This is a genomic window from Streptomyces sp. NPDC058663 (assembly GCF_042716745.1).
GTDB lineage: Bacteria > Actinomycetota > Actinomycetes > Streptomycetales > Streptomycetaceae > Streptomyces.
In genome coordinates this window covers 114,534-169,394 of the sequence record NZ_JBHXRV010000005.1, presented here as the reverse complement: position 1 = coordinate 169,394, position 54,861 = coordinate 114,534, and the positions used below count along the sequence as shown (strand labels likewise).

General features: G+C 71.2%; 57 protein-coding genes, 3 tRNA genes and 1 pseudogene. 38 read left to right on the top strand and 23 right to left on the bottom strand.

What is annotated here, in order from left to right:
* Positions 1–500: 500 nt before the first annotated feature.
* Together ACFWVV_RS05650 and ACFWVV_RS05645 are read left to right on the top strand one after the other, a co-directional pair.
* Positions 501–594, top strand: a tRNA-Ser gene (locus tag ACFWVV_RS05650).
* A gap of 256 nt (positions 595–850) precedes the next feature.
* Positions 851–923, top strand: a tRNA-Arg gene (locus tag ACFWVV_RS05645).
* Between the two features lie 151 nt (positions 924–1,074).
* Here ACFWVV_RS05645 and ACFWVV_RS05640 read toward each other — a convergent pair.
* The 3 genes from ACFWVV_RS05640 to ACFWVV_RS05630 form a co-directional block, all read right to left on the bottom strand.
* Entirely contained in the window at positions 1,075–1,485 is a 411-nt protein-coding gene (locus ACFWVV_RS05640; RefSeq protein WP_384343594.1) for a hypothetical protein, read from the bottom strand.
* A 77-nt stretch (positions 1,486–1,562) separates the two neighbouring features.
* Positions 1,563–2,273 (bottom strand): response regulator, encoded by a 711-nt coding sequence (locus ACFWVV_RS05635; RefSeq protein ID WP_384343220.1) that lies wholly within the window; start codon positions 2,271–2,273, stop codon positions 1,563–1,565.
* On the bottom strand, positions 2,270–3,676 hold the full coding sequence (locus ACFWVV_RS05630) for a sensor histidine kinase (protein ID WP_384422617.1): 1,407 nt from the start codon (positions 3,674–3,676) through the stop codon (positions 2,270–2,272). Before ACFWVV_RS05630 ends, ACFWVV_RS05635 begins: the two co-directional genes overlap by 4 nt.
* Before the next feature lie 709 nt (positions 3,677–4,385).
* Here ACFWVV_RS05630 and ACFWVV_RS05625 point away from each other — a divergent pair.
* The 4 genes and pseudogenes from ACFWVV_RS05625 (at position 4,386) to ACFWVV_RS05610 (ending at position 7,486) form a co-directional block, all read left to right on the top strand.
* Positions 4,386–4,862 carry a hypothetical protein gene (locus tag ACFWVV_RS05625; RefSeq protein WP_384343225.1) on the top strand — a complete coding sequence of 159 codons (477 nt, stop codon included), beginning with the start codon at positions 4,386–4,388 and terminating at the stop codon, positions 4,860–4,862.
* A gap of 46 nt (positions 4,863–4,908) precedes the next feature.
* Positions 4,909–6,114, top strand: a complete 1,206-nt coding sequence (locus ACFWVV_RS05620; protein ID WP_384343227.1) for a DUF2797 domain-containing protein — start codon at positions 4,909–4,911, stop codon at positions 6,112–6,114.
* 142 nt (positions 6,115–6,256) lie between these two features.
* Positions 6,257–6,430 (top strand): annotated as a pseudogene (locus ACFWVV_RS05615) (DNA-binding protein); the annotation flags it as partial.
* A 168-nt stretch (positions 6,431–6,598) separates the two neighbouring features.
* A complete protein-coding gene (locus tag ACFWVV_RS05610) occupies positions 6,599–7,486 on the top strand; it encodes an amidohydrolase family protein (protein WP_384343597.1) in 888 nt (295 codons plus the stop codon).
* Between the two features lie 142 nt (positions 7,487–7,628).
* Here the strand turns inward: ACFWVV_RS05610 and ACFWVV_RS05605 are convergent, their stop codons facing one another.
* On the bottom strand, positions 7,629–8,576 hold the full coding sequence (locus ACFWVV_RS05605) for an LLM class F420-dependent oxidoreductase (RefSeq protein WP_384343230.1): 948 nt from the start codon (positions 8,574–8,576) through the stop codon (positions 7,629–7,631).
* A 273-nt stretch (positions 8,577–8,849) separates the two neighbouring features.
* On the opposite strand from ACFWVV_RS05605, the gene ACFWVV_RS05600 reads away from it, so the two are divergent.
* From ACFWVV_RS05600 to ACFWVV_RS05575, 6 genes are all read left to right on the top strand, one after another.
* Positions 8,850–9,659, top strand: coding sequence for a response regulator transcription factor (locus ACFWVV_RS05600; protein ID WP_384343233.1), 810 nt, complete (start codon positions 8,850–8,852; stop codon positions 9,657–9,659).
* 148 nt (positions 9,660–9,807) lie between these two features.
* Entirely contained in the window at positions 9,808–11,661 is a 1,854-nt protein-coding gene (locus ACFWVV_RS05595; RefSeq protein WP_384343236.1) for a sensor histidine kinase, read from the top strand.
* 141 nt (positions 11,662–11,802) lie between these two features.
* Positions 11,803–13,218, top strand: a complete 1,416-nt coding sequence (locus ACFWVV_RS05590; RefSeq protein ID WP_384343239.1) for a glycosyltransferase — start codon at positions 11,803–11,805, stop codon at positions 13,216–13,218.
* Positions 13,219–13,225: 7 nt separating this feature from the next.
* On the top strand, positions 13,226–15,409 hold the full coding sequence (locus tag ACFWVV_RS05585; protein ID WP_384343242.1) for an ArnT family glycosyltransferase: 2,184 nt from the start codon (positions 13,226–13,228) through the stop codon (positions 15,407–15,409).
* A 74-nt stretch (positions 15,410–15,483) separates the two neighbouring features.
* Positions 15,484–17,013, top strand: coding sequence for an MFS transporter (locus ACFWVV_RS05580; RefSeq protein WP_384343244.1), 1,530 nt, complete (start codon positions 15,484–15,486; stop codon positions 17,011–17,013).
* A 336-nt stretch (positions 17,014–17,349) separates the two neighbouring features.
* Positions 17,350–18,261: a TetR/AcrR family transcriptional regulator gene (locus tag ACFWVV_RS05575; RefSeq protein WP_384343247.1), complete on the top strand. Its 912-nt coding sequence runs from the start codon at positions 17,350–17,352 to the stop codon at positions 18,259–18,261.
* Between the two features lie 8 nt (positions 18,262–18,269).
* Here the strand turns inward: ACFWVV_RS05575 and ACFWVV_RS05570 are convergent, their stop codons facing one another.
* Positions 18,270–18,677 carry an STAS domain-containing protein gene (locus ACFWVV_RS05570; RefSeq protein ID WP_384343249.1) on the bottom strand — a complete coding sequence of 136 codons (408 nt, stop codon included), beginning with the start codon at positions 18,675–18,677 and terminating at the stop codon, positions 18,270–18,272.
* A gap of 191 nt (positions 18,678–18,868) precedes the next feature.
* Between ACFWVV_RS05570 and ACFWVV_RS05565 the strand changes: the two genes are divergently transcribed.
* A complete protein-coding gene (locus ACFWVV_RS05565) occupies positions 18,869–19,660 on the top strand; it encodes a GAF and ANTAR domain-containing protein (protein WP_384343252.1) in 792 nt (263 codons plus the stop codon).
* 84 nt (positions 19,661–19,744) lie between these two features.
* On the opposite strand, the gene ACFWVV_RS05560 is transcribed toward ACFWVV_RS05565, so the two are convergent.
* The 3 genes from ACFWVV_RS05560 to ACFWVV_RS05550 form a co-directional block, all read right to left on the bottom strand.
* Entirely contained in the window at positions 19,745–20,563 is an 819-nt protein-coding gene (locus tag ACFWVV_RS05560) for a YceI family protein (RefSeq protein WP_384343254.1), read from the bottom strand.
* 226 nt (positions 20,564–20,789) lie between these two features.
* On the bottom strand, positions 20,790–23,306 hold the full coding sequence (locus tag ACFWVV_RS05555; RefSeq protein ID WP_384343258.1) for an MFS transporter: 2,517 nt from the start codon (positions 23,304–23,306) through the stop codon (positions 20,790–20,792).
* 15 nt (positions 23,307–23,321) lie between these two features.
* A complete protein-coding gene (locus ACFWVV_RS05550; protein ID WP_384343261.1) occupies positions 23,322–23,894 on the bottom strand; it encodes a MarR family transcriptional regulator in 573 nt (190 codons plus the stop codon).
* A gap of 232 nt (positions 23,895–24,126) precedes the next feature.
* On the opposite strand from ACFWVV_RS05550, the gene ACFWVV_RS05545 reads away from it, so the two are divergent.
* Positions 24,127–24,351, top strand: coding sequence for a hypothetical protein (locus ACFWVV_RS05545; protein WP_384343264.1), 225 nt, complete (start codon positions 24,127–24,129; stop codon positions 24,349–24,351).
* A gap of 32 nt (positions 24,352–24,383) precedes the next feature.
* Here ACFWVV_RS05545 and ACFWVV_RS05540 read toward each other — a convergent pair whose 3' ends face one another.
* The 8 genes from ACFWVV_RS05540 to ACFWVV_RS05505 form a co-directional block, all read right to left on the bottom strand.
* Complete coding sequence (locus tag ACFWVV_RS05540; RefSeq protein ID WP_384343266.1) at positions 24,384–25,070, bottom strand: hypothetical protein; 687 nt, start codon at positions 25,068–25,070, stop codon at positions 24,384–24,386.
* 82 nt (positions 25,071–25,152) lie between these two features.
* Positions 25,153–26,061, bottom strand: a complete 909-nt coding sequence (locus tag ACFWVV_RS05535; protein WP_384343269.1) for an RNA polymerase sigma factor SigF — start codon at positions 26,059–26,061, stop codon at positions 25,153–25,155.
* 213 nt (positions 26,062–26,274) lie between these two features.
* Positions 26,275–27,132, bottom strand: a complete 858-nt coding sequence (locus tag ACFWVV_RS05530; protein WP_384343600.1) for an RNA polymerase sigma factor SigF — start codon at positions 27,130–27,132, stop codon at positions 26,275–26,277.
* A 405-nt stretch (positions 27,133–27,537) separates the two neighbouring features.
* A complete protein-coding gene (locus tag ACFWVV_RS05525; protein ID WP_384343271.1) occupies positions 27,538–27,831 on the bottom strand; it encodes a Dabb family protein in 294 nt (97 codons plus the stop codon).
* A gap of 64 nt (positions 27,832–27,895) precedes the next feature.
* On the bottom strand, positions 27,896–28,027 hold the full coding sequence (locus ACFWVV_RS05520) for a hypothetical protein (RefSeq protein WP_384343274.1): 132 nt from the start codon (positions 28,025–28,027) through the stop codon (positions 27,896–27,898).
* 763 nt (positions 28,028–28,790) lie between these two features.
* Complete coding sequence (locus ACFWVV_RS05515; RefSeq protein ID WP_384343276.1) at positions 28,791–29,270, bottom strand: NUDIX domain-containing protein; 480 nt, start codon at positions 29,268–29,270, stop codon at positions 28,791–28,793.
* Positions 29,271–29,289: 19 nt separating this feature from the next.
* Complete coding sequence (locus tag ACFWVV_RS05510) at positions 29,290–30,504, bottom strand: helix-turn-helix domain-containing protein (RefSeq protein WP_384343279.1); 1,215 nt, start codon at positions 30,502–30,504, stop codon at positions 29,290–29,292.
* A 243-nt stretch (positions 30,505–30,747) separates the two neighbouring features.
* Positions 30,748–31,113: a GntR family transcriptional regulator gene (locus ACFWVV_RS05505; protein ID WP_384343281.1), complete on the bottom strand. Its 366-nt coding sequence runs from the start codon at positions 31,111–31,113 to the stop codon at positions 30,748–30,750.
* A 769-nt stretch (positions 31,114–31,882) separates the two neighbouring features.
* Here ACFWVV_RS05505 and ACFWVV_RS05500 point away from each other — a divergent pair.
* The 20 genes from ACFWVV_RS05500 to ACFWVV_RS05405 all read left to right on the top strand — a co-directional run bounded on the left by ACFWVV_RS05500 (position 31,883) and on the right by ACFWVV_RS05405 (position 47,706).
* Positions 31,883–32,179, top strand: a complete 297-nt coding sequence (locus ACFWVV_RS05500; protein WP_384343284.1) for a hypothetical protein — start codon at positions 31,883–31,885, stop codon at positions 32,177–32,179.
* Positions 32,176–32,511: a hypothetical protein gene (locus ACFWVV_RS05495; protein ID WP_384343285.1), complete on the top strand. Its 336-nt coding sequence runs from the start codon at positions 32,176–32,178 to the stop codon at positions 32,509–32,511. The genes ACFWVV_RS05500 and ACFWVV_RS05495 overlap by 4 nt, the downstream gene beginning before the upstream one ends.
* A complete protein-coding gene (locus ACFWVV_RS05490; protein WP_384343288.1) occupies positions 32,508–33,062 on the top strand; it encodes a hypothetical protein in 555 nt (184 codons plus the stop codon). The genes ACFWVV_RS05495 and ACFWVV_RS05490 overlap by 4 nt, the downstream gene beginning before the upstream one ends.
* Before the next feature lie 8 nt (positions 33,063–33,070).
* Positions 33,071–34,081 (top strand): DUF2637 domain-containing protein, encoded by a 1,011-nt coding sequence (locus ACFWVV_RS05485; protein WP_384343291.1) that lies wholly within the window; start codon positions 33,071–33,073, stop codon positions 34,079–34,081.
* Positions 34,081–34,464 carry an RRQRL motif-containing zinc-binding protein gene (locus tag ACFWVV_RS05480; RefSeq protein WP_384343293.1) on the top strand — a complete coding sequence of 128 codons (384 nt, stop codon included), beginning with the start codon at positions 34,081–34,083 and terminating at the stop codon, positions 34,462–34,464. Before ACFWVV_RS05485 ends, ACFWVV_RS05480 begins: the two co-directional genes overlap by 1 nt.
* 37 nt (positions 34,465–34,501) lie before the next feature.
* Positions 34,502–34,825: a hypothetical protein gene (locus ACFWVV_RS05475; RefSeq protein WP_384343295.1), complete on the top strand. Its 324-nt coding sequence runs from the start codon at positions 34,502–34,504 to the stop codon at positions 34,823–34,825.
* 29 nt (positions 34,826–34,854) lie between these two features.
* Positions 34,855–35,082, top strand: a complete 228-nt coding sequence (locus ACFWVV_RS05470; protein ID WP_384343297.1) for a hypothetical protein — start codon at positions 34,855–34,857, stop codon at positions 35,080–35,082.
* Between the two features lie 92 nt (positions 35,083–35,174).
* Positions 35,175–36,848: a hypothetical protein gene (locus tag ACFWVV_RS05465; RefSeq protein WP_384343300.1), complete on the top strand. Its 1,674-nt coding sequence runs from the start codon at positions 35,175–35,177 to the stop codon at positions 36,846–36,848.
* Positions 36,849–36,850: 2 nt separating this feature from the next.
* Positions 36,851–38,980, top strand: a complete 2,130-nt coding sequence (locus ACFWVV_RS05460; protein WP_384343303.1) for a hypothetical protein — start codon at positions 36,851–36,853, stop codon at positions 38,978–38,980.
* Between the two features lie 221 nt (positions 38,981–39,201).
* Entirely contained in the window at positions 39,202–39,687 is a 486-nt protein-coding gene (locus tag ACFWVV_RS05455) for a hypothetical protein (protein ID WP_384343305.1), read from the top strand.
* A gap of 35 nt (positions 39,688–39,722) precedes the next feature.
* Complete coding sequence (locus ACFWVV_RS05450) at positions 39,723–39,908, top strand: hypothetical protein (RefSeq protein WP_384343307.1); 186 nt, start codon at positions 39,723–39,725, stop codon at positions 39,906–39,908.
* A gap of 10 nt (positions 39,909–39,918) precedes the next feature.
* On the top strand, positions 39,919–40,107 hold the full coding sequence (locus ACFWVV_RS05445; protein WP_384343310.1) for a hypothetical protein: 189 nt from the start codon (positions 39,919–39,921) through the stop codon (positions 40,105–40,107).
* A gap of 3 nt (positions 40,108–40,110) precedes the next feature.
* Positions 40,111–40,242 carry a hypothetical protein gene (locus ACFWVV_RS05440; protein ID WP_384343313.1) on the top strand — a complete coding sequence of 44 codons (132 nt, stop codon included), beginning with the start codon at positions 40,111–40,113 and terminating at the stop codon, positions 40,240–40,242.
* A gap of 22 nt (positions 40,243–40,264) precedes the next feature.
* On the top strand, positions 40,265–40,723 hold the full coding sequence (gene ssb, locus ACFWVV_RS05435) for a single-stranded DNA-binding protein (protein WP_384343315.1): 459 nt from the start codon (positions 40,265–40,267) through the stop codon (positions 40,721–40,723).
* Between the two features lie 620 nt (positions 40,724–41,343).
* Positions 41,344–42,792, top strand: coding sequence for a DNA cytosine methyltransferase (locus ACFWVV_RS05430; protein ID WP_384422614.1), 1,449 nt, complete (start codon positions 41,344–41,346; stop codon positions 42,790–42,792).
* A gap of 706 nt (positions 42,793–43,498) precedes the next feature.
* A complete protein-coding gene (locus ACFWVV_RS05425) occupies positions 43,499–44,401 on the top strand; it encodes a bifunctional DNA primase/polymerase (protein ID WP_384343321.1) in 903 nt (300 codons plus the stop codon).
* A complete protein-coding gene (locus ACFWVV_RS05420; protein ID WP_384343324.1) occupies positions 44,398–44,757 on the top strand; it encodes a hypothetical protein in 360 nt (119 codons plus the stop codon). The genes ACFWVV_RS05425 and ACFWVV_RS05420 overlap by 4 nt, the downstream gene beginning before the upstream one ends.
* A complete protein-coding gene (locus tag ACFWVV_RS05415) occupies positions 44,754–46,019 on the top strand; it encodes a DUF3631 domain-containing protein (RefSeq protein WP_384343327.1) in 1,266 nt (421 codons plus the stop codon). The genes ACFWVV_RS05420 and ACFWVV_RS05415 overlap by 4 nt, the downstream gene beginning before the upstream one ends.
* Before the next feature lie 146 nt (positions 46,020–46,165).
* Positions 46,166–46,369: an excisionase family DNA-binding protein gene (locus ACFWVV_RS05410; RefSeq protein ID WP_384343603.1), complete on the top strand. Its 204-nt coding sequence runs from the start codon at positions 46,166–46,168 to the stop codon at positions 46,367–46,369.
* An 8-nt stretch (positions 46,370–46,377) separates the two neighbouring features.
* Positions 46,378–47,706, top strand: a complete 1,329-nt coding sequence (locus ACFWVV_RS05405; protein ID WP_384343330.1) for a tyrosine-type recombinase/integrase — start codon at positions 46,378–46,380, stop codon at positions 47,704–47,706.
* A 76-nt stretch (positions 47,707–47,782) separates the two neighbouring features.
* Here ACFWVV_RS05405 and ACFWVV_RS05400 read toward each other — a convergent pair.
* The 4 genes from ACFWVV_RS05400 to ACFWVV_RS05385 form a co-directional block, all read right to left on the bottom strand.
* Positions 47,783–47,869 (bottom strand) — tRNA-Ser (locus ACFWVV_RS05400).
* Positions 47,870–47,937: 68 nt separating this feature from the next.
* Entirely contained in the window at positions 47,938–48,366 is a 429-nt protein-coding gene (tadA, locus tag ACFWVV_RS05395) for a tRNA adenosine(34) deaminase TadA (RefSeq protein ID WP_384343606.1), read from the bottom strand.
* Between the two features lie 83 nt (positions 48,367–48,449).
* A complete protein-coding gene (locus tag ACFWVV_RS05390; RefSeq protein ID WP_384343333.1) occupies positions 48,450–49,010 on the bottom strand; it encodes a hypothetical protein in 561 nt (186 codons plus the stop codon).
* Positions 49,011–49,179: 169 nt separating this feature from the next.
* Complete coding sequence (locus ACFWVV_RS05385; protein WP_384343336.1) at positions 49,180–49,371, bottom strand: hypothetical protein; 192 nt, start codon at positions 49,369–49,371, stop codon at positions 49,180–49,182.
* Positions 49,372–49,489: 118 nt separating this feature from the next.
* On the opposite strand from ACFWVV_RS05385, the gene upp reads away from it, so the two are divergent.
* Positions 49,490–50,125: a uracil phosphoribosyltransferase gene (gene upp / locus ACFWVV_RS05380; protein ID WP_384343339.1), complete on the top strand. Its 636-nt coding sequence runs from the start codon at positions 49,490–49,492 to the stop codon at positions 50,123–50,125.
* 76 nt (positions 50,126–50,201) lie between these two features.
* Here the strand turns inward: upp and ACFWVV_RS05375 are convergent, their stop codons facing one another.
* Positions 50,202–50,831, bottom strand: coding sequence for a LytR C-terminal domain-containing protein (locus ACFWVV_RS05375; protein ID WP_384343342.1), 630 nt, complete (start codon positions 50,829–50,831; stop codon positions 50,202–50,204).
* Between the two features lie 125 nt (positions 50,832–50,956).
* Complete coding sequence (locus ACFWVV_RS05370) at positions 50,957–51,253, bottom strand: type II toxin-antitoxin system VapB family antitoxin (protein ID WP_096626547.1); 297 nt, start codon at positions 51,251–51,253, stop codon at positions 50,957–50,959.
* Between the two features lie 88 nt (positions 51,254–51,341).
* On the opposite strand from ACFWVV_RS05370, the gene ACFWVV_RS05365 reads away from it, so the two are divergent.
* Positions 51,342–52,883, top strand: coding sequence for a helicase HerA-like domain-containing protein (locus ACFWVV_RS05365; RefSeq protein WP_384343345.1), 1,542 nt, complete (start codon positions 51,342–51,344; stop codon positions 52,881–52,883).
* Here ACFWVV_RS05365 and ACFWVV_RS05360 read toward each other — a convergent pair.
* Entirely contained in the window at positions 52,866–53,414 is a 549-nt protein-coding gene (locus ACFWVV_RS05360) for a hypothetical protein (RefSeq protein WP_384343348.1), read from the bottom strand. The genes ACFWVV_RS05365 and ACFWVV_RS05360 overlap by 18 nt on opposite strands.
* 117 nt (positions 53,415–53,531) lie before the next feature.
* On the opposite strand from ACFWVV_RS05360, the gene ACFWVV_RS05355 reads away from it, so the two are divergent.
* Both ACFWVV_RS05355 and ACFWVV_RS05350 read left to right on the top strand, forming a co-directional pair.
* A complete protein-coding gene (locus ACFWVV_RS05355; RefSeq protein ID WP_384343351.1) occupies positions 53,532–54,302 on the top strand; it encodes a PIG-L family deacetylase in 771 nt (256 codons plus the stop codon).
* 120 nt (positions 54,303–54,422) lie between these two features.
* Positions 54,423–54,833 (top strand): DUF6083 domain-containing protein, encoded by a 411-nt coding sequence (locus tag ACFWVV_RS05350; RefSeq protein ID WP_384343354.1) that lies wholly within the window; start codon positions 54,423–54,425, stop codon positions 54,831–54,833.
* Positions 54,834–54,861 lie beyond the last annotated feature (28 nt).

The following is a 54,861-nucleotide window of genomic DNA, read 5'->3' as shown; positions in this document are numbered from 1 at the left end:
CCTCCGGCGACCCCAATTTTTCCCCTCGGGCCGCGTGTTGTCACTGGAAGGAGTCTAAAGGCTGGGGATACGGGCGTGACGGCGGATGAGGGAGAGCTCACGGTCCGTCCGAAGTGGATCTTGCGGGCGGGCCCTGTGCTTACGGCGGCCTGGTGCGTCGGGCACTGACCCCCGGCGCATACCCGGGGCACGCCCGCCCACTCCACCCGCTTCCCGCACACCCGTCCCTGTCGTGCCCGACGCGCCCCCTGCGTCCGTGCCCCGCGGCGCGCCCCTCCGCCCTCGGCCCGGCTCCCCGTCCCGGCCAGGCCCTCCCCGGGGGCTCCGGGCCCTCCCCGGGGGCTCCAAGCCCCCGGCGGTGACCGGTGCGGAAGTGCTTTGCCCTGCGGCCCGGTCGCCTAGTACCGTGGGGTGCGATTGGTGACACCGCGCAATGCTGTGCCATCATCTGCAACGCACCTACTCGCGATCGCGCAAGCGATGGCGTTCTGGGTCGTGCTGGAGGCGTCGCCTAGTCCGGTCTATGGCGCCGCACTGCTAATGCGGTTTGGGTCTTAAAGCCCATCGAGGGTTCAAATCCCTCCGCCTCCGCCAGCACCATGAAGCCCCGGTCCACCAGGACCGGGGCTTCTGTCGTTCCTGCCGCGCGCCTCCCTCGGATCCGCGCGGCGAGCGGGCGGGGGAGCGGGCCGGCGGGTAGTCGCAGAGGAGTCGCGAGATGTCACTCGTCCGAGTGTTTTCCCAGCTCAGGCCGGGTGTGCTCAATGGATTTCGCATGACGGCGCAGGTCATGTAATGTTCTTCTTGCAACGCCGACGGGGCGGAAAACGGCCCGGAAGCACAGCGACAAGCACTCGTAGCTTAACGGATAGAGCATCTGACTACGGATCAGAAGGTTGCAGGTTCGAATCCTGCCGAGTGCACATTGGTGAGAGGCCCCGGACATTGCGTCCGGGGCCTTTTGCGTTGCCCGTACAGCAGCGGAGTACAGCAACCGGTCAGCCCGGGCCGGACACCGGACCGGAGGTGGGCGCCGGGCCCCCGGCATCGGATCCCCGGCGCCGGGTGTGGGGCTCAGGTGGCGGGTCGGGCGTGGGGGCCGGGCCGGGTGGCCGTGGTGATGACGGCGGTGGCGATTCCGGTGGTGGCCAGGCTGCCCAGCAGGGTCATCAGCACACCGATCACGAAGAGGCCGCTGGCGTCGTCCGACCAGTCGACGTACGTGGCCAGGGTGAGGCCGAGCGGGATACTCAGCACGGCGGCGACCAGGTGCCGCCGGGCGGCGGCCCAGTAGAGCGGGATCAGCAGGGTCAGGACCAGGCCGATCACCTGCCACGCCTCGTACGGGCCGGTCGACGAGCCGTCGGGGTGCACGTCGCGGGTCTGGTCCCAGCCCAGCCAGGCGGCCCATGCCCCCAGCGCGAGAAGGGCCATGGCGGTGGCCGAGAGGAGTTCGGGGAGAGGCTTGCGCTGTTCTGGGCTCATGACGACAGCCTGTCCCGTCGTGGGCGGGGCGGTGAGGGCGCTCGTACTCACTTCTGCCTGAGTTCCTTCGGCAAGGGTCACTCAGGGGCGGTGGGGAGGCCGGACTGCCAGGTCCAGGCAGCGATGCCGACCCTGTTGCGGACCTTGAGCTTGGACTGGATGTGGGCGATGTGGGTCTTGGCGGTGCCGGCGGAGATGAAGAGGCGGGCGCCGATCTCGGCATTGGTGAGGCCCTCGGCGACCAGGCGGGCTATCTCCTCCTCGCGGGGGGTCAGGGGGGAGGGCTGCCGGGGGCGGGCCGGTGCCGGGGGCGGCGGGGTGAGGGACTGGAGGAGTCGGACGGTGATCTGCGGGCTGATCAGCACGTCGCCGGACATGGCGGCGCGGACGCCTTCGATCAGGAGGGCCGGCCCAGAGCGTTTCAGCAGGAATCCGCAGGCGCCGTCGCGCAGCGCCGTACGGACGTAGTCGTCGTGGTCGAACGTGGTGACGACGAGGACCGGTATGGGGTCGGGGACGTCCGGGCCCGTCAGGCGGCGGGTGACTTCCAGTCCGTCCAGGCCCGGCATACGGATGTCCGCCAGCACCAGGTCGGGGCGGAGCGAGCGGGCCAGGTCGACGGCGGTGGTGCCGTCGGCGGCCTCCGCGATCACCGTCATGTCCGGCTGCGAATCGAGGATCAGGCGGAAGCCGCTGCGTATGTCGGCCTGGTCGTCGGCGAGCAGGATGCGGGTCGGGGCATGCGGTGCGCCGGGCGTGGCGGGCGTGATGGGCGTGGTGGGGGTCATGGGGTGGGGTCCTTCGGTAGTACGGCGGTCAGTTGCCAGCCGCCGTCGGGGCGCGGGCCTGCGGTGAGGGTGCCGCCCAGTGCTTCGGCGTGTTCGGTGAGCGCGGGGATTCCCAGCCCTCCGGTTCTTTTCGTACGGGCGGCCTGGGCGGGGGCGGTGCCGGGGGCGTTGGTGATGCGAAGTTCCACGGTGGTGGGTGTCTCGGTCAGGACGACGGTGGCGTGCGGGGCGGCGGGGGCGTGGCGGCGGATGTTGGTGAGTGCTTCGGCGGTGATCCGGTAGGCGGCGGCACCGGACTCGCGGGACAGCGGTGGGTGCGGGGAGGGGAGTGGGGTCAGGCGGGCCTCGGTGGTGCCGGCCGAGGTGAAGTCGGATATCAGCGCGGGGAGCCGGTCGAGTCCCGGAAGTGCGGTGGTGGCGGCCTGTTCCGGGCCGTGCAGCATCTGGACGGTGCGGTCCATGGCGGCGAGTGCGCTCAGTCCGGCCTTCTCGATGCGTTCCAGGGCGAGGACTGCCTGGGCGGGGTCCGTTGCCGCGACGAAGCGGGCCGCCTGGGCCTGGACCACTATGCCGCTGACGTCGTGGGCCACGAAGTCGTGCAGGTCCCGCGAGAGTTGGAGCCGCTGGGCGCGGCGGGCCTCCGTGACGGCCTGGTGCCGGCGGTGTTCGACCCGGCGCAGGTAGGCGCCGGTGGCAGCCGCGGCGAGGGCGGGGGTCAGCCAGAAGGTGGCGATGCCCGCGTCTTCGAGGAAGGAACTGCCGGTGACGAAACGGACCGGCCAGAGGGATACGGCGGCAGCGGCGAGGGGCAACGCGAAGCACAGTTCGCGTACCGGCGACCAGCGCGCCCCCACGGCGATGAGCAGGGAGAGGAGGGCCGCCTCGGCGACCTTCCAGAGCGAGCCGTTGGTGGAGGGCGGGGTCGCAAATGTAGTGAGCAGCGAGAGCGCCGCACAGGCTGCGGTGGGAAGGGCGAGGCGGGAGAGGTGGCGGTGGCGAAGGGTGCGAGTGGGATGGGAGGTGTGGGAGGTGGGGGTGGGGGTGGGAGTCGTAGTGGGTGCGGGGTGGGGAGGGGAAGCGGGGCGGTGGGGGATCAGGGACCAGGCGATGAGGGCGACGCAGGCCAGGCTGGGGAGCGCCTGGAGGGCTGCCCAGCTGGGAGCGAGGGGTGCGGAGAGGGATGCCGCGAAGGGGGCTGCGAGGTGCTGTGGGGGAGGAGTGTGGGGGCGGGCGGGGCCGGGATGGCGTAGGCCGGACGCAGGGGGATGCCGCCCTGCGGGTGGCCGGGGCCGGTCGCCTCGGTCGGGGCGGCGATCAGTGCGCGACGGGAAGCGGCGAGCCAGGCGGTGCGGGGGAAGGGGCGGAGTAAGTAGGGGCGTGGGAAAGGTGGTTGGTGCGGGCATATGGGCAGCGTACGGGCGGGTGTGCGGGGCGCGGCTCTGCCGATCGGGAGAGGTTGGGGCATAGCGGGGACCGAGGTTTCTGCCGATCGGCGGATGGGCTCGGGCGGGGGTGGCGGGCGAGGCTGGAGCCGTTCCTGAAGGGGCGGCGAGGGTGGCTTCGAGAAGCGCCGGTCGCTCCCGTTGAGGCCCTGAGTGGCCCGTCCGGCAGAGGAGTTAGATGTGCGTGGTCTTGTGAGTGAGGCTGCTGGGGCAGCCGCCGTGGTGCATGCAGCGTTGTGGGGAACGGGAACGGAGCGTGGTGCGGCCGGGCCGGGGGAGGCCCGCGGTGTCGAGCCTGAGAGCCGCGTGATGGGGGGTGGTGCGGCCGTACGGGAGAGCGGGTTCAAGGTCGTCCCTGCGGAGCTGCGGAAGGTTTCGGGTGCGCCGGGTGTGCCGGGTGTGCCGGGTGCGCCGGGTGCGCCGGATGTGATGAGTGCGCCGGATGTGCCGGGTGCGGGCGCGGGTGTAGGTGTGGCCGTGGCGGCGTGGCCGGCCGGGGTCTCCGAGGGTGCTGGGGCGGTGGGGCGTCGTGGCTGACGTGGTGGGTGGGGTGCGGCAGGGAGTGGAGCACCCCGGTGGGGAGGGGCGTGGTGGGGGTGGCCATGGGGAGCCGGGGGCTTCCGGAGGGGCTGGGGTTGCCGGGGCTCCTGGGGTGTCGCGGTGGGTTCGCTTGGCGGCACACGGGGCGGTGCTTGCGGCGTTGCCGTCCGGGGTGTGGCGGGTCGCCATCGCCTTCGGGTGGGACTCGGGGTTCGAGGGGCTTCTCGCGCCGGAGAACTTCCCCGCGAAGGAGTCCTTCTATCTGCTCGGGCTGAGCCTCGCGGCGGAGTTGCTCGCGTTGCTCACGCTCGGGCTGGTCCATCGGTGGGGTGAGGTGCTTCCCGAGTGGGTGCCCGGGCTGGGCGGGCGGCGGGTGCCCGCGTTGCCCGCGACGGCCGTGGCGCTGGCCGGGGCCGCCGCCCTGACGTTCTTCACCTTCACCGGAGCGATGGCCTGGGCAGACGCGGACAATATGGGGGCGCCCGACGCTCCCGACGGGGGACTCTGGTGGGTCATGACCGCCGCGTACGCACCGTTGGTCCTCTGGGGCCCGTTGCTCGCGGTGGTGGCCGTCGCGTACTACCGGCGCAGGCGGCGTACCGGTTGAGGGCCGAGGGGCGGGCGGTACCCGCTGAACAGGAGAGGTGAGCGGGATGGTGTGGCGCAGCGCGGGCATCGGATGGTCGTGGATCGAGGGGCCCGTGCTGCGGTGGGTGGGGGCGGAGCAGGTCAGTCCGCTTTCGTACGGGACGAAGGTGGGCGCGGCTGAGGCGTACCGGACGGGGGCGTACGGGGCGCAGGCCGCCGCGGCTGAGGCGAACCGGGCGAAGGCCGACGCGGACGAGGTGAACGCGGCTGAGGCGTACCAGGCGAAGGCCGAAGGGGCCGGAGGTGCGGAGTCTTCGGGTGAGGTGCTCCTCGGGACGCCACCGGGGGTGCCTCCCGTGGCGGCGGGCGGAGCGAACCGGGTGGCGGCGTACGGCCGGAACGTTGCCTTCCGGGTGGTGGGGGAGCGGCAGTGCCTGGGGGTGCGGGGGAACCCGTGCCCCCGCTCCGCAGTGGTGGCGGGGCGGGCCACTCAGGCGCAGTGCGCGGAGTGTGCGCGGCTGGACCGGTCGCGGTCGGTGGCGGCCGACACGATGGCCGACGATCCACGTCCGTACGCCGTGTACCTGGCGTGGTTCGGGCCGGGGATGGTCAAGGTGGGGATCACCCGGGAGGACCGGGGGCCGGCGCGGCTGCTGGAGCAGGGGGCGGTGGCGTTCAGCTGGCTCGGGCGGGGGCCGCTGATGGCCGCGCGCAGGTGCGAGGAGTTGCTGCGGGCGGGGCTCGGGGTGCCGGACCGGATCTCGTACGCGAAGAAGCGGGCGGTGCGGGATGCGTTGCCGGGGCTGGAAGAACGTGCTGCGGAGGTGCGGGAGTTGCATGCGCGGGCGGTGGGGTTGGAGGGGTGGCCGGAGGCGCTGGGGGTGGCGGAGTGCGAGGTGGTCGACCATGCCGGGGTGTTCGGGCTGGAGGGGTTGGTGGACGCCGGGGGCGTGGCGGGTGTGGTGCGGGAACTGGTGAATGGGGGGAGCGTGGCGGGGCGGGTGGTGGCTGTGGCGGGGCCGGATCTGCATCTGGAGGTGGAGGGTGTGGGGGCGGCGCGGGTGCTTGGGGCTGTGAGGGGTCCCGGGGCTTCGGGGGCGGCGCGGGCTCCCGGGGGTCCGGGGGCTCCGGGGGTTGTGGTGGTGGACAGTCGGTTGTTGGCGGGGTGGGGGCTGGAGCGCGGGGAGGGGGATGCAGCTGGTGGGGTGACCGTGCCGGTGACGTGGGTGGAGAAGGGGGCGGAGGCGGGGGTGCAGGAGGGGTTGTTCTGAGGGTGCGGAGTGGCGTGCGGGTGCGGTGAGCTTGTTGCTGGGGCGGAACGAGAGATTCCTGTCGCCCTTCGGGTGAACTTGGGCCTATTTCGCGCCAGTTGGCTTGACTTGTGTGTCAGCTTCCGGGTGGAGGTGCTGCTCGATGGACGAGCAGGAGAATGGCCCGCCGGAAGAGGCGACGGAGCAGCGACGGGATGCCATCGACATTGGCGACTTCGTGTACGCGGCGACCGGTGCGCGGGTGCGGAGGGTGACGTTGCCGGATGGGACGCACTGGTTCCCGGCGACGGACTTCGCGAGTGGGCTTGGCTACACGAACGTCAGGCAAGCTCTCATCCGCCACGTGTCGGAGCGCAACCAAGTGGCCTTCGACGATCTTGAACGAGGTGTCTATAGAGCAGACACGTTGAGCAAGAACGCAGGTCATCCCCTGTGGATAACGTGCAACTTCATGCACGGACGTTGCACACGTACCGTTCCCGCCATGACGACGAGTGCGGATGAGGCAGCGCAGATACGGGACTTCTGGGGGCGGCTCGGGGTTCCAGGGCTGGTGGATGTGCATACGCACTTCATGCCCGCGCGGGTGCTGGAGAAGGTGTGGGCGTACTTCGATGCCGTCGGGCCGATGACCGGGGTCGAGTGGCCGATCACGTACCGGTACGAGGAAGAGGAACGGGTCGCGCTGTTGCGGGAGTTCGGGGTGGTCGGGTTCACCTCGATGATCTACCCGCACAAGGCCGGCATGGCGGAGTGGCTGAACGGGTGGGGAGCGGAGTTCGCGGCGCGTACGGAGGGGTGTCTGCGGCCGGCGACCCTTTTTCCGGAGGCAGGGGTCGAGGCGTACGTGCGGCAGGCCGTGGAGGGCGGGGCCCGGGTCTTCAAGTCGCACTTGCAGGTGGGGGCGTACGACCCCCATAACCCGCTGTTGGAGCCGGTGTGGGGGCTGCTCGCGGAGGCCGGGATTCCGGTGGTGATGCACTGCGGCTCGAGGCCGGCCCCCGGGAAGTTCACCGGGCCGGGGCCGGTCGGGGAGCTGCTCGCGCGGCATCCGCAGCTCCCGCTGATCGTTGCCCACATGGGGATGCCGGAGTACGCCGACTTCCTGGATCTGGCGGAGCGGTACTCAGAGGTCCGGCTCGACACCACGATGGCGTTCACGGACTTCAGCGAGCGGATGGCGCCGTTCCCCAAGGAAGAGCTGGGACGGCTGGGAGACCTGGGGGACCGGGTGCTGCTGGGGAGCGACTTCCCGAACATCCCGTACGGGTACCTGCACCAGCTGGAGTCGTTGGAGCGGCTCCAGCTGGGCGAGGAATGGCTACGGGCGGTCTGTTACGGGAACGGGGCCAGGCTCTTCGGGCTGGGCTGACCCCTGCCCCCGGGACCCGCCGATCCCTGCCCCCCCGGGACCCGCCGATCCCTGCCCCCCGGGACCCGCCGATCCCTCTCCCCGGCCCCGGGGACCACGAGCCGGTCCCTGGCTCCCCGGGACCCGCCGATCCCTGCATCCCTCAGAGAAGCGCCTTCGCCAGCTCCCGCCACTCCGCCCGGGGGAGAGGCGACTGGCCCTCGTCCGTCGGCAGGGCCTGGAGGGCCAGGTGGTCGGCGCCCGCCGCGAAGTACTCCTCCGCCTTTGCCCGTACGCGGTCCGCGTTGCCCAGTGCGAAGAGGGCGTCGAGCAGGCGGTCGCTGCCGTTGCCCTCGAAGTCGGCCTCCGTGAAACCGAGGCGGAGGAGGTTGTTGGTGTAGTTGGGGAGCGTGAGATAGAAGCCGAGCATCGTACGGGCGACCGTGCGGGCCCGGTCCAGGTCGGGGTGGAGTACGACCGTGAGCTCGGGGGCCAGGAAGGCGTCCGGGCCGAGCGTCTCGCGGGCCTGGGCCGTGTGCTCAGGGGTCACCAGGTACGGATGGGCACCCGACGCACGGTCCGCCGCCAGCTTCAGCATCTTCGGGCCGAGGGCGGCCAGCACCCGGCGGCCGGCGGGCAGCGGGACCGGGGCGGCGTCCAGCGCGTCCAGGTAGTCGACCATCGACGAATACGGCCGTGCGTACTGCGGGGCGAGCGCGCCGTGGCTCACCCCCAGGCCCAGTACGAAACGGCCCGGGTACTGCTCCTCGAAGCGGGCGGCCTGCGCGGCGACCTCCTGCGCGGTGTGCTCCCAGAGGCTGAGGATGCCGGTGGCCACCGTGATGCGGCGCGTCGCCTGAAGGAGCGGAGCAACGTCGTCCAGCGAGGGACTGCCGCCGGACCACACCGTTCCGTAGCCCAGGTCCTCCAGTTCCGTTACCGCGTCCGTGAGTTCGAGCCGCTGCTCGGGTGTCTCGGCGCGCAGGGCGCTGCTCCAGACGCCGAGCCGGCCGTACGTGACGGCAGGGGCGGACGGGGCGGAAGGGGCGGAGCCATCGGAGGTGCCCGAGGCGGGGGAAGGGGTGGGGGCAGGGGTGGCGTCGGAGGTCATGTGGGGGGCAACGGCCAGGTGGCTGCGGCTATTCCGGCCGGCACGATGTGGAGCCGATCGGGGGAAGTTGCTCCCGGTCGGGTACGGAATCCCGTGCAGCCGGACTGGAACGGCCGCGGGGGTTGAGGTCCCGGGAGCGTGAGCCGCTGCCCCCCAGCACCGTCTCGCTCCCCTCCCCTCCCCTCCCCTCCCCTCCCCTCCCTCTCGGCTCTTCTCAGCTGATTCACAGGAACGCGCAAGCAAGCTCTCACGGGTCCCCGCCAGTCTGACCGCATGCGGACGACAGAGCAGGTGCGGACGGCGGAGCGCGCGCTCCGGGCGGGCGGCGGCGTGGGTACGGGAGCGGGGGCGGCGGGTGATGGCGGCGCCGTACGCGTCCTGGTGGTGGACGACGAGGCACCGCTCGCCGAACTGCTCTGCATGGCGCTGCGGTACGAGGGCTGGCAGACGCGCAGCGCGAGCAACGGGGCGACGGCGGTCCGCACGGCACGGGACTTCCGCCCGGACGCCGTCGTACTGGACGTCATGCTTCCGGACATGGACGGGCTGGCGGTACTGCGGCGGGTGCGCGAGGACCTGCCCGAGGTGCCGGTGCTGTTCCTGACGGCCAAGGACGCGGTGGAGGACCGGATCGCCGGACTCACGGCGGGCGGCGACGACTACGTGACCAAGCCGTTCAGCCTGGAGGAGGTCGTGGCGCGGCTGCGGGGGCTGATCCGGCGGAGCGGTGGGAGCGGTGGGAGCGGTGTGGGTGGTGGTGCCGGTGTGATCGCCCGGTCCGCCTCGGAGCTGGTCGTGGGGGACCTCCGGCTCGACGAGGACAGCCACGAGGTGTGGCGGGGCGGGACCGAGGTGCGGCTGACGGCGACCGAGTTCGAGCTGTTGCGGTTCCTCATGCGCAACCCGAAGCGGGTGCTCAGCAAGGCGCAGATCCTCGACCGGGTGTGGAACTACGACTTCGGCGGCCAGGCCAATGTCGTCGAGCTCTACATCTCGTACCTGCGCAAGAAGATCGACGCGGGGCGTACGCCGATGATCCACACGCGGCGCGGGGCCGGGTATCTGATCAAGCCGGGTGGGTGAGGTGCGGAAGCCGCTGTTCCGGGGTGTGTCTCCCCGGAGTGGGTCCCTCCGGGGTGCTTCTCTCCGGAGGGCTCCCCTGCGGGGGCCGCTGCTGAGTGGTGCGTCGCGGCCGGGGCTTTCGTTGCGGGCGCGGCTGGTGGTGTGCTGTGTGGCGCTCGTTGCCGTGGTGACGGTGGTGGTGGGGGCGGTGACCTCCGTCGCCCTCCAGTCGTACCTGGAACGCCAGGTGGACGAACGGCTGAGCCAGGGCGTGCAGCGGGACCACGGGCGGGGGCTGGACTTCGTGGCCGCCCCAGGTAATCCGCTCGGGGCGGTGGGCCTGCGCAACGGTGGCGGTGTCGTGAGTGCGGACCCTCCGGATGCGGATGCTCCGGATGCGGACGCAGCGGCGGAAAAGCGGGTCAGGGCTCACCTGGACAAGCTGACTCCGGCCCAGGTGAAGGCCCTGGACTCGGTGCCCAGGGACGGCGAACCCCACAGGGTGACGGTGCCCGGGCTGGGGGAGTACCGGGTGCTGGCGGGGAGCGGTGACGGGAACGTGCTTCCGGGGCAACTGCCGCCCGGCATCTACCCGGGGCCGGGCCCCGGTGCAGGTCCTGATGCCGGTCGTGATGCAGGTGATGCCGGTCTTGATGCCGGTCCCGGAGTGGCCCCGGGCACCGGCACGCCTTCCTCCGGTCAGCCTCTCGTCCTCGGGTTTCCGCTCAACGGTGTGCAGGAGACCATCCACACCCTCGTCGTGGTCGTCGTCTGTGTGACCCTCGCCGCGCTGGTGGCCGCAGGTCTCGCGGGGCACGCCCTGGTGGGGGCGGCGCTGCGGCCGTTGCGCCGGATCGCCGCGACCGCCACCCGGGTGTCCGAACTGCCGCTGGACCGGGGCGAGGTGGCGCTCCACGAGCGCGTACCGCAGGCGCAGGCGGATGCGCGTACCGAGGTGGGGCAGGTGGGCGCGGCGCTCAACCGGATGCTCGGGCACGTGGGCTCCGCGCTGGCCGCCCGGCAGGACAGCGAGATGCGGGTACGGCGGTTCGTCGCGGACGCCAGTCATGAGCTGCGCACGCCCCTGGCATCGATACGGGGGTACGCCGAACTCACCCGCCGGAGCGACGAGGCAGCCGCCACCGGGCCGGACACCCGGCACGCGCTGGGGCGGATCGAGTCGGAGGCGACGCGGATGACGGGCCTGGTGGAGGACCTGCTGCTGCTGGCCAGACTGGACGCGGACGCGGACGCAGAAGAGGCAGCGAACGGACCGGGCCGCCCTGTCGGACGGGGCCGACCGAACGTACCGGGCGGACCGAACGGAACGGGCCGACCTGACGGACCGGCCCAGCCTCCCCGTGCCCTGCTTGCCCAGGAGAACACCGATCTCCTCCCGCTCGTCGTGGACGCGGTGAGTGACGCACGGGTGGCCGGGCAGGACCACGTCTGGCAGCTGGAGCTGCCCGGCGAACCCGTTCTCGTACGGGGAGACCCGGCGCGTCTCCAGCAGGTACTGGTGAACCTCCTCGGCAACGCCCGTACGCACACGCCCCCCGGCACCACCGTGACGACGTGCGTGCGTGCTGAACCGGCGGACGGGGCCGGCCGGGGCGTGGTCGTCGAGGTCAGGGACGACGGGCCGGGCATCGCACCGGAGCTGGTGGGCCGGGTCTTCGAACGGTTCGCCCGGGGAGACGTGGCGCGGACGAGGACCGGGCCGGCGGGGCAGAGCAGGAGGCCGGGCAGGAGCAGACCCGATGGCACGACCGCCTCCACCGCCCGGCCCGCCCCTGCCACCGCTCCGCCCGCCTCCACCGCCCGGCCCGCCCCTGCCACCGCTCCGCCCGCCTCCACCGCCCGGCCCGCTCCTGTCACCGCCCCGCCCGCCTCCACAGGCCTCGGGCTGGCCATTGTGCGGGCGGTGGTCCTGGCGCACGGGGGCACCGTGGGGGTCGAGAGCGTGCCGGGGCGCACGGTGTTCACGGTGCGGCTGCCGGAGGGCGGCGAACCCCACTCGTAGTCACCCGTAGCCCGCCTGCACCCACGCCCCCACCTACCCGCCCCCCGCCCCCCGCCCGCACCCCCGCCCCGGATTCATCTCACAGCCCACCCACAGCCCCACCACACCCCCTCAACAGCCTCCACGGGCACCGTCGTTCCCATGAGGCCCCCCTTCGAGAGTTCCCTCCGCGCACCGGAGCCCGACGTGCTGCCCGCCCGTCGGCCCACCCCCTTCTCACCCCACGGCCTGCCCGTCCTCGACCTCGTCGTTCCCGTCCACAACGAGGAGGACGACCTGGAGCCGTGCGTGCGCCGGGTGCACGAGCATCTGACGCGGACCTTCCCCTACCCCTTCCGCATCACCGTCGCCGACAACGCCAGCACCGACCGCACTCCCGCCGTCGCCGCCGGGCTCGCGGCCGAACTGCCCGCCGTGCGGTCGGTGCGGATGGGGGAGAAGGGGCGCGGCCGGGCGCTGCGGGCCATCTGGGAGGCCTCGGACGCGCCCGTGCTCGCCTACCTGGACGTCGATCTCTCGACGGACCTGAACGCGTTGCTCCCGCTGGCCGCCCCGCTCATCTCCGGCCACTCCGACCTCGCCATCGGCACCCGGCTCGCGGGCGGGTCCCGGGTGGTGCGCGGCCCGCGCCGGGAGTTCGTGTCGCGGACGTACAACCTCATCCTGCGCTCCTCGCTCGCCGCCCGCTTCAGCGACGCCCAGTGCGGCTTCAAGGCGATCAGGGCCGATGTGGCCCGCAGGCTGCTGCCGATGGTCGAGGACACCGGGTGGTTCTTCGACACCGAGCTGCTGGTGCTCGCGGAGCGGGCCGGGCTGCGCATTCACGAGGTGCCGGTCGACTGGGTCGACGACCCCCGCTCCAGCGTGCGGATCCTCCGTACCGCCGTCGACGACCTCAAGGGGGTGTGGCGGGTGGGGCGGGCGCTCGCGGTGGGCGCGCTCCCGCTGGACCGGCTGGCCCGCCCCTTCGGCGACGACCCGAGGGACCGCGCGTTCGACGAGGGCGGCGCCGTGCCCCGCGGGCTCGTCCGCCAGCTGATCGGCTTCTGCTGCGTCGGTGTGCTCAGTACGCTGCTGTACCTCGCGCTCTACTCCCTCGCGCGCACGCTCGCTGAGCCCCAACTGGCCAATGCCGCAGCCCTGTTGCTGTCCACGGTGGCCAACACCGCCGCCAACCGCCGCTTCACCTTCCGGGTGCGCGGGCGCCGCAGGGCCGTCCGCCAGCAGGCGCAGGGACTCGTCGTCCTCGGCATCGGGCTCGCGCTGACCAGCGGTTCCCTCGCCGCGCTCGGTGCCGCGAGCGGGTCGCCCTCGCCGCACAGCGAGCTCGCCGTCCTCGTGGCGGCCAACCTCGCCGCGACCGTCCTGCGCTTCCTGCTGCTGCGCGCCTGGGTCTTCCCCGAGGCGCCGACGACAACACCCGCGCCAGCGCAAGCACCCGCACCAGCACCAGCACCCGCACCCGCACCAGCACCAGCACCCGCACCAGCGCAAGCACCCGCGTCCACCTCCGCCCCCGCGCCCACCCCCGCCTCCGCTCCCGCCGAGAAGAGCTGAACCCCCCATGCAACCGACCAAGTCGACCCCCCGGCGCCTCCCCGCCATCCGCCCCGGTCTCGCCGTCCTCCTCCTGGCCACCGCCGCGCTCTACCTCTGGAATCTCTCCTCCTCCGGCTACGCCAACTCCTTCTACTCGGCCGCCGTCCAGGCCGGCAGCGAGAGCTGGAAGGCGTTCTTCTTCGGCTCGTCCGACGCCGCGAACTCCATCACCGTCGACAAGCCCCCGGCCGCCCTCTGGCCGATGGCACTCTCCGTCCGGCTCTTCGGGCTCGGCTCCTGGCAGATCCTGGTGCCCGAGGTGCTGATGGGAGTGGGTACGGTCGCCGTGCTGTACGCGGCCGTCCGGCGCCGCTTCTCGTACGCCGCCGGAATCATCGCCGGTACGGTGCTGGCGCTCACGCCCGTCGCCGCGCTGATGTTCCGCTTCAACAACCCCGACGCGCTGCTCACCCTCCTGATGACCGGCACCGTGTACCTCGTGCTGCGCGCGCTGGAGGACGGGCGGACCAGGTGGCTGGTGTGGGCGGGGGCCGTGGTCGGCTTCGCGTTCCTGACCAAGACGCTCCAGGCGTTCCTGATCCTGCCGCCGCTGGCCGTGCTGTACGCGGTCTGCGCGCCGACCGGCGTCGCCCGCCGGTTCGGCCAACTCGCGCTCTCGGGGCTCGCACTGGTGCTGTCCGCCGGATGGTGGGTGGCACTCGTCGAACTGTGGCCGGCCGACTCGCGCCCGTACATCGGCGGCTCCCAGACCAACTCCTTCCTGGAGCTGACCTTCGGCTACAACGGTCTCGGCCGTCTCAACGGCAACGAGACCGGCAGCGTCGGCGGCGGGGGACCCGGTGGTGCGGGCGGTCCCGGCGGGGGTGGGGGCGGCGGCGGTATGTGGGGCGAGTCAGGGCTGCTGCGGATGTTCGGCACGAGTGTGGGCGGCCAGATCTCCTGGCTGCTGCCCGCCGCGCTGATCCTGCTGGCCGCCGGGCTCGCGGTGACGTGGCGGGCGCGCCGCACCGACACCGCCCGGGCCGCGTTCCTGGCCTGGGGCGGGGCGCTGCTGGCGACCGCCGTCGTCTTCAGCTTCATGGCCGGCATCTTCCACGAGTACTACACGGTGGCTCTCGCCCCGTACGTCGCCGCCCTGATCGGCATGGGAACGACCGTCCTGTGGGAGGAGCGCCGCGCCCCGGCCGCCGCGCTGACCCTGGCGGTCACCGTCGGTGTCACCACTGCCTGGGCGTACGTCCTGCTCGGCCGTACCCCCGACCATCTGCCGTGGTTGCGGGCGGTGTTGCCGGTGACCGGTGCCCTCGCCGCGCTCGGGCTGCTCGCGACCGGCCTGCTGCCCGGCAGGCTGACCGAGGGACGGCTCGTACGGTACGTCGCCGTGGGCGCGGCCTCTCTCGGCCTGGCCACCGGCCTCGCGGGCCCGGCGGCGTACGCGGCCCAGACCGTGGGCACCGCCCACACCGGCTCCATCGTGACGGCGGGGCCCTCCACCCGGGGCGGCTTCGGCGGCGCCGGCGGCGGCCCCGGGCCGGCACGCGGCCAGGCACCTGGCGGGCAGTTCGCAGTCCCGGACGGCCAGGCCGACGGCACCGGGACGGGCGGCGGCACGCCTCCCGGCGCCGCCACCCGGCCGGGCGGCGGCACGCCCCCCGGTGGCACCACCCAGCCGGACGCCCCCGGCGGCCGGACAGCAGCCCCGGGGACCCCGATCCCCTCCGGCACCACCAACAGGACCACCGGGACTCCCATGAACGGTCTCCTCGACGGTCGGCGCGTGGACGCCACCGCCAAGGCCCGCATCGAGGCACACGCCGAGGACTACACCTGGGCCGCCGCGGCCATCGGCTCGCAGAACGCCGCGAGCTACCAACTCGCCACCCAGCAGCCCGTGATGGCCATCGGCGGCTTCAACGGCAGCGACCCGTCCCCGACCCTGGCGCAGTTCCAGACGTACGTACGCGAAGGGAAGATCCACTTCTTCATCGAGAGCGAAGGCGGCGGCGGGGGCGAAGGCGGCCCCGGCGGCGGGAGCATCCCGGCCGGCACCGGCGAGCGGGTGCGGATGACGGGCGGCCCCGGGGGTGGCACCAGCAACGCCCTCACCACCTGGGTGAAGGTCAACTTCACCAAGGTTTCCGCAGGTGAAGCCACCCTCTACGACTTGACGAAGCCACTCGCCCGCTAATCGGCTTTACGCCGTACAGGAGACACCTCTACGGTGTACAGCAAGCCAGCTGTACGCCGTAGAGGAGCTTCGCCGTGTCCGCGCCCGCCACCGACCGCAACCAGTCCGTCTCCCGCCCCCGAGGCCACCCCCAGCGCTGGCTGATCCTCGGTGTCATCTGTCTCGCCCAGCTCACGGTGCTGCTCGACAACACCGTCCTGAACGTCGCCATCCCCTCCCTCACCACCGGACTCCACGCCTCCGGTGCCGACATCCAGTGGATGATCAACGCGTACTCGCTCGTCCAGTCCGGGCTGCTGCTCACCGCGGGCAGTGCGGCCGACCGCTACGGGCGCAAACGGATGCTGGCCGCCGGGCTCGTGCTGTTCGGGGTGGGTTCGCTGGTCGCCGGGCTCGCCGAGACCTCCGGCCAGCTGATCGCCGCCCGTGCCGGAATGGGGGTCGGCGGAGCGCTGCTGATGACCACCACGCTGGCCGTGATCATGCAGATCTTCGACGACACCGAGCGCGTCAAGGCGATCGCCCTGTGGTCGACGGTCAGCTCCCTCGGCTTCGCCGCAGGCCCGCTGCTCGGCGGATTCATGCTCGACCACTTCTGGTGGGGCGCGATCTTCCTGATCAACATCCCGGTGGCAGTGCTCGCACTGGTCGCGGTCCTCGCCCTGGTCCCGGAGTCCAGGAACCCGGCGGGGGACCGGCCCGACCTGCCCGGTGCGCTGCTCTCCACGATCGGCATGGCCTCGGTCGTGTACGCGATCATCTCCGGTCCGGAACACGGCTGGACGTCCGGGCAGGTGCTGCTTGCGGCGGGGGCCGGGGCGATGGCGCTGGCCGCGTTCACCTGGTGGGAACTGCGCGCTCCGCATCCGATGCTCGACATGCACTTCTTCCGCGACCAGCGCTTCATCGGTGCCGTCACGGGGTCGATCCTGGTCGCCTTCGGCATGGGCGGCTCGCTGTACCTGCTCACCCAGCACCTCCAGTTCGTGCTCGGGTACTCGCCGCTGGACGCGGGGCTGCGGACGGCGCCGCTCGCCGCTGCCGTCGTCGTCCTCAACCTGGCGGGTGTGGGGGCCCGGCTGCTGAGGAAGCTCGGTACGCCGAAGACGATCGCTCTGGGCATGCTGCTGACCGCCGCCGGACTCGCGAGCATCGCCACCCTGGGGGGCCACAGTTACGGAGGAATGCTGCTGGGGCTCGTGGTGATGGGGGCGGGCATCGCGTTCTCCATGCCCGCCATGGCCAACGCGCTCATGAGTGCCATCCCGCCGGAGAAGGCCGGGGTGGGGGCGGGCATCAACGGCACCATGGCGGAGTTCGGCAACGGGCTGGGCGTCGCCGTCCTCGGCGCGGTCCTCAACTCCCGCTTCGCGGCGCTCTTCCCGGCCGCCGCCGGCGCGGTGTCGCTCCCGGCGGCGATGGCCTCTGCGGGCAGCGAGGGGGAACGGGACCGGATCAGGGACGCGTTCTCGGCGGGTCTGGAGACCAGCCAGCTCGTCGGCGCGGCAGCGGTGCTGGTGGGCGGACTGCTCGCGGCGCTCCTGCTGCGGCGGGCGGAGCGGTCCGACGCGGGGGTGGATGCTTCCGGCCACGGGCAGAAGTAGGACCGGGGCCGGAGCAGAAAGAACGCCAGGTCCGGCCCCGCGCACCCGTACCGCCGGAGGAGCAGGCGGCATACCATCGGCGGGACGAACCGGAACAACACGGTCCGTCCCGCTCGGCACAGCTGGGCCGACTGCCGACTGCCGACTGCCGACTGCCGACTGCCGACTGCCGAGGGGTCGACTCGACCGACGGACCGACGGACCGACGGACCGACGGACCGACGGACCGACGGGCCGCGGCGTCGACGGACCGAGGGGTCGCCGGGCCGACAGACCGACGGGCCGGGTAGAACCGTCTGGACCGAGCAGAACCGAGCAGAACCGAGGAGAGTCCCCATGGTGCCGCCGGCCGACCGCGTCAAGAAGCCCGGGAAGCCCGGGAAGCCCGGACAGAGCAGCGTGTGGCTGGACGCGAAGAAGCCGCGCAGCGGCGGGAGCGCGGACGGCGGGAGCGGCGCCGGGAGCGGCACCGGGGGCGGGAGCGGGGGCGGGAGTGGGAGCCGGGCCGGTGGGGGCGGGCGCAGGTCCGAGACCGCCGCGGCCAAGGGTTCCGGCCGCCCCGCCGCCCCGGGGCTCGACCGCGAGCGGATCACCGCCGCGACCGTCGAGCTCCTCGACGCCGAGGGCCTCGCCAAGTTCTCCATGCGCCGGCTGGCCGCCGAACTGAACGTCACCGCGATGTCCGTCTACTGGTACGTCGCCACCAAGGACGACCTCCTCGAACTGGCCCTGGACCGGGTGGCGGGCGAGCTCACCGTGCCGGACCCCGACGACGACACCGACTGGCGGGTGCAGCTGCGCCAACTCGCCTACAGCTACCGCGAACTGATGGTGGGTCACCCGTGGGCCACCTCCCTCATGGGGAGGTACCTCAACATCGGGCCGCGCTTCATGGCCTTCCACGAGGCCACCCTGGGCGTGATGCGCAAGACCGGGCTGCCGCTGGCGCGGCAAGCCGGCACGATGGCCGCCGTCTTCCAGTTCGTGTTCGGGTACGCCACCAGCGAGGTGCAGTTCCACCAGCGGGCCGCCGAGGCCGGGCTGAGTGCCGACGAGTTCTTCCAGGAGTCGATGGGGCTGATCGCCGGCGAGCTGGAGAACACGCAGCTGTTCCGCGACTCGACGGCGCTGATGGAGGCCCGCGGCGGCGACACGGTCGCGGAGATGTACGGACGCGACTTCGACTACGCGCTCGACATCCTGATCGCGGGCATCGAAGCCACCGGCGCGGCCCACGGCACGCCGTAGCCCCCGCCTCACACGATCCTGGCCAGCACCTCGTCCACCCCCGCGACCGCCTCCCGCACCGTCCCGTACACCGGCACGTCCCGCCTGAGCCCGGTCAGCGTCACCACCCGGCGCACCACCCCGCCCTCCCGGCGGTGCTCGCCCGCGGCCAGCCGTACCGTGACGCCCGCGCGCGCCGCGTACTCCCGTGTCGCCGAGACCAGCCGGGCGCCGCGGCTGTCCGTGAAGGCCGTCCCGGTGAAGTCCAGTACGAGCACGTCGATCCGGCCGTGCCGCAGCTCCAGCGCACGGCACACCGCCGCGTACATCGCCTCGTAGTTGGCCAGGTCGACCTCGTACGGCATGACGAGCACCAGGCAGCGGTGCGGGAGCTGGGAGATACCGCAAAGGGTCGAGCGGAAGGGCACAGCGGTCACCTGTCCGATGCCGACGGCGGGGGATGCGCGTCGTGTCCGGGGGGGGCCTCTTCCTGACCTGGACCTCCATTGGAGCACGCCTCCGGCCCCCGGTCGAGGGAGCGAAACACATCCGCGCACGCGGGAGGCGCACGCACCCGCGCACCGAACGGAGCGGCGTTTTTGGCCCCAACGGGGGCACCAGCGGAGGTATGACCGAGACGACAGAGTCAGGAGCCGGTCGGAGCCACTTCGGGTTCGACTTCGGCTCGGTGCACGACGCGCTGACGGACTGGAGGGGGCTCGACTCCTTCCTCCAGGAGCTGACCATGCACGCGGTGTCCTCGCTGGAGAGCGCGGACTCGTGCAGCGTCACGATGCGCAGGAACGGGCAGCTCGTGACGACCGCGAGCAGCGACAGCGAGGCGCTGCTGCTCGACGCCATGCAGTACGAGGTCGAGGCCGGACCGTGCGTCTGCAGCCTGGAGAACGGTGTCGAGGAGTACGTCGCCGACACCATCGGCGAGGAGCGCTGGGGCCCCTACCCCGGTCTCGCCGCCGCCCAGGGCATCCGCTCGGTCTTCGCCGCCCCGCTGTCGGTCACGGTCCGCACGCCCTCCGAACCGCGGACCATGGAGGTCCGCCGCAACACCGTCGGAGCCCTCAACTTCTACTCCCAGAAGCCGAAGGCGTTCCAGGAGGAAAGGGAGCTGGCCCGCCGCCTCTCCGAGCAGGCGGCCGGCGCGGTCGCGGTCGCCGAGCGCATCGAGAGGGAGTCGGCGGCAGCCGACGACCTGCGGGCGGCGATGGAGTCCCGCTATGTGATCGACCAGGCGATCGGCATCGTGATGGCCCGCCGCAGATGCCCGGCCGACCAGGCCCTGGACCTCCTGCGCCGGGCCTCCCAGGGGCGGAACATCAAACTCCGCGACGTCTGCCACGAACTGGTCCTGCAGACCGGCGGCCACCCGCCGGCCCCGGGCGGCTTCCACCGGCGCACCTGACCCCCTCCCGGGCGGTTGCCACCGGCGCACCTGACACCCCCGACCCCTCCCCGGGCGGCTTCCACCGGCGCACCTGACGCGCGGCTACCCCTGCGGCAGGGTCTCCCCCTGCACCGCCTGCACGTCCAGCTCCACCCGCAGGGTCGCGCCGATCGCCGAGATGCCTGCCTGGACCACCTGGTTGTAGTTCATCGCGAAGTCGTCCCGCCGCAGGTCGGCCGTGGCGTGGAAAGCGGCCCGCAGCCCGCCCCACGGGTCGGGGCCCGTACCCAGGTAGCTGAGGTCGAGGTCGACCTCGCGCACCACACCGTGCAGCGACAGCTCGCCCCGCACCGTCCACCGGTCCGGGCCGGCCGGCAGGAGGGCGCTGCTGCGGTAGGTGATCTGCGGGTACGTCTCGACGTCCAGGAAGTCCGGGGACTTGAGGTGCCCGTCCCGCATGCCGTTGCCGGTGTCGATGGTCGCGGACGAGATGACCGCCTCCACCCGCGACTCGGCCAGGTCCTCCGCGATCTCGATCCGCCCGCCGAACTCGGTGAACCTGCCGCGCACACTGGAGATCCCCAGGTGCTGCGCCACCGCGCCGACCGACGAGTGCACCGGGTCGATGGTCCACACCCCGGGCGGCGGCAGCTCCACGCCGCCCTGCCGCATCAGCGTCACGGTGCCCGCGTCGATCCGGCCCGAGGCCGTGACCAGCGCGGTCTGGGCGACGGGCGCGTAGCCCACCGCGGTCACGATGACCGTGTACGGGCCGGACGCCAGTGCGGCCGGATCGCTGACCGTGCCGTCGCCGTCGGCCGTCGCCCGCAGCACCTGCGTGCCGGTCATGTCGGTGACGGTCACCACCGCGTGCTGCACGGCCCAGCCGTCCCGGGTCCGTACCTGTGCGCGAAGTCCCATACCGATACCTGCCTGCATCTCTCGTACGTACTGAGAAGGAAGAAGAAGAAAGAGGGGGGCGACAGGCCGTCCCCTGCCTGTCGCCCCCCTGGGCCCCGCCCCCTGGGCGGGCTCGTGGGTCCCCTCCGCCGGACGGGCCCTCCGAGCCCCGCCACCGGGCGGGCCCCGCTCCCCGGCACCGGGCGGCGCCTCCGCTCGAAACGCGCCCCGTGCCGGAGGTTCTGGGTTACTCGCCCGGGTGGGCGAGCTCGATGTCGTGCGCGTCCACGCCGCGCCCGGCCACCGTCAGGCTGCCGGCCACCGGCGGGTAGCCGGTCGCGATGACCGTGTACTCGCCCGTGTCGAGGTCGGTGAAGGCGTACGCGCCGTCGTCACCGGTGGTGGAGGTGGCGACCACGTTGCCCGCCGCGTCCATGAGCGTGACGCGGGCGTCCGGCAGCGGCCGGCGGGCGGCACCCGCCCGCACGGTGCCCTGGACCAGCGCACCCGCGGCCAGCACGGCCTCGATCCGGGTGACACCCGTGCCGCCGATCTCCACCGGCAGGGCCATCGGCCGGAAACCGGCCGCGTTGACCGCGACGGTCACGGTTCCTGGGACCAGCTCGCCGAAGACGAACTCGCCGCTCTCCCCGGACTTCCCGGTGGCCAGCACGTCGCCGCGCACGTCGGTCACGATGACCATGGCGTCCGGGACGCCCGTACCGTCGGCCGCGCTGCGCACCGCGCCGCTCAGCCCGCTGGTGCCCGAGAGCAGGATGTCGTACGCCATCGGCTCGTCGCCGACGGTCACCGTGGAGGCCTGCGGCTGGAAGCCGTCGGCCGAGGCGATCAGCACGTACGAGCCGGCGGACGGGGCGTCCACCGCGTAGCGCCCGTCCGGCTGGGCCACCGAGCGGCCCAGCTGACGGCCGGCCAGCGAGATCAGCGTGACCGCTGCGCCGCGCACCGAAACGCCCTCGGCGGTACGGACGAAACCGTGCACGGTCCGCCCGGTGGGCGGCCCTGCGGGGAGCGGCTGCGTCACGGGGAACTCCTGGGTGCTGCCGGTGCTGCCGGTGCTGCCGGTGGCTCCGGCGAGGATCTCGGCCGGGCTGCCCGCCGGCGTCCCGTCCTGCGCGGAGGCGGAGGCGGTGGCGGCGGTGGCCGACGCGGGGATCTCCCCGTCGTGCGAGGTCTTCAGGGCGACCTCCTTGACGAAGATCACCATGATCAGACCGACCAGGGCGATCGGCGCGGCGTACAGGAACAGGTCCGCGATGCCGTCGCCGTACGCGCTCTCCATGACGGTCCTGAGCGGGGCAGGGAGCTTGTCCATGTCCGGGATGCCGTCACCGGCCGCCGCGCCGCCGGGCGGGAGCTGGATGTGTGCCTTCTCCAGACCCTCCTCGACGTAGTGCGTGATCCGGGTGGAGAGGACCGCGCCGAGTGCGGAGACGCCGAGCGTGCCGCCCAGGGTGCGGGTGAAGGTGATCAGCGAGCTGGCCGCGCCGAGGTCCTGCGGCTTGACCTGGTTCTGCGAGGCGAGCACCAGGTTCTGCATCATCATGCCGAGACCGAGGCCGAGGACCGCCATGTAGACGGCGACCTGCCAGTAGTCGGTGTCGTACGCGATGGTGGCGAGCATTCCGAGGCCCGCGACCAGACCGATACCGCCGCCGACCAGGAAGCCCTTCCAGCGTCCGGTCTTGGTGATGACCGCGCCGGAGACCGTCGAGGAGAGGAAAAGACCGGCGATCATCGGGATGGTCATGACGCCGGACATCGTCGGCGACTTGTCCCGGGCGAGCTGGAAGTACTGGCTCAGGAAGACGGTCGAGCCGAACATCGCGACACCGACGAACAGGCTCGCCGCTGCGGTGAGCGCGATGGTGCGGTTGCGGAAGAAGCGCAGCGGGATCAGCGGCTCGGAGACCTTGGACTCGATCACGATGAAGATCGCGCCGAGCACGATCGACCCGCCGACCATCAGGTAGGTCTGCCAGGAGATCCAGTCGTAGTTCTTGCCCGCGAGGGTCACCCAGATCATCAGCAGCGACGCCGAGGCGGCCAGGAAGAACGCGCCGAACCAGTCGATCTTGACCTTGCGCTTGACGACCGGGAGGTGGAGCGTCTTCTGCAGGATGACCAGGGCGAGGGCCGCGAACGGCACGCCCACGTAGAAGCACCAGCGCCAGCCGAGCCACGAGGTGTCGGTGATGACACCGCCGAGCAGCGGTCCGCCGACGGTGGCCACGGCGAAGGTGGCACCGATGTAGCCGGAGTACCGGCCGCGCTCGCGCGGCGGGATCATCGCGGCTATCACGATCTGGGAGAGCGCGACCAGACCGCCGGTGCCGATGCCCTGGAGGACACGGAAGGCGATCAGGGTCCCGGTGTTCTGCGAGAGGCCGGCCAGTGCCGAACCGATCACGAAGATGATCAGGGATATCTGGACCAGCAGCTTCTTGCTGAACAGGTCCGCCATCTTGCCCCAGATGGGGGTGGTGACCGCCATCGACAGCATGGCGGCGGTGACGACCCAGGTGTAGGCCGACTGGGTGCCGTCGAGGTCGCGGATGATCTCGGGGAGGGCGTTCGACACGATCGTCGACGACAGCATCGCCACGAACATGCCGAGCAGGAGGCCGGCCAGGGCCTCCATGATCTGGCGGTGCGTCATCGGTGCGGCACTGTCGGAGGCAGGGGCGGGCGCCCCGTGCTTGGCGTGGCCGCCCCGCACACCGGTGGGTGTGGTCGTAGCCAATGGAATCCTTGTCCTTTACGCAGGTGTTGCGGGTATAGCGGAAGTCGTGGGAGCGGTGTCCGGGGTGCCGGACGGGCCGCCCGCGGCGGTGTCCACAGGGCCCGGCGGGTCGCCGGCCGCGGTGGGCGCGGTGCAGCCGAACGGCGCGGGCGCCCGGGAACGGCAGTCGCCGAAGCTGCTCCGCAGGCGGGCGAGCATCGCGTTGAGCTGTCCGACCTCGTCGTCGGACCAGTCGCCGAGGGTGTCGGCGAGGAACTCGGTGGTGTGCCGGGAGAGCTCGTCCAGGACGGACTTGCCCGCCGGGGTGAGACGGAGGATCCGGGACCGCTTGTCACCCGGGTCGGGCGAGCGGTCGATCCAGCCGCGCTCGGCGACATGGGCGACATGGCGGCTGGTCACCGACATGTCGATGGCCATCAGCTCGGCGAGCCGGCTGAGCCGCATCTCGCCCTGCCGGTCGAGAAGGGTGAGGACGGCGGCGGAGGGCGGCGGGCATTCCAGCGGAAGGATGCGGGCCAGCCCTCTCTTCACCGCGCCGAAGGCGCTGAGCTGGCGGGCCAGTTCCTCGTACTGACTCTGTGCGGCCACGGCACCTCCTTGAACCTCATGCGCATCTTGTTGCTTAGGGCAACCATATGAGTAGATGGTTGCTTCAGACAAATTAATTTCGGGCCTCTCGGGCAAAGGATTCCAAAAGGCTCCCTGATCGGCCGGTCAAGGCCCCGGGTACCGCCGGTAAAGGCGCAGCTCAGCGGGGATCGCCGGAGGAGTGACCCCCTGGGCTGTCGCTCAGGGGGTCACCTTCGCTAGGGTCTCGCGCATGGCACACAACCCCCACGCCCCCCAGGGCCAAGGTCCCGAGGGCAACTACGACCCGGCGGGCAGCACCCAGATGTTCCGTGCGTTCGTGGACGAGGAGCCCGCGCAGCAGCAGCGCCGCTCGCAGCCCGCGGCGCAGTCGTCGGGCCCGAAGACCGGACTGATCGTCGGCATCGTCGCCGTCGTGGTCGTGCTGGCCGCGGTGGCCTGGCTCGCACTCGGCTAGTACGGACCGCCTCTTCCTCAGGACTCACGACCTCACTTCCAGGCGGCGGTGACCCTCCGGGTCTCCACGTGCATCCCCAGCGGCACCCGCCACGCGTCCACGCAGACGGTGTACGTCGCACTCCTGGCCGCTCCGGGGCCGATGGGCCCGGGCAGCGGCTGGGAGGACGTACGGGTCCCCCAGTCGACGCCCAGCGCGCCGATGATGTGCGTCGCGAACGTCAGGGTGCCCGAGCGCACCGCCGTCCCGCCGGAGTTCCGCAGCCCGACGGTGACCTTCTCGCACCACCGCCGGTCCGCCTTGGCGCGCACCGGTGAGCCCACCGTGAGCTCGGCGGGACCCGGCCCGGGGGCCGGCTTCGAGGACGTGGGCGGGGGAGCCGGCCGGCCGCCGGCCCGCGGAGTGGTGGCCGGCGGGGTGGTGGCCCGCGGAGTGGTGGCCAGTGGGGTGGTGGCCGGCCGTGTGCGGTGCGCGGCCGAACCAGGCGCTGCGGGCGGCGGGTTGAACGTTTCCGCGGCACGGCCGGGGGCGTCGAGCGGTACGAACTCGACTCCGCCCTCGGGCGGCACGGCCTTCGTCGGGGCGCTTCCGGGCCCCGCTCCTGCCGCACCCACCGCGACGAATCCCTGCTCGCCCCCGCCGTCGCCCAGGACGGTCAGCAGGCCGCCCAGGCACAGCGCGACCGCACCGGCACCCACGGCCACACGCTGACGTCGCATCGCGCCAGTTTCACTGACGAACCGTCAAATGACCAGTGGGTGGCGGTACTTGGCGGCACCGATCCGCCTCGGTGCTGCGGGGTCAGTCGGCGATGAGCCCTTCCCTGAGCTGGGACAGGGTGCGGGTCAGCAGCCGGGAGACGTGCATCTGGGAGATGCCGACCTCCTCGCCGATCTGCGACTGGGTCATGTTCGCGAAGAAACGCAGCATGATGATCTGGCGCTCGCGCGGCGGCAGTTTGGCCAGCAGCGGCTTCAGCGACTCGCGGTACTCGACACCCTCCAGCGCCGTGTCCTCGTAACCGAGCCGGTCGGCGAGCGACCCCTCGCCGCCGTCGTCCTCGGGGGAGGGCGAGTCCAGTGAGGAGGCGGTGTACGCGTTGCCCACCGCCAGGCCGTCGACCACGTCGTCCTCGGACACCCCGAGCACGACGGCCAGTTCGGGCACGGTGGGCGAGCGGTCCAGCTTCTGGGCCAGCTCGTCACTCGCCTTGGTCAGCGCGAGCCGCAGCTCCTGGAGACGCCGCGGTACCCGCACCGACCAGCTGGTGTCGCGGAAGAAGCGCTTGATCTCCCCGACCACCGTCGGCATCGCGAAGGTGGGGAACTCCACCCCGCGCTGGCAGTCGAAGCGGTCGATCGCCTTGATCAGGCCGATGGTGCCGACCTGGACGATGTCCTCCATCGGCTCGTTGCGCGACCGGAAGCGCGCGGCCGCGTACCGCACCAGCGGCAGGTTGAGCTCGATGAGGGTGTCGCGGACGTAGGTGCGCTCCGGGCTGTCCTGGTCGAGGACGGCGAGCCGCAGGAACAGGGAGCGGGACAGCGTGCGGGTGTCGAGTGCTTCCGGCTGGGAAACGATCGGCGGCGCCTGGACGGGCGCCACCTGCTCGGGTACCGGCTGCACCGGGATCTGGATCGCCGGAGCACGGTCGAGCATGTCGGGCGCATCCTTGATGAGCACCTTCGAACTGCCCTGTTCTACGGACATGCCACCCCCTCTTAGGGTCGCGGACGGTAGCGGCAGACGCTTCCCGTCGGAGGAAGCAGCCTCCACCTGAATACCGGCGGCGGAGCTGCGGCAAACGCGGTTCCAGCAGAATGTCACATGTCGGCAACACGCTGTAGCGCCAAGTCGACAAATACATGCAGGAAAGAGGGGGTGTGCGGCTTTTCTGCCCCCCGCAGGTTCCACCCGCGAGGGTTACGCCTCGATCCGATTTGCGGACCTCAGGCGCGCGAAGCTCCTGGCAAGTAGCCGTGACACATGCATCTGGGAGACCCCCAGCTCGGCGCTGATCTGGGACTGCGTCAGATTGCTGTAGTAGCGCAGCATCAGGATCCGCTGCTCGCGCTCGGGGAGCTGGACGAGGAGGTGGCGCACCAGGTCCCGGTGCTCGACCCCGGCAAGGGCCGGGTCCTCGTAGCCGAGGCGGTCGAGCAGGCCGGGCAGGCCGTCGCCCTCCTGGGCCGCTTCGAGCGAGGTCGCGTGGTACGAGCGGCCGGCCTCGATGCAGGCCAGCACCTCGTCCTCGCCGATCCGCAGCCGCTCGGCGATCTCGGCGGTGGTGGGGGAGCGGCCGTGCGCGGTGGTGAGGTCCTCGGTCGCGCCGTTCACCTGCACCCACAGCTCGTGCAGCCGGCGCGGGACGTGCACGGTGCGCACGTTGTCCCGGAAGTACCGCTTGATCTCGCCGACCACCGTCGGCATGGCGAAGGTGGGGAACTGGACGCCCCGGTCCGGGTCGAAGCGGTCGATCGCGTTGATCAGCCCGATGGTGCCGACCTGGACGACGTCCTCCATCGGCTCGTTGCGCGAGCGGAACCGGGCGGCGGCGTACCGCACCAGGGGCAGGTTGGCCTCGATGAGGGCGGCGCGCACCCGGGAGTGCTCGCGGCAGCCGGGGACGAGGTTCTTGAGCTCGCCGAACAGCACCTGGGTGAGGGCCCGGGTGTCCGCGCCACGGGTGCGGGCGGCGGGGGCGCCGGGGATCCGCTCGGGGGTCTCGGTGAGCGTCGTCTCGGTGGGCGGCGTCCCGGTGGGCGGCGTTCCGGTGGGCACCGTCCCGGCGAGGGGGGCTCCGGCGGACGGTGCTCCGGCGAGCGGAGTCCCGGTGGCCGGTGTCCCGGTGGCCGGGGGTGCCTCGCGGGACGGGGCCTCGCGGGTGGTCGGGGTCTCAGGGGTGGTCGGGGTCTCACGGGTGGCCGGGGCCTCCGGAGAGGTCGCCTGGGAGGGCGGCGCTTGTGGAGCAGTACTGGCCGGCACGGTCACGCCACCCCTTTTTCGGTCGCTACCTGGACACTTCACTTCACCATCCGTCAAAAGCGGTCATAGCATCACAAGACATGTGCACTGTGTGCAAGCACCGCATAACACCGTGTTGGGGCGCAAGTTGGGGCATAGCCATGCAAAAGCCCCGCATCGAAGAGATGCGGGGCCGGGCGTTTCTTCCCTGCGGACGGTGTACTAGAAGGGGTAGTCGGCGATCACCCAGGTGGCGAACTCGCGCCACTGCGCGGCCGCCGCCTGGTGCGCCGGGTGCTCGATGTAGCGCTTCAGCGCGTCGGCGTCCGCGACGGCGGAGTTGATGGCGAAGTCGTAGGCGATGGGACGGTCCGTGATGTTCCAGGCGCATTCCCAGAACTCCAGCTCGGGGACCAGGTCCGCGAGCTCGGAGAAGGCCTTCGCACCGGCCTGTACCCGGGGCTCGTCGCGGTTGACACCTTCGTTGAGCTTGAAGAGGACCAGATGGCGGATCACGGGCACTCCTTGGGGAAGCGGGAGCGGCCCTGCCGCGTACGCCGCGGGCTCGCCTGCTGGCCGGCTACTTCACGAGATTGGTCATGAACGAACCGATGCCCCGGGCCGCGTCGGACAGGCCCTGGAAGCCTAGCCCGACCATGTTCGCCGCCTTGTCGGGGGAGGTGATGATCGTGTACAGCACGAAAACGACCAAGATGTACAGGATGGCCTTTTTGATGTCCACGCCCAGACCCTCCCCTGTGGTCCGCCGAGCAGTCGCGAGAGTCTAACCGTACGACCGGACAACTCCAGTGGGTGAATCCGCTCACGCGGCCGGCTGCCGGGCTCTTCCGGAATTCTTCACTCCCTCTTTAAGGTCCAAGGGCCCGCCCCCGCAGGCCCTTTGGCGGCACCGCGGTGCCGCCGGCTGGAGCAGGATGGTCCATGAGCCCGGAGGATCTGGCAGGAGTCCACCGGGCGAGGAACCGGACCTCACTGCGGGGTCCGTGCCGCGCTCTCCCCTGACGGCGGCACGGACTTGGGGGTCCGTTCTCGTCGGGGGAAGCGGCTTGTCCCCCCGATGCCGCTTCCCCCGCCCTCACCGCCCGCCCTCACCCCCGACCCGGGCGCCCGCGCCCGCCCAGAACCCCCGGCAGCCCCGGCCTTCCCCCAAGGCCGGGGCTGCCGGGCATGCGCCGTGAGGGTCCGCGCGGTGAAGAAAGACGGAGCATGAAGAAAGCCCCCGCCCGGTTTCCCGGGCGGGGGCTTTCTGATGGCGGTAGCGGTGGGATTTGAACCCACGGATAGCTTGCACCATCACACGCTTTCGAGGTCTGTGATCCCTCGTTCATGGCAGTGCGAATGGGTGACGGCGCTGCACTTGAACGTGTCGATGAACCGCGACGAACATCGGCGTACGTCAGTGAATGAGACCAGAACTGAGACCACGAATGCGCCCGGTCCGCCAGTACAGAGGTTCAGCGGGACACTGCTTCCTGCCCGTGCTCCAGGTAGCTCACCCGTCCGTCCCGGCGGGCCGCTGCGGCTGCCTGAATCCGTCGTGCGAGCCTGGGGATGGTGCGTGCACCCACGTCGGCCAGTGGGTGGTAGCCGTACGTGCGCAGTTCTTCGGCTGGCAGGCGGATCTGAGCCTCAACCTCGGGCGTCAGGGTGCCGCCGTCGAAGATGTACAGGACCTTGTCGCCCTCCGAGGGGCTTGGCGCCCAGTCCACGGCGAGCAGGCTTCCGATGCCGGGCGTAATCCCGAGTTCTTCGTGGACCTCCCGCACGCACGCCTGCAGCGGAGATTCCCCGGTCTCGACGTACCCCCCGGGGATGTCGAGGTAGTCCTTGTACGTCGGCTCAACCAGCAGGACACGGTCTTGGGCATCAAAGAAGAGCGCACCCGCTGCCATCCGCGGGTGCGCCATCTTGGCTTCATGCTCGTTCTCGCTCACGCGTCCGAGCCTATCCACTTCAGATCACATGAAGCCTTTCGGCGAGATCGGCCACAGGTTGGGTCGGCCGGCCACGGGTGCCACGGACCCAGCCAAGTACGAGTTCGCGGCTCATGTAGTGGTGACGCACCTGCTCCGGGGCTACCTGCTCGGCATCCAGAACCATGGCGAGTGCATCGTCGATCCGGTTCCAAGCGCTCAGGGCGCGCGCTACCTCCAGGTTGTGCCGTACTCGCCGCTCTACCGGCATTCCGCTGGTGTCCACGTTGGGACCCAGTTCTGCGGCGACCTGCATATCTCCCAGCTCGCCAGCGGTCGCCACGCGGTGAATAGCGACGTTGGTCGGGCCGAAGGCGGTCCACATGTGGTTCGCGTCCGAGCCCAGCCGGTTCGCGAGCACCTCGGCCTCACGCAGGAAGGCTTGGGTCGTGGCCCGGTCTTCCGCCCGTGCCGCGGCCATGGAGCCCGTGAGGAAGAGCGTTCCGTACACCGAGAGGTAGGCAGGGGTCGCATCGCTGAGCCCCGCTTCCAGGTAGCCGGCGGCGTCGTTCACGAGCTGAACGGCGTTCTCGAACCGTCCCGTGGACAGGAGACAGTGGGTGACTGACCGGAACAGCGATCCCGTGATGGTGTCGTTCCCGCACTGCTGAGCTGCGGCCAAGCCTCGGTCGGCGGCGATCCAGGCCAGTTCGCTTTCCCCCAGCTTGCCGAGCACCATCGCGGCGCCCTGGTAGGTCAGTGCGAGCAGTGCGTTTGCTTCCTCCCGTTCGGCGCCTACGTGGGATCGGACCGCAAGCAGCGCATCGGCGAGCAGCAGGGGAATCTGCCGGGCTGCGAAACCGTACGTCGACCCCTGGTAGGCGTCCCACACCTCTCCCACGTCGGAGCGGAGCGCGGCGAGCGTCGGGGGCTCCCCCTCAGGGGGCGAGCCGATGAGCGGGGTGAGGAGCCGGTAGTCCATGAGCGCTTCACGCAGTGCGGGCACTGTTCGGCGACCGCTGTCCTTGGTCCACTCCATGAGCGTCGGCTCGCCGATGAGGTCACCGATGGAGACATCCAGGGCGTGCGCCAGGGCCCTGATCACCGAGAGTCGGTCGAGTTCGATGCGGTTGTTCTCGGCTTTGCCGAGCCAGTCCGCCGTGCGGCCCACGAGCCCGGCCAGCACATCTTGAGAGAGCCCGCGGCGGTGGCGGTACCAAGCAACGCGTTCGCCGGTTGTCAGGTGCTGCGTCATTCCTCGCATGTCCTCAGCCTCACCTCGGTTCGCGAAGAGACCCCGGAAGGATTTTCCGGGGTCGTGCTGCGGATGCGCCATAGCGTCGTTGACGTCCGGTGCAAGACGCCTTGAGTCGACAACGGGGAGGTACTGCCATGGCGTTGACAGCCCAGGAGCGGGACCAAGTGATGGTGGCCCTTCAGCAGCTTTCTGCGGAAGTGCACCGCGTTGCACTGCGAGCAGAGCGACTTGGGGAACAGGTCACTCTGCTTCCCTCTCGGCCTCAAGCTGCTGGAGCCTGTCATCGAGTCTCGCGAGGTGCGTACGAACCGCCGCGATCTCCTGCATGATCGCGACGAATTCGGGACTCGTCTGTTCCTGCATCTGGTCCTCGGACGGTGCGCAGACGAAGTACCCCCGGGTCGAGTCGGAACGGGCTGCGCCCCGCTGCACAAGTAGCTGGAGCGCTTTCGTCACCGTGCCGATCGAGACGCCGAACTCTGCGGCGAGCTTCCGCACAGCCGGAAGTTTCTCGCCGGGCTGGTACTTGCCCCCGGCGATAGCTCTCTGAAGGTCTGCCGCGAGCTGCTCGTTCACTCGTCCCGCGGCGTCAGCGATAGGCGTCATGCACTCGATGCTAACCGGCACGACTGACACAACCCGTTGTGCTAGCTGTACCGGTTGTGCTAGAACAGAAGTAGCGGAACGGCTCGCCAACACGGGAGCCAGGAAGCCCCGTTGTGCCTGCTTGGTCGGTTCGGGATTGCTCGTTTGAAGGCGGCTTCGGCCGCGCGCTTGCGGGTCCTGAGCTGGTGGTTACTTGAGAACTGAACAGTGAGCTGATGATCGGCAGGGTTGAGTCCCTGCCCCCGGTAACGGTCCGGGTGATGACCGTGTTGGCGGCCCCTTTGATGTGTGCCAGCTCTGGAGAACAGCCCTCGGGATCCTCCCTTCCTTTCGGGAGGGCGGCCCGTGGTCTGCCACCTGGTGCACGCCGCCCTGCTGAGCGTCAGAGCAGTGACGATGGCGCGCCCGACTCTCGGGCTCGGGCCCGGTGACCGCGGAACGGTCAGCCGGCGAAGCCCCCGCACCTTCCCAACGGAGGTTCTGGTGTTCCACCGACATACGTGGGCGCCGCCGTGCTGGACCGGCACGGCGCGTACGCCCTTCGCGTCCCCGCGGTACTGAGCGGCTGTCCCGACTCGGGACAGCTCCCGGTCCGCTTCCTGCGCGGCCTACGCCGCGCGGCCCCGGCTCTGCCGTGACGGTGCGGGATCGAATCCCGCCCGGGGCGCGGGTCTCTGCTGCTGGCAGGGACCCACATGAGGCGGCTGCCTCTCGCCAAGAAGTCCGGCCGCCCCCGCTTTCTCCGTCCCTTCGATGACTGGAGTTCCCCATGCGTGCGTACATCGGCAGCCACCACGCTGCCTCGGTAGACGAGTTCGTAGAACTGGCCCTGGGCACCCCCATCGAGCTGTGGCTCGGGGTCGAGGGCGAGAGCGAGGAAGAGGCCGCGGCCCGCGAGGCGGCCGCCCGCGACATCCTCGCCGACGACCCGTCCCTGGCGGACCGGGTGAGCCGGGTCGCCGCGCAGGCAGTCGACGCCCACCCGGAGGTCTTCAACGTCGCCCCGCTGGTCCGGCCGGCCGCCAAGCCCCGCCGCCGTCCGATGCGTAAGGCGGTGGCGGCATGATGAATGACCTGGCGATGGCCGCGGTGGCAGCCCCGCTGCGGGCCCTGAACGTGCTGGCCGCGCAGTACCCGAACCTCCCTGCCGGGGACATCGAGATCACCGAGATCTACCCGGACCGCCTGAAGATGGCGTTCCACGACGCCCTCGGCGCGTTCGAGGCGTGGCGGGACGCTCTGGAGATTGCCCCGGAGGACGTCGACCACGGTACGCAGAGCGGGGGTTCGATGCTCCGGCTGACCGCCTCCATTTCGTACGCCGGGGCGGAAGTGCAGTTGGTCGGGTTCGCAGAGGTGCCGACCTGCTACACCGCTCGGACGGAGGCAGTCGCATGATCCGTCTCGTCAGCCGAGCCCGTATCGAGCGTCTCGTCGCCGAAGCGGACGCCGCCCGTACGCAGGCCCGCCACGTGCGGGAGCAAGCGGACACGGCCTACTCCGAGCACATCCGCACGGTCTACGGGCTGACCGCCCGTGCCGAGTCGTCCGAGAAGGAAGGGACCACGCTCCGGGCGGACCTGCTGATGATGCAGGTCGCCTTGGAGAACGTGGCCGATGACCTGGACCGGGCCCGCGACGATCTGGACAGTGCACGCGAGGAGCTGGCCGCCCGCACCCGGGAGGTCGCCGCGCTGAAGGCGCCGCCGACCGAGGTGCTGGTGCTGCTGCTCCACTTCGGCGAGCCGCACAGCATCCACCCCGACAGCGCCGCCGCCCGCGCATACGCGGCCACCCACGGCGCCCCGCTGAACGGCTGGGTGAAGTGCGATGAACGCTCCGCCCACTCGGTGGCGTGGCTGTGCATCCCGTTCAAATTCGCCGCCGGGCAAGACCACTTCGTGAGCGTGGTCGCCCCTGCGGTGAGGGCACTGGAGGGGGCGGGATGAACACCTCCATGAACAGTGTTCAGATCCGTTCAGCGGAGACCGCGCTGTCGGTGGGCACCTGGCTGATCGTGGCCGGGGCGATGCTGTACTCGATCCTCACCGTCACGCCGTTGATGATCGCCCACACCTCCCCCGAGTGGCGGTGGACGGCGCCGATCCTGCCGCTGGTCGTCGACGCTGCGGTGGTCATCGTGGTCCGCCTGGACTCCGTTCTCGCCCGCCTCGGTGGGCACGGAGGCCGGTGGCCGGTGGTGCTGCGGTGGATGACCGGCGCGATGACGCTCGCCCTGAACATCGCGGACTCCGCCCTGAAAGGGGACCTGGTCGGCGTCGCCGTGCACTCGGTGGCCCCGCTCCTGTTGATCGTCACGGCAGAGTCCGGACTTGCCTACCGGCGGGCCATCACCGCTGCGGTGAACGCCCTGGAGCAGGAGCGACGCACCGAGCAGGAACGGCGCGACCAGGCGGCCCGGGAACGTACTGAGGAGAGCCGGGCGCAGGCCCGCGAGGAGCGCGAGCACGCCGCGCAGCTCGCTCGTGAACAGCGTGAACACGAGGTGCGCCTCGCTCGTGAGGCCGGTGAACGCGAGGACCGGCAACGGGCGAAAGACAGGGAGCGGGCAGAAGCCGCGGAGCGTGCGGAGCGTGAGGCTCGTGAACGCCGTGAACGCGAGCGCGAACAGCTTCAGCGCGAGCGTGAACAGCGTGAACGCCAGGCCGCCGAACGTGCGCAGCGTGAGCGCCGCGAAGCTGCGGAGCGGGCGGACCGTGAACACCGTGAACGCGAGGAACAGGCGGACCGCGAACGCGCCGCGCTCCTGGAGCGGGGGCCGGCCGCGGAGAAGCTGCCCGAGGATGAGGCCCGCGCTCTGGTGAGTCAGGCGTTCGCCGTCAGCCTCCCCGTGCGGGCCGCTGCGGAACTGTGCGGCTGGTCCGTGGGCTGGGTCAGCACCCGCTACGCCGAACAGCGGCCACCGCAGCAGGAGAGCCGGGCGGATGACCACCTGGTGAGTGCCTGATGGGCACCTTCCACGGCCAGTGCCTGGCCGCGGCCCCGTCGACCTCGGGGGTGATTCCGCGGGTGCTGTGGCGGTGCGCCCCCAAGGGCTACGCCACCCTCCGGCAGCTCGACGCAATGGGCCTGCGCCCCGGCGGGCAGGGCGTGCAGATCGAGCTGTTCCGGCCGCGCTACCGGCGCGGCCCCCTGGTCGCCTACCTCTACCGCGTCGACCTTGCCCGGCCGAAGCGGCCGATGACTGCGGCGAAGTGGGCCGCGCTCGCCAAGGCGAACGCCGCCCGCCGCACCTGCCCCTCCTGCAAGACCGATGCCGGGTACGTCATACCGGCCTCGCTCGGGATGTGCGTGCCCTGCGCCTACCCCGAAGACCAGCAAGCCGCCTGAACCACCTGAACACCCTCTCTGAGCTGAGGAGTTCCACGTGAAGATGCGCAAGCTGTCCAGCTTCGACGTGCTGCCGCTCGTGACCGGTGTCGTGGCCCTGAGCTGCGGTGCGATCACCGTCTCTCGCCTGCTGACCTACCGGGTGCCCCTGGGGGCAGCCCTGCTGTGCGGGGTGGCGGTCACGGTGATGTTCGCCGTCATCGGCTTCGTCTACGACTTCCTTTCCCGCCCGGTCTTCCGCTGCTCCGTCCCCGACTGCTCCTACCTGGTGCGGCTCTCGCACGCGGACGCAGCCGAGACGCGCCGTTGGCAGGAGAGCGCCGCCGCCCACCCCGACCACGAACTCAGCGTCCGCCGATGAACACCCCTGAGACCAAGAGGAGTTCCGCCGTGCCCACTTCCACCCCGGACCGTTCCGAGCAGGGAACGCATCACTGGATTCTCACGATGGACCTGCCGGGACATGCGGCAGCGACCACCCACGGCACCTTCCACCTGCTGCCGGGCCAGACCCGCCAGGACGTGTTCGTCCTGATTCGCCGCTCCATGGTCGACAAGCACCCGTCGATGGCCCGCGCGAACGTCGTCTTCTTCTCCTTCGAGCCCAACCGGCTCTGACCAGCGCCTTTCCCCTACGCAGGACCCGGACGACAGCTTTGGCCGGCCAGGCGTCCGGGCCCTGCTCAACCTCCCGAAGGAGTGGACCCAGCATGACGGACACCACCCTCACCGCGACAGAAGCCCCGCCTCCCGTCGCCCCCTCCGACACTCCGCCCGCCCCGCCTGAGCAGAAGGCGCCCGCAGCCGCCACGGTGGAGCACACCCCCGGCGGCTGGCCGGTCGTCCCGCTCGCGGTGACGGGCACCAACACCACCGCCTCCCTTCTCGCCGCTGCTTCCCTGGCGGGCGGGCCGGTGGCCCTGGCCGTTGCCGCCACCGGCGCCGTCGTCCTGGGTGCGGTCGCTGCCACCGCCCGGCACCGCCAAGGCGACAAGGAGAAGTCCAAGCCCGGTGCCCGCAAGCCTCGCCTCGCGTCGAAGTCCGGCTCCGTTGGCGGACGCGTCCGCGGCTTCGGCGGGGGTACGTCCGCCAGCCGTGGGGCCCGGCCGGGTGCATCCGGCAAGGTTCCCGCTGCGCGCCGCCCGGCCGGGGGCCTCCATGCGGCAACCTCGCGAACGGGCAGCGCCGGTGCACCTCGCTCAGGCCGCTCCGGGTCTGCGGGGGGTGGCCTGCACCGTTCCCCCGGTTCGGCGCGCGGCAGCATCGGCCGTGGCGGTGCTGGCCGCGGCGGCGTCAGTGCCGCGCGGAGCAGGGCCGGTGAGGTCCGCGCCCTGCGGGACGGCTCCCGGCAGTCCGCACCCACACGCGCCGCGCAACGGGCGCAGACCACCACGGCCCGCCGGAATGTGGCCGATGCCCGACGCGACGCACGGGCAGCTGCCCGCACGCGGTCCGCCTCCGGCAAGGGACTGGCCGGGCGGGCGCTGAACAAGGGCGCCGCCAAAGTCCGGGCGGCCACCCGGGGCGCCAGGAACCGGTTGCGGGCTGCCAGCGACCGCCAAGCGGCGGGGAAGGTCGGCACCCACCGCAGCCAGGTACGCAGGGCCCCGGCCCGCCAGGCCGGCCGCCGCGCCCTGCGCCATTCCCGCCGGGTCGCACGCCGTGCCCTGATCCGTTCTGCAGCACGCTTTCAGGCGCGCCGTCTGCTGGCTGCTCTGTTCGGCGGGGTCCTCGGCATCTTCGGAATGGTGACCACCCCGCTCGGCCGCTGGCTCGGGTGGAACTGGCTCCAGTACCCCGGACGCCGCCTCTACCGCCGTCTCACCGGTGCCGCCCGCCAGCAGCGGGATGCCCGCGATAACGCCATCCGCGACCAGCGGGCGGCCCGTGATGAGGCGATCCGTGCACAACAGGCCGCCGAAGAGGACGCCGCCGACACCGAGGGCGAGGAGGGCGAGGTGGGGGACGCCGTCCAGCGCCCTGACCACCTGGTTCCGCAACCCGCCGCACCTGCATCCGCCTCAAGTGAGGGAGAGAACGTGTCTGGATTCCGGTTCGAAGAGTACGCATCGGAGATGGAGAACGCCGCCAACTCCTATGAGCCCGAGGACGCGATGGAGATCCTCGCGATGGTCGAGGGGCTGCCCGCCGCGCTCACCTCCGTCGCCAACGTCATGCGGATCCTCGCCGAACGTTCCGACAGCGAGTTCCCGCTGGAGAAGGAAGTCGCCTCCGGGTTCGACGACATCTACGGCGCCCTGATGTCCGCGGTCGCCGTCGCGGACGACATGGGCCCGCTGTTCCGGCAGGTCCACGAGCAGGACATCGCCCGTCACGAGGACCCGCGCAACGGTCCCGAAGCCGAGAAGGGCTGGAACGTCTGATCATGACCAAGACCACCGACACCCCCACGGGGCCGGTGTGGGACTGGACCGCCGGTCACGGACCCGTGACCGGCGCCCTGTCCGCCACCACCGGGTGCCTCGCCCTCGCCACCACCGGGGCCGCCACCGGCATGCCCCCCACCTGGGTCCTTGCCGCCGGAAGTGCCGGGGCTATCGGCCACACCATCGCCTCTGTGCGCGCCCGCCTCTCGGCCCGCACGCTCGCCCTGCGCTCCGCGACATGGCTGGTCGGCGCCGGGTGGACAACATGGGCCATGACCACCGGCCCCCTCACCTGGGCCGCTCTCGGCTCGCTGGCCACCCTCGGGGTCGGCATCGGTGCCGGGGCCCGCTCCACCGGCCTCTATGAAGAGGCCCGTGAGCTGGAAGCGCTCGCCGTCGCCGAACAGCAGGTCGCCCGTGAACTGTCCGCAGAGCGGCGTGCCATCGCTGCGGAGTGGGTGGACCGCATCCAGCGGGTCTGCGGCATCACCCTGCGCATCCTCGCCGTCGAGAACTGGCCCTCCGGGGCCGGGTTCACCATCGACGCCGAACTCCCGCCCGGCGGCACCACCTACGACCGCATCGCCGTTCAGTCCGCGGCGCTCGCAGCCGACGCCCGCCTCCCGCACGGATGCACCGCCACCGCCTCGCAGGGCATCGACCAGGGCCGCGTGCTCATCGACGTGAGCACCGTCAACGTCCTGGTCACGGAGATCGGCTACCCCACCGACTACTCGCCGCTCTCCGTGCTTACCGGCATTCCGTGGGGGGTGCGCACCAACGCCGAAGAGATCCGCGCCTACCTCCGCGAGCAGTGCGCCCTGGTGGTCGGCCCCACCGGGTCGGGCAAGACGAACCTGGTCCACTCGATCCTTGCCGGGTTCGCCCGCGCCACGGACATGCTGACCTGGGTCATCGACCTCAACGCCGGATCGGCCGGCCTGCCGTGGGTGCGCCCCGCCCTGAACAGCGACGGCAGCACGCAGGGCGTACGGCCGGGCATCGACTGGCTGGCCGCCTCCTATGAGGAAGCCATCCTGATGCTGGACGCGGCGGTGCGGGTGGCAAAGCACCGCAAGATGGCCTACCAGGAGCTGCTCAGCGAGCAGAACACCGACCTGCTGCCGGTCAGCGACCGCATTCCGCAGATCATCATCCTGGTGGACGAAGGTGCGGAAATCCTGGTCAGCACCGACCCGAAGCTGAAGAAGCTCGCAGCGAAGCTGCAGGAAGTCATCCGCATCGCCCGTGCGATGGGCATCCGCACCGTGCTGACCGCGCTCGGTGCCACCGGCTCGGTTCTCGGCAACCTGATAGTCCGCCGGGAGGCCAGGATCCGGGTGGCCCTGACCGGCGGCGAGACCGAGGGCATGGACCTGGGCAAGCAGTTCCCCGGCGTCCGCGGTCTCCGTCCCGACCAGGCCCCCTACAAGGGCGCCGGGTTCATGGGCACCCCCGAGTCGCCCGCGGCGCTGTTCAAGTCGTGGCGGATCCTGCCCAACCAGATCCGCGACATCGTCCACGCCACGTCCGACCGGCACCCCGCCCTGGACGCCATTTCCGCCAAGGCCGCGGGCCCCACCTACGCCCGCCGCTGGGACAGCGCCCGCACCGCGTGGATCAACGACCACCTCACCACCCCGCCGCCCCCGGCCCTGGGAGCGGAACAGCAGGCGGCCCGCGGCGGGCACGGACTCAACCTCTCCGCCTTGCGCACCGAGCAGCCGGCCGACGGCGAAAGCCGCGAGGACGCGCTCGCCCGGAAGTTCCGCGAAGAGATCGACGCACAGTTCGCCACCGCACCCGACCCCGCCACCCCGGCCCCGGGGAAGCCCGAACGCGACAGCGGGCCGGGGCTCAACCTCTCCGCGCTGCGCGGTACGGAGCCGCCCGAGGACAACGCCGCCCGCGAGGCAGCCCTCGCGCTGCTGCTCGCCGCCGGGCCGGAAGGCACCGGCGCCTCCGCGATGGAGCGCGAGCTGAAAGCCGAGCACGGCACTACCCGGCAAACGATCGTCGGCTGGCTCAAGTCGTGGACCACGGACGGCTTCGCGGTACGGATCGGCAGCGGCACCAAGGTCCGCTACGTCCACCGCGATCACGCCTCCAACCTCCCTCCCGAGAGCTGACCCTGTCGCTTGTCACCCCACCCCCGGCAAGCCCCCCAGTCGGCCTTCTGCGGGCCGAAAAAGCGCTTTGACCTGGGAGACGACAAGCGACAAGACAAGCGACAAGACAAGACAAGCGACAAGGCAGACGACAGGCAGCACGACAAGCAGCACGACAAGCCACGCACCGGCCGGCGCCCCCACCCCCGGGGGCCGGCCGGGGCCTGTGAGGGGAGTCCCTTGTGCACTCCGAGACCCCGTACACGATCACCACCGCCGCCCGGAACCCCGACCCGCTCGCCTATTTGGCACCCGCCCCGCGGGCCGTGATGCTCCCCTCCGAGATGCCGCCCGGAGTCCAGCGGGTGATCCTCCCCAACGGCGAGCACGCCCTCGCCTACGTCCAGACCCCCACCCACGCGGTACCGCCCGCACCTCCCGCGCCGCAGCCGATCCCGGCGTGGGCCAAGACCGTCGCTCTCCTGACGCCGACGATCGGCGGGGGCATCGCCGCCGCCGGAATCGGCCTCTCCTACGCCGCCCCGGGACTGATCGCCATGACCGACGCCCTCTGGGCCGCCGTCGCCTTCATCGCCATCGGCGCCCTCGCCGTCCCCCTGATCCTGCGCTGCACCCGCTCCCGCACCGCAGCCCCGGCACACATCACGCAGAACATCACCGCGACCGGCATGTTCGGCCGCGCCAACGGAACCATCAACCACCGCTGACGCCGCCCTGGCGGCCCCACCGGAAGGAGGTCGCCGTGGTCGCGACCATCCCGCTCGTCCTGCTCTTCGGTGTCCTGCTGGCCGTGATCCTGCGCGCCTCGCGCGGCGGCTACATCCTCGCCCTCGTGGCCACCCTCTTCGGGTTCTTCCTCGCTGCCACCGGCGCCGCGGGCCCCGTCAACCAGGCCATACGCACCTTCTTCGACGTCCTGTCTCAGTGAGGAGAGCCCCATGACCTGCCGTCCCTGCACCACCAGCCGCACCGTCCGCCTCCACGCCTACCCGGCCGGAGACGCCCGCGCCTCGCTCAAGGCCGCACACGCTGCGACCGAAGCCCGCCAGCAGACCACCGCCCCCGTCCACATCCACTACGAGGCCGCCGACGACACCTTTGTCGTCCTGCGCACCGAGGAGAACTGACCCATGGACGAAGACTTCGAAGAATTCGACTGCGAGCAGTGCGCCCCCTCCGACGGCAGCGAGCCGTACGTCCCGCACTGCTGCGGCTGCGGGGCCGACGGCTCCAGCGAACGCCCCGACTGCAACTGCCAGTAGTACCCACCCGAAGGAGATCAGCATGTCGTTCGGAGAGACCCCCATCACGATCGTCGGCAACCTGACCGCCGACCCGGAACTGAAGTTCACCGAGGGCGGCGCCGCGCTCGCGAAGTTCACCGTCGCCTCCACCCCGCGCTCCTTCAACAAGGAGTCGGGCCAGTGGCAGGACGGCACGTCCACGTTCTTCCGCTGCGCCGCCTGGCGCACCCTCGCCGAACACGTCGCCGAATCCCTGGCCAAGGGGACCCGGGTCGTGGTCACCGGCCGGATCCGCCAGCACGACTGGAAGACCCCCGAGGGCGAGAACCGGTCCATGCTCGCCGTCGAGGTCGACGAGATCGGGGCGTCCCTGCGGTTCGTGAACGTCACCATCCGCAAGGACGACGGAGCCCGCCGCACCTCCGCCCCGGGCCCGGACGCGTGGGCATCCGCCGGCCCCGCCGCACAGGGCAGCTCCGGGGAGGAACCGCCGTTCTAGCTGTGCCCGGGGTCGGCGTCCTCTCGCCGGATGATCACGCCCACCCCGGCTCCCCCCAGTCCCTTCGGGCTGGAGGTGCGGACCGTACGCGGTCCGCACCTCCAGCCTCGTCCTCGGCCGTCCTCGGCCGAGGACCCCGCGAAGAGTGACTTCGCGGATAACTTGCTCGCCACCAGGTCGACTTCGGTCCGCCCCATGGTCCGGTCCGTCCGCGGCTTCGATCCGCCCCGACGGTCCGGACGTCCGCGACTTTGGTCCGTCCCCCGGTCCGTTGGTCCGCGGCCCGGTCCGCCCGGACGGTCCGGCCTTGGTCCGTCCGTCTGGCCTGGTCCGCCCGTCCGGGCAGCGGACCGGACCGGACCGGCTGACCCACGGACCGTGACTGGACCGTAGGGCCGACCCAAGGGGCGGGCACCGTACACCCGGTTTCCTGACTTCGGAAATCAGGAATTCTCCGGATCATCGTTCACAGACCTCGCCGACGAAACGCCTGGTGGCGGACCGTCGCCGGGCTCTGTGGTGCCCGCAGCCGTGGGCACATCAGGGGTGGACGCCCTCTCGCCAAAAGATCGCGTCCGCCCTGGCTCTGCCCGTCCCTTCGAGAACACACGGGAGTTGCTGTGCTGACCTTGACCGATCTGTTCTGTGGTGCCGGTGGATCGTCCACCGGCGCCATCAACGTCCCCGGTGTGCAGGTGCGGATGGCCGCCAACCACACCCGGCACGCCATCGACACCCACCAGGCCAACCACCCCGACACCGACCACGACTGCGCCGACCTCTCCCAGGTCGAGCCCCGCCGATACCCGACCACGGACATCCTGTGGGCGTCTCCGGAGTGCACCAACCACTCCAACGCCAAAGGCGTCGCCAGGGACCACGGCGAATGGGACAACGGGCTGTTCGCCGCCGACGGCACCAACGAGACCGCGATCCGCTCCCGCGCCACCATGTGGGACGTGCCCCGGTTCGCCGAGGTCCACCAGTATCGGGCGATCATCGTGGAGAACGTGGTGGAGTCCCGCTGGTGGGGGCCGAAGTCCAACCGCGGTGCGGTCCACGATGCGTGGCTGGCCACCATGAAGGCATGGGGCTACGACCACCGGGTGGTCTACCTCAACTCCATGCACGCCGCGGCCTACGGGCGCGGCGCGGCACAGAGCAGGGACCGCAAGTACGACGTGTTCTGGCGTTCCGGCGACCGCGCCCCCGACTTCGACAAGTGGCTTCGCCCCGCCGCTGAATGCCCGACACACGGCAGGGTCCGGGCGATCCAGGGGTGGAAGACCACCAAGCTGTGCAGCCCGCTCAAGCCGTGGGGCAAGTACGGGGCCCGCAACCAGTACCAGTGGCGCTGCCCGCAGACCTCGTGCCGCAACGCGGTCATCGAGCCGGCCGTACGCGCGGCAGCCGAGATTGTGGACTGGTCCCGGCCCGCCGTCGCCATCAAAGACCGTGCGGACCGCCGGATGCGCGCCCTGGAACCGGAGACGATGCGGCGCATCCGAGCCGGATTCGAGCAGTTCCACCGCCCCTACCTGGTACCCGTCGAAGGCCGCGACGGCAAGCAGCCCTTCCCCATCGACCACCCGATGCGGACCTGCTCGACCCGCAACGAAACCGGACTCGCACTGCCCCCGTACATGGTCGAGCTACGCGGCGGCAGCTCCTCCCACCGCGCCATCACCGAGCCGCTGGCAACTGTCTGCGCAGGCGGCAACCACCACGGCGTCGTCACCGCCCCGGACATGATCCTGCCGTACTACTCCAGCACCACCGCCACCCAGGAAGCCCACCGCCCGCTGCCCACCGTCACGACCGTGGACCGGTGCGCCGCCCTGTACGGCGGGAGCGTCACCAGCGCCGAGGACATGCGGTTCCGGATGCTCGAACCGGAGGAGTACAAGGCGGCCATGGAGTTCCCCGCCGACTACATCCTCACGCCGAACGACAAGCGCACCAAGGTCGAGATGCTCGGAAACGCGGTCACCCCCAACGCGGCCCGCGACCTGGTCGCCATGGTCACCGAAGCGCTCACCGGCGAAGCCCTGGAACCCGCTGCAGGCTGACACGGGGCGCTCGCCGGTCCCCTTCCGCCACCCCAGGGGCGGAAGGCTGCAAGAGCATTGCGCCGACGGGAGCAATGCTCTTGCACCAGCTTGCTCGCCCTCGGGCGGGCGGGCTGGCGGAAGCTACGCTTCCGCCCCAACTTGCTCGCTCAGAGCCGTGTCCCGACTCGGGACACGAGTCCTGTCCCGAGTCGGGACATGCGACTTGTCCCGAGTCGGGACAAGCGCGGTCCCCACCAGGCGGTCCTGGGGACCGGTCCCCGCATCGATCGGGGACCGGTCCCCGGGACAGGGCGTCAGGGGGCCGGTCCCCGCGTGCACGGTCCCCGTGAAGTTGCTGGTCTCCGACGGGGACCGGTCCCCTGGGGGAGCCGACTACGGCCCCGCAAACGGTGCTGTTCCCCAGGGGAACAGGGCCCGCGTCCCCTCGGGGAACAGCCTCTGTGTTCCTCCGGGGAACAGCCCATTACGAACGATCCGGACGTAAGGGCGGGGCAATGTACACCCACATCGCCGGTTAGCCGAACCGGCGTTTCTCCGGATCCTCATTCACACACCGCAGCGACGGGACGCCTCACGGCGTGCTGTCGCCGTGCCCCGTCGTGCCCGCAGTCAGCGGGCATGCCCGGGGCGGGCGCCCTCTCGCCAAAGATCGCGCCCGCCCCGGTTCTCCCCGTCCCTTCGAGAACACAGGAGAACTTCCAGGATGCCTCACCTCCCTGCGTCCGCGCTGCTCGATGCAGCGCTGGCCGCTGCCGAACGCGGGTGGCACGTCTTCCCGCTCCGTCCGCACTCCAAAGTTCCCGCCCTCCACGGCGAAGCCCACTGCCCCCGCATCCGGGACTGCGCAGCCGGCCACGTGAAGTGGGAACAGCGCGCGTCCACCGATCCGCGCCGCATCCACCGTGCATGGGCCGACGCCCCGTTCAACGTCGCCATCGCCACCGGCCCCTCCCACCTGGTCGTCGTCGACCTGGACGTGTCCAAGGAGGAAGGACAGGAAGGAGCGCCTGACGGCGCCACTTCGTTGGCGGCGCTCTGCGAGCGCGCCGGAGAGCCGATCCCACAGACGTACACGGTGCGGACTGCCAGCGGCGGGCAGCATCTGTACTTCACCGCCCTGGATGACGTACGGCTCACCAACTCCACCGGCAGGCTCGGCAAGGCGATCGACACCCGCGCCCACGGCGGATACGTCGTCGCCGCGCACAGCATCGTCGGCGGGACCCGGTACACGGTCGACAACCCCACACCGCCCGCCCCGCTCCCCGCATGGCTCCTCCACGCCCTCCTGCCGCCTGTTGGGCCGCGCCCTGCGGCCCCGGTGGTGCAGGCCCGCACCACGTCGGCATACGTACGGGCGGCCCTGCGCAACGAGGTCGACAACGTCACCCACGCCCGGGAGGGCGGACGCAACGTCACCCTGCGGCGGGCGGCACGGGCGTTGGGGCGCCTGGTCGCGTCCGGCGACCTCAGCCGGGACGAAGTAGAACGGCCTCTTCATGCGGCGGGGGCCGCGGCCGGCCTTCCCCCGCGGGAAGTCGCCGCGACGGTCACCAGCGCCCTCAACTGGTCCCTCGCCAACAACCCGGCGCGGAGCCTGGCATGACCGCGCCCGCCCACCCCTCCATGAAGAGGCCGTTGAACCCCGGTCCCGGCCGCGCCTGCGTCACCGGGTTCCGCCCCGGCATCCAGGTCCGCGGGCTCGGCAGGGACCAGGTGCCCGTCGCGGACTGGCTGTGCGCCTGCGGGTGCCACGAGCGCGCCAGGGGCCGCGCCGCCGTCACCGCGGTCCTTGCCCGCGCGGAGGTCGGCCACTGCCCCCACGTCGCCGACACGGCCGCGCCCCCGAACCAGGAGGGCGCCAAGGGCGCCGCCCGTCAGGGCGTCCTTTCAGCCTTTCCCTCCGCACCACTCCCGGACACTGCACCCGCCCCGGGCCCCGAAAGGAGGAACGCCGCATGACCAGCATCAACCCGCCCGCACCGCACATCGACGGCGCCGCACTGCTCGACCAGGTCGAGGCATTCCACCGCCGCTTCAACGTCTTCCCCCTCCAGGCCGCCTACGTCGCCGTCACCCTCTGGGACGCGCACGCGCACCTGGTCGACTGCTTCGAGACCACACCCCGCATCGCGTTCCTCTCCCCGGAACCCGCATCCGGCAAGTCCCGGGCCCTGGAGATCGTGGAAACCCTCACCCCGAACGCGGTGAGCACCGAATCGGCCTCGGCGAACGCCCTCTACCGGCTGATCGAGGGACCTGCCGGGCTCCCCACCGTCCTCTTCGACGAGGTCGACACCATCTTTGGCCCCAAGGCCGGGGACAACGAGCCCCTGCGCGGCTTTTTGAACTCCGGCTACCGGCGCATCGGCGGCGCCATCCGCTGTGTCGGAGAAGGGTCGAAGCAGGAGGCGACGACGTTCTCCAGCTTCTGCGCGGTGGCCATGGCCGGCCTCGGCTCTCTGCCGGACACGATCCTCACGCGCTCCGTCATCATCCGGATGCGGCGCCGGGCGCCGAACGAGGAGGTCGAGCCCTACCGGCAGCGCATCCACGAGAAGCAGGGCCACGCCCTGCGCGAGCAACTCGCCGAATGGGCCGACACCGTCCGCGACCTCGTTGCGAACGCGTGGCCGCAGATGCCGCACGGGGTCACTGACCGGCCCGCCGACGTGTGGGAGCCGCTGCTGGCCATCGCGGACGCCGCCGGTGGGCAGTGGCCGGAGCGGGCGCGCGCCGCCTGTGTCGAGCTGATCCAGTCGGCAGCGGCCAGCGACAAGATGTCCATGGGCATCCGGCTGCTGACCGACCTGCGCGACCACGTCCTCAACGGCATCGACCGCCTGCCCACCGTCGCCGTCCTGGACCGCCTCTACGCGCTGGATGAAGCCCCGTGGGCCGACATGGGAGGCAGGCCCCTCGGTCCCCGCGGACTCGCCAAGATGCTCAGCGAGTACGTCACGGCGGACAACACCCCGATCGCTCCGCGCAACATCAAGACCGGAGCGAGCGTCCTCAAGGGCTACTACGCCGCCGACATGGCCGACGCCTGGCAGCGCTATTGCCCCCCTCCCCCGGGAAACACCGCTACGTCCGCTACTGCCGCTACCGCGCAGGTCAGCGGCCTAAATCAGGTAGCGCAACGCCGGATCAGCCCCGCTACCCCGACCCCGCTTCCCGCTACCCCGTCACCCCTGCCCGGCAGCGCCGCACCCCGCCGGTAGCCCCACCTATCCGCTACCGCCGCGCTTCCCGCTACCCCAAAAATGCCTCTGACCAGGGCGGTAGCGGGAGTAGCGCCAGTAGCGGCACTCCAGGGGGAGGGGCGATGTCCCTCCCCCTGCCCACAAGGAGATCTGCATTGAGTGAGATCGAGTACGACCCGACGTTGGTGCTGCTCACGGTCGAGGAAGCCGCGCGCCGACTGCGCATCGGCCGGACGCTCTGCTACCGCCTCATCCGCGCTGGCGAGCTGGAGTCCGTCCCCGTCGGCCGCCTGCGCCGTGTCCCGGCGGAGGCCATCCCCGAGTACGTCGCTCGCCTGCGCCAGACCCACCGAGCCCTCGCCGCGTAAGGAGCCCCATGGAAGACGAAGAGAAGCGCACCCGCCGTCCCAACGGCGAATCCAGCATCTACCTCGGCAAGGACGGCCGTTGGCACGGCCGGGTGACCGTCGGAGTGAAGGACGACGGATCGCCGGACCGGCGTCACGTCTCGCGCAAGACCAAGCCCGAAATCCACAAGGCGGTGAGGAAGCTGGAGAACATGCGCGACAACGGCAACGTGCCCAAGCCCGGCAAGCCGTGGACGGTCAAGACGTGGCTCGCCCACTGGGTGGAGAACATCGCGAAGCCGGTGATCAGCGTCAACACCTACAGCGGGTACGAGGTCGCGGTGCGTGTCCACCTCACGCCGGGGCTCGGAGCGCATCGCCTGGACAAGCTGCAACCGGAACACGCCGAACGGTTCTACGCCAAGATGAAGGCCAACGGGAGCAAGCCCGCCACCGTCCACCAGGCGCACCGCACCCTGCGGGCCGCCTTGAACGAGGCGGTCCGACGACGGCACCTCGCCTCCAACCCGGTGAACCTGGCGAAGGTTCCCCCGGTGGTGGAGGAAGAGGTCGACCCGTACACGTTGGAAGAGGTCGCGCGCCTCATGGAGGCTGCGGCCGACCGGCGACACCCCGTCCGGTGGTTCCTCGCCCTGGCTCTCGGTCTCAGGCAGGGCGAGGCGTTGGGTCTCAAGTGGGCCGATCTCGACCTGGACAACGGGCTGCTGAAGGTTCGGCGCAGTCGGCTGCGGCCCAAGTACGAGCACGGATGCGCGGATCCGTGCGGGAAGTCGCCGGGCTACTGCAAGCAGCGGAAGCACATCCGGCCCCCCACGAAGGAGACGAAGTCGCGGGCGGGGACCAGGCCCATCGGCCTCCCGCCGCAGCTCCTCCCGATGCTCAAGGTCCACCAGGAGGCGCAGGCTCGGGAGAAGGAGCGGGTCCGGCAGCTCTGGGAGGACGACGACTGGGTGTTCACCAACGAGGTCGGGCGGCCCGTGAACCCGCGCTTCGACTGGGAGGAGTGGAAGCGGCTGTTGAAGGCAGCGAAGGTCCGGGACGGGCGCCTGCACGACGCCCGGCACACGGCGGCCACGGTGCTCCTGCTGCTCGGTATCCCGGACACCGCCGTCGACGGCATCATGGGCTGGGAGCCCGGCGGAGCACAGCGCCGCCGCTATCAGCACCTGACCGCGCCGATCCTGAAGAACATCGCGGACAAGATGGGCCGCACCCTCTGGCCGGCCGAACGGCCCGTACCGATGGACGCTGCCGAGTCCGTGAAGGAAGCCCTCGGCAACCTCCCGGAAGACGGTCCCGACGATCTCCCCGGAGAATCACCCGATCAGGTCAAGTGAGACCAGAACTGAGACCAGGAACGACGGAAGCCCCGTCCCTTGCGGGGCGGGGCTTCACGTTCCTACTGCTCAAGAGCGGTAGCGGTGGGATTTGAACCCACGGATAGCTTGCACCATCACACGCTTTCGAGGCGTGCTCCTTAGGCCACTCGGACACGCTACCGAGACAGAGTCTAGCCCACGTGGGGCAGTGCTCCGAAACCGATAACCGCCAGGTCCGGGCCGGGACGGCTACCGGTCGCGGAAGAACGCGGTCAGCTGGGCCGCGCACTCCTCCTCGCGTACGCCCGCGATCACCTCCGGGCGATGGTTGAGCCGCCGGTCCCGTACGAGGTCCCAGAGCGAGCCCGCCGCCCCGGCCTTCTCGTCGCGGGCACCGTAGACGACCCGGCCGATCCGGGACTGGACGATCGCGCCCGCGCACATCACGCACGGTTCGAGGGTGACGACCAGCGTGCAGCCGGTCAGCCGCCACTGCCCCAGCCGCTCGGCGCCCCGCCGGATCGCCAGTACCTCGGCGTGCGCCGTCGGGTCGCCGTGCAGCTCCCGCTCGTTGTGCCCGAGCGCGAGCACCTCCCCGGCCGGGGACAGCAGGACGGCGCCGACCGGCACATCGCCGGCCGCCGCTGCCGCCGCCGCCTCGGCCAGGGCGAGAACCATGGCCGGCTGCCATGGCTCCCGTACGAGGTCACAGGTGCGTGCCCCCGACTCGCGCGGGTCGTGCTGGTTCTGCGGGTGGTGCACTAGCGCACGGCCTCCAGGATTTCCGCGGCGCCCAGTGCGTCCACGATCTCGGACAGTGCGTCACTGCCGAGCTCCAGGAGCCGCTGCTCGGTCATGCCCAGATCGGCCAGGATGCGCCGGTCGCCGACCGGGCCCGCCGTCGCGGCGGCGGTCCTGCCCGGGCCTTCCGGGGTCTCGTCGACCACTCCTTCGCCGTCCCCGTCCGGGGCGGCCGGTTCGCTCTCGCCGTCCTCGGTGCCGTCGAGGTCCAGCAGGTCCAGGTCGGCGGAGGGGTCGTCGCCCTCTGCGCCGAGCAGTTCGTTGGTGAGGATCTCTCCGTAGCTGGAGCGGGCCGCGGCGGCTGCGTCGGAGACGTAGATCCGCGGGTCCTCCAGGTCCTCCACGCGGACGACGCCGAACCAGGCGTCCTCCTGCTCGAGGTAGACGAGGACCGTGTCGTCGTCCAGCGAGCCCTCCCGGGCCAGCTCGACGAAGTCCGACAGGGTTTCCACGTCGTCGAGCTCTGTGTCGCTCGCTTGCCAACCGTCTTCGGTGCGCGCGAGCAGTGCGGCGATGTACACCGTGACTCTCCCACTGATCAGAGGTGTGACGATTCAGCGGTGCTCCGCTCGGCCCCGCCCACCGGAATCGTGGCAGAAACCTGGGCCGAGCGAGAGGTCTTCGGCTCTTGCGTCGTGCATCAGTCCGGAGGGTGAGCTGTTCGGCGGTGGCCGGGAAGTGCCGTCGCGGCTACCAGCGAAAGGTGCGCATCCGCATCTGCTGGCGCATTCTGGCCGCCCTGGCGCGCCTCGGCTGGACGCGATCCCGCAGCTCCTTGGCCTCGTTCAGTTCGCGCAGGAACTGGGCGCGTCGGCGCCTGCGCGCGGCGTCGCTCTCCTCCGCGTGGTGTCCGGCGGTGTCCTGTTCTGGCTGCTGCGTCATCGTCCGCACCGTTCCGAAGTGGCGGGATGGGTCATCCCTTCACCTTCCCTCCGGTCCCCGGGATGATGCGAGCGGAGCGGTGAGGCAGGCGGCGGCCACGCCCGGTTACTGTTGAATCATGCGGATACACGTCGTCGACCACCCGCTGGTGGCGCACAAACTCACCACGCTGCGCGACAAGCGCACCGATTCCCCCACCTTCCGGCGCCTCGCCGACGAGCTGGTCACCCTGCTCGCGTACGAGGCCACCCGGGACGTGCGCACCGAGCAGGTCGACATCGAGACGCCGGTCACCCCGACCACGGGCGTCAAGCTGTCCTACCCGCGCCCCCTGGTCGTACCGATCCTGCGTGCCGGGCTCGGCATGCTCGACGGCATGGTCCGGCTGCTGCCGACCGCCGAAGTGGGCTTCCTCGGCATGATCCGCAACGAGGAGACCCTCCAGGCGGAGACGTACGCGACCCGGATGCCCGAGGACCTCTCCGGCCGCCAGGTGTACGTGCTCGACCCGATGCTGGCGACCGGCGGCACGCTCGTCGCGGCCATCAGGGAGCTCATCAAGCGCGGCGCGGACGACGTCACCGCCGTCGTGCTGCTCGCCGCGCCGGAGGGCGTCGAGGTCATGGAGCGCGAGCTGGCCGGTACGCCGGTCACCGTCGTGACGGCCTCGGTCGACGAGCGGCTCAACGAGAACGGCTACATCGTGCCGGGCCTGGGCGACGCGGGTGACCGGATGTACGGCACCGCGGAGTGACACGGACGGCGTAGCGACAGGGGCCTGCCCGGCACGATGCGCCGGACGGGCCCCGAAGGCGTTGCGCGCGCTTGACTCAGCACTTTCCGGAGGGCGCGGGGGCGGGCTTGGCCAGGGCGGCCAGGGCCGCGTCCGCGTCCTTCTTGGTGTCCAGGGACTTGAACGCGTTGCCGATGATCAGGTCCACGTCCTGCCCGGAGCGGGTGTCGGCCTTCTTCTGGGCGCCCTTGACCTGCGTGCCGAGCACCGGGAGCAGGCTGTCCAGGGACGCCGGGGCGCCGACCAGCAGGGCGGCGGCCTTGACCTTCTTGTCGTACTCGGGAGGCGCGTTGGTGAACTTCACGACCTGGAAGCCGCGCTTGCGCAGCTCGTCCCCGACCTGCCGGGCGAGGCCGCTGCGCGGGGTCGCGTTGTAGACGTTGACCTTGATCGCGGCGGGCTTCGGGGGCTTGCCCGCGGGGGTGGGTCCGGGGGTCGCCGCGGGCTTGCAGTCGGGCTGCCTGCCGCCTGCCACCGCCTTCTTCTCACCACCGGTGAAGACGTCGATGAGCTGCAGCGTTCCCCACCCGACCAGGCCCAGGGCGGCGATGCAGGACACCACAAGCAGGACGATCCTGCGGCGGTTACGGGGGCGGCGCATCCGGGGGTAGGCGTTACCCGTGATGCGGTACTTTCCGCCCATGCCGGGGGGAGTCAGCATGCTCATGGCCGCAGCGTAGTGCCGGCCGGCAGCAATGCGTACTAAATGATCAACGAATGGGTCAATCATCGGCCAAGCCCAACCCGAAAGGGTCAATGGGGCATTGGGTGCGAACCGGTGGAGAGGTGCGGTCAGCCCAGGTCGAGGACGCGGGCGTGCAGTACCTGGCGCTGCTGCAGCGCGGCACGCACCGCGCGGTGCAGCCCGTCCTCCAGGTAGAGGTCGCCCTGCCACTTCACGACGTGCGCGAAGAGGTCGCCGTAGAAGGTCGAGTCCTCGGCGAGGAGGGTTTCGAGATCCAGCTGGCCCTTGGTGGTGACGAGCTGATCGAGGCGGACCGGGCGCGGCGCGACGTCCGCCCACTGCCGGGTGCTTTCCCGGCCGTGGTCGGGGTACGGCCGGCCGTTTCCGATGCGCTTGAAGATCACACGGAAAGCCTACCGGTCAAGGTGCTCCGGGCGCAGCCAGGAAAGAGGGATGCAAAGGTCGTATTCAGCACCAGAACGGGAGCAAACGATGAGCGGAACTACCCCCTCCGGTGACATGGGTGACGCCGGAGCGACGATTGCGGGCGGTTACGCCTTCGAAGGGCCCGCTCTGGATCTTGGTGCGCTGCTGTGGGACGGGGCCTGTCTGCCCGAGGCGCCGATCCGGATCCCGCTCGCCGTGCTGAACCGGCACGGGCTCGTCGCGGGCGCGACCGGCACCGGCAAGACGAAGACGCTCCAGCTGATCGCCGAACAGCTCTCGGCCCAGGGGGTGCCGGTGTTCCTCGCCGACATCAAGGGCGATGTGTCGGGCATATCGGCGCCCGGCGAGGAGAACGAGAAGGTGCGGGAGCGGGCGGCGGCTGTCGGCCAGCGGTGGCAGGCCGCCGGCTTCCCCTGCGAGTTCTACGCGCTCGGCGGGATCGGTCCGGGCATCCCGTTGCGGGCGACGGTGACCAGTTTCGGCCCCGTACTGCTCGCCAAGGTCCTCCAGCTCAACCGGACGCAGGAGCAGTCGCTGGGCCTGATCTTCCACTACGCGGACGCCAAGGGCCTGGAGCTGGTGGACCTGAAGGACCTGCGGGCCGTCGTCGCCTTCCTCACCTCCGACGTGGGCAAGGCGGAGCTGAAGGGGATCGGCGGGCTCTCGACGGTGACGGCCGGGGTGATCCTGCGGGCGCTGACCGCGTTCGAGCAGCAGGGGGCCGGGGACTTCTTCGGGGAGCCCGAGTTCGACACCGCCGAGCTGCTGCGGCAGACGCCGGACGGGCGGGGGCTGGTCTCGGTGCTGGAGCTGGCCGCCGTGCAGCAGAAGCCGCAGCTCTTCTCCACCTTCCTGATGTGGCTGCTCGCGGACCTCTTCCACGACCTGCCCGAGGTCGGCGACCTCGACCGGCCGGGGCTCGTCTTCTTCTTCGACGAGGCGCACCTCCTCTTCCACGACGCGTCGAAGGCGTTCCTCGAATCGGTCACGCAGACGGTGCGGCTGATCCGTTCGAAGGGTGTCGGGGTCTTCTTCGTGACGCAGACACCGAAGGATGTCCCGGCCGACGTGCTGGCCCAGCTCGGCAACCGGGTGCAGCACGCGCTCCGGGCGTTCACCCCGGACGACGCCAAGGCACTGCGGGCGACCGTGAGGACCTTTCCGCACTCGCCGTACGACCTTCAGGAAGTCCTGCCGGGCCTCGGTACGGGCGAGGCGGTGATCACCGTACTGAACGAGCGGGGGGCGCCGACGCCGGTGGCGGCGACCCGGCTGCGGGCCCCCGAGTCGCTGATGGGCCCGGTCGGGGACGAGGCGCTGGCGCGGGCGGTCGAGTCGTCCCCGCTGTACGGGCGTTACGCGCAGGCGGTGGACCGGGAGTCGGCGTACGAGAAGCTGCGGGCGGCCCCGGCGGCCGCCGAACCGGCCCCCGCGCCGCGGGGCACCGCCCCGGAGCGGGAGGACCCTTCGCTGGTCGAACAGGTGGTGGGCAGCGGGATGTTCAAATCGCTCGCGCGGTCGATCGGTACGCAGCTGGGGCGGGAGATCAGCAGGTCCCTCTTCGGGACGTCACGCCGCCGCAGGTGAGAGCGGACGCGGCGCCACCGGGGCGGCGGACGCCTCGCGGGAGTCCTGCCAGGGGTAGCCGTGGGCGCGGAACGCCTGGGCCAGGGCGGTGCGGGACGCCCGGTGCGGGGCGCGGGCCAGCGGCCGGCCCGCCGAGTCGAGCACGACGAGGTCCTTGCCCTCGACGAGGACGGCGGCCACCCGCTCCCGGCGCAGCGACAGCGGCTTCTGCCGGTCGCCGAACTCGATCCCGAGCGTGTCGCCGTCGAGCGTCACCTTCACCGAGTCAGCGACGGCGACGAAGGCGGCGAGCAGCCCCAGGAGCGTCATGGCGAGCGCGAACGTCGCCGCCTGCCAGGTCGCCTCCATGTCGCCGACGAACGCGAAGACGTTGCCCAGCGGCAGCAGCGACATCCCGTCCAGCCACCGGGCCACCGGCGGCAGCGCGAAGCCGAGTCCGAGCCCCGCGGCGGGGAATCCGGCCAGGATGCGCAGGAGCCGGGCGCGCGGGTAGCCCAGTACGGTCGGTTGCGGCGGCTGGTGGTGGCTCATCTCTGTGTCCCCCGTGGGTCGGTGGTCGTCGGCGGCGGCTGCGGTCCGCGTAGGGTCCGCATAAAGCCTTCCACAGTAGAGGACCGGATTCGGACCGAGGTGGTTCACTCGGGTCGCATGGCAACTTTGCTGGCTTTCTTCGCCCATCCCGACGACGAGGTCCTGCACGCCGGGGCAACACTGGCCCGCGCAGCGGCCGAGGGGCACCGGGTGGTGCTGGTCACCGCGACCGACGGGGAGATGGGTCCGGCGCCCGCCGATCCACTCCGGCTCGGGGAACTGCACGCCGCCGCGCAGGAGTTGGGGGCCGTCCGGGTCCTCCACCTCGGATACGCGGACAGCGGGCACGGCAGGGACCTCTACCCGGATCCGCCGGACCGGGCGCGTTTCGTGCGGGCGAGCGCCGACGAGGCGGCCGGGCGGCTGGCCGAGGTGCTGCGCGAGGAGCGGGCGGATCTGCTGCTGACGCACGACGCGCGGGGCGGGTACGGCCACCGCGACCACGTACGGGCGCACGAGGTGGCCGTGCGGGCGGCCGCACTGGCGGGCGTACCGAGGGTGCTGGCGGCGGCCGTCGCGCCCGGCGCGGCGATCCGGCTGATCCGCCTGACCGCGCTGCTCGGGCGGCCGGGGCTGCTGCTGAAGCCGGGGGAGTGGCGGAAGGGGCAGTTGCGCGTCGAGTACACCCCGCACGCGTCGATCACGCACGCCATCGACGGCCGGCGGTACGCGGCCCGCAAACAGGCGGCCCTCGCGGCGCACGGGTCCCAGGTATGGGGGACGGGGAGCGGCGCGGTGGGCTTCCGGGCGCTGGTGCGCATGCCGGTATGGATGTTCGCGGGGCTGCTGGGACGGGAGTGGTTCACCGAGCTCTCTCGGCACGACTGATTGTCAGACCCCTGTGGAAGCATTCTTCACGTCAGCTGTAAACGACGTGGTTTGCGGGTGGGGGTCATGATTTCGTACGGATGTGACGCGTGCGGTGGACCGCACGGCAGGTGGCGGTCGGTGCTGGGGCGGTCCGTGTGCACGGCCTGCGAGCGCGGGCACGGGGGGCACGAGCCGGTGCTGCTCGCGGAGGTGCTGGCCAGTACCGCGATCGAACTGGGCTCCGCGGCGCGGCAGTTGCGGGCCGTGCCGGATCCGCGCAGCCCGGCGGGTACGGCGTGCAAGCGGTGCGGGGCCTCGGCCGAGTGGCACCGGACGGTGCGCGGCAAGTGGATCCTGATCGAGCCGGGGGAGCGGGCCGTCGGGTCCGTACCGGCGGGCAAGCGGTGGCGGATCGCGGGGGACGGTACGGCGGTGAACCTGGGGTCGGCGATACCGGCGGACACCTGCCGGATCAGCCACTTCGACCTGTGCCCGGCCCGGTCGTCCCCGTCCGCTTCGGCGTCCTCGTCGTCCACGGCGGTGGCCTAGCGGCGGCGCAGGGCCGACGGTCCGGTCG

Coding starts and splice junctions, on each gene's coding strand:
- ACFWVV_RS05640 (WP_384343594.1), bottom strand. CDS start 1,485: ATGAGCCCAGAACAGCGCAAGCCTCTCCCCGAACTCCTCTCGGCCACC.
- ACFWVV_RS05635 (WP_384343220.1), bottom strand. CDS start 2,273: ATGACCCCCACCACGCCCATCACGCCCGCCACGCCCGGCGCACCGCAT.
- ACFWVV_RS05630 (WP_384422617.1), bottom strand. CDS start 3,676: ATGCCCGCACCAACCACCTTTCCCACGCCCCTACTTACTCCGCCCCTT.
- ACFWVV_RS05620 (WP_384343227.1), top strand. CDS start 4,909: ATGGTGTGGCGCAGCGCGGGCATCGGATGGTCGTGGATCGAGGGGCCC.
- ACFWVV_RS05610 (WP_384343597.1), top strand. CDS start 6,599: ATGACGACGAGTGCGGATGAGGCAGCGCAGATACGGGACTTCTGGGGG.
- ACFWVV_RS05605 (WP_384343230.1), bottom strand. CDS start 8,576: ATGACCTCCGACGCCACCCCTGCCCCCACCCCTTCCCCCGCCTCGGGC.
- ACFWVV_RS05600 (WP_384343233.1), top strand. CDS start 8,850: ATGCGGACGACAGAGCAGGTGCGGACGGCGGAGCGCGCGCTCCGGGCG.
- ACFWVV_RS05590 (WP_384343239.1), top strand. CDS start 11,803: ATGAGGCCCCCCTTCGAGAGTTCCCTCCGCGCACCGGAGCCCGACGTG.
- ACFWVV_RS05585 (WP_384343242.1), top strand. CDS start 13,226: ATGCAACCGACCAAGTCGACCCCCCGGCGCCTCCCCGCCATCCGCCCC.
- ACFWVV_RS05575 (WP_384343247.1), top strand. CDS start 17,350: ATGGTGCCGCCGGCCGACCGCGTCAAGAAGCCCGGGAAGCCCGGGAAG.
- ACFWVV_RS05565 (WP_384343252.1), top strand. CDS start 18,869: ATGACCGAGACGACAGAGTCAGGAGCCGGTCGGAGCCACTTCGGGTTC.
- ACFWVV_RS05560 (WP_384343254.1), bottom strand. CDS start 20,563: ATGGGACTTCGCGCACAGGTACGGACCCGGGACGGCTGGGCCGTGCAG.
- ACFWVV_RS05545 (WP_384343264.1), top strand. CDS start 24,127: ATGGCACACAACCCCCACGCCCCCCAGGGCCAAGGTCCCGAGGGCAAC.
- ACFWVV_RS05540 (WP_384343266.1), bottom strand. CDS start 25,070: ATGCGACGTCAGCGTGTGGCCGTGGGTGCCGGTGCGGTCGCGCTGTGC.
- ACFWVV_RS05535 (WP_384343269.1), bottom strand. CDS start 26,061: ATGTCCGTAGAACAGGGCAGTTCGAAGGTGCTCATCAAGGATGCGCCC.
- ACFWVV_RS05510 (WP_384343279.1), bottom strand. CDS start 30,504: ATGACGCAGCACCTGACAACCGGCGAACGCGTTGCTTGGTACCGCCAC.
- ACFWVV_RS05505 (WP_384343281.1), bottom strand. CDS start 31,113: ATGACGCCTATCGCTGACGCCGCGGGACGAGTGAACGAGCAGCTCGCG.
- ACFWVV_RS05500 (WP_384343284.1), top strand. CDS start 31,883: ATGCGTGCGTACATCGGCAGCCACCACGCTGCCTCGGTAGACGAGTTC.
- ACFWVV_RS05495 (WP_384343285.1), top strand. CDS start 32,176: ATGATGAATGACCTGGCGATGGCCGCGGTGGCAGCCCCGCTGCGGGCC.
- ACFWVV_RS05490 (WP_384343288.1), top strand. CDS start 32,508: ATGATCCGTCTCGTCAGCCGAGCCCGTATCGAGCGTCTCGTCGCCGAA.
- ACFWVV_RS05485 (WP_384343291.1), top strand. CDS start 33,071: ATGAACAGTGTTCAGATCCGTTCAGCGGAGACCGCGCTGTCGGTGGGC.
- ACFWVV_RS05480 (WP_384343293.1), top strand. CDS start 34,081: ATGGGCACCTTCCACGGCCAGTGCCTGGCCGCGGCCCCGTCGACCTCG.
- ACFWVV_RS05465 (WP_384343300.1), top strand. CDS start 35,175: ATGACGGACACCACCCTCACCGCGACAGAAGCCCCGCCTCCCGTCGCC.
- ACFWVV_RS05460 (WP_384343303.1), top strand. CDS start 36,851: ATGACCAAGACCACCGACACCCCCACGGGGCCGGTGTGGGACTGGACC.
- ACFWVV_RS05445 (WP_384343310.1), top strand. CDS start 39,919: ATGACCTGCCGTCCCTGCACCACCAGCCGCACCGTCCGCCTCCACGCC.
- ACFWVV_RS05440 (WP_384343313.1), top strand. CDS start 40,111: ATGGACGAAGACTTCGAAGAATTCGACTGCGAGCAGTGCGCCCCCTCC.
- ssb (WP_384343315.1), top strand. CDS start 40,265: ATGTCGTTCGGAGAGACCCCCATCACGATCGTCGGCAACCTGACCGCC.
- ACFWVV_RS05425 (WP_384343321.1), top strand. CDS start 43,499: ATGCCTCACCTCCCTGCGTCCGCGCTGCTCGATGCAGCGCTGGCCGCT.
- ACFWVV_RS05420 (WP_384343324.1), top strand. CDS start 44,398: ATGACCGCGCCCGCCCACCCCTCCATGAAGAGGCCGTTGAACCCCGGT.
- ACFWVV_RS05415 (WP_384343327.1), top strand. CDS start 44,754: ATGACCAGCATCAACCCGCCCGCACCGCACATCGACGGCGCCGCACTG.
- ACFWVV_RS05405 (WP_384343330.1), top strand. CDS start 46,378: ATGGAAGACGAAGAGAAGCGCACCCGCCGTCCCAACGGCGAATCCAGC.
- tadA (WP_384343606.1), bottom strand. CDS start 48,366: ATGGTTCTCGCCCTGGCCGAGGCGGCGGCGGCAGCGGCGGCCGGCGAT.
- ACFWVV_RS05385 (WP_384343336.1), bottom strand. CDS start 49,371: ATGACGCAGCAGCCAGAACAGGACACCGCCGGACACCACGCGGAGGAG.
- upp (WP_384343339.1), top strand. CDS start 49,490: ATGCGGATACACGTCGTCGACCACCCGCTGGTGGCGCACAAACTCACC.
- ACFWVV_RS05375 (WP_384343342.1), bottom strand. CDS start 50,831: ATGAGCATGCTGACTCCCCCCGGCATGGGCGGAAAGTACCGCATCACG.
- ACFWVV_RS05365 (WP_384343345.1), top strand. CDS start 51,342: ATGAGCGGAACTACCCCCTCCGGTGACATGGGTGACGCCGGAGCGACG.
- ACFWVV_RS05360 (WP_384343348.1), bottom strand. CDS start 53,414: ATGAGCCACCACCAGCCGCCGCAACCGACCGTACTGGGCTACCCGCGC.
- ACFWVV_RS05355 (WP_384343351.1), top strand. CDS start 53,532: ATGGCAACTTTGCTGGCTTTCTTCGCCCATCCCGACGACGAGGTCCTG.